Source organism: Novipirellula aureliae (genome assembly GCF_007860185.1).
GTDB lineage: Bacteria > Planctomycetota > Planctomycetia > Pirellulales > Pirellulaceae > Novipirellula_A > Novipirellula_A aureliae.
The window spans coordinates 589,885-647,555 of the sequence record NZ_SJPY01000004.1 but is presented as its reverse complement, the minus strand read 5'-3'; the positions used below and the strand labels follow the sequence as shown (position 1 = coordinate 647,555).

Here is a 57,671-nt window from a genome sequence, read left to right as displayed (position 1 = left end):
GAACTCCGCTTCGCGAGGTGCAAAACGGACCACTGTAGTTCGACCAACCCCCTCTCGTTGTGGGGGATTTTCAAGCGCCCATCACTGGTCCCTTTTCAGCGCCCCGTGACAGGAGCGTTCGACGTTCGCTGTCGCCAAGAAGAAAGACGACGCGAAGTACGTCACGCTTGATGGCTACGTTGTTTCAGACGAGATGCGAAGTCAGATAGCGAGGTCGTTGGCAGAAGACTTTGGTATCGATCTCAGCCACGATAGAGTCAAGGCTAAGCCTCAAAGTGAAACGACGATCAATCGACTAAAAATCGGAAAAAGGTTCGCGAGCAATCCCGTCCATGAGACTTTTGTCTCTCGCGAGACGCGACAGGAACCAAACGCAGTCTATCGTGAGGCAGTCGACGAGTTATTGACGATGGACTTGGATCCTGACGCGGCCGAAGCAGGCAAGCAGCAAGAGCTTTTCGCCAATCCAATCGAACGCTCGCAAAGAGTTTTCACAGCAAAGATAGATTTGCTGAAGGAAGTATGGCGAGAAGCGGCCAAGTCTGCGTCCAGTCGAAATGAGTGATCGAAATGACAGATGGCCTTTCTAACTTTGACCTCGTTGGCGACATTCACGGGCACGCGGATGCACTGAAGGAATTGCTTTCCGACATGGGATACATCCGGCATGGGCGTGGATATCGGCGTCAGAATCGGAAGGTCATTTTCGTTGGCGACTTCGTGGATCAAGGCCAGGACGCTTCGTAATCGTCACCCGGTCTTCCTTTTGCTTGCCCGCAGTGTAGGTTTCGCTGGCGTCACGGCTTCTTAGCAGACTTCCTAGCGGGCTTCTTTGCCGACTTCCTAGCCGGCTTCTTTGCTGACTTCTTTGTAACCGTCTCCACAGTTAGTTCGTGAAGTGTCCAGTACGATCCTCGCGTTCGGGAAAACTTGACATGGAGCGGACCGAAACATTGTTTGTTTAGTTTTGAAATCTGGCTCGATATTGAGGACTTTTCTGGCTCCCCAGTTCCGCCGATATGCTCCCACTTTTTCATTAGTATTTCGTTGCTTGTCGTACTGGCACCTCTCGAAATTATATAATCAACCAAGCCAATTTGGAGTTCGCCCCGTAAAGGAACAGATTCCTCGCTGTTTTCACGCCGTAACTCGTTGTCCACAACGTACAGCCCCAAGTGGCGTCTTCCTTGAGGCGCTTCGGGCGGATCAGGGTTGCAATTTATAAGCCGTTCCATTTCCTCATCGAGTAGCCCCAACGCATGACACCGCATACGTATCTCGTTACGGATTTTCTTTTCCATTTCGTCATCGAGCGAATGCAAGGGCAGGCGTGGAAGTATCCAGTCTTCCTGGGAGAAATTGTGAAGCATATCCGGCTGAAGAACAGTCGGCCCAGAATCTACATTAGGACTATCATTACCATAACTGTTAAAAGTACCAGGCTGCGACGGTATCAGATCGTGGGTTAGAATTTCGCTTGGCGGTATCGGATGTTCAAGGCGATCCAACCAAATTCCTAGCTGCAATAATTTCTTTTCTTGAGGGTTCGGCACGCGACCGAAGACCCACGACTCAAACTCGATCAGGTTTGATTTTATCCCGCTGGGAATCAATTCTTCGATCACCCAATCTAGCAAATGCTCGCGACCGTATTCCACGCCATCCACCTCTCCGCGAATGGCTTCTTGGTTTATTCTGTACCTTCGTTCGAATTGTCGTTCGGTCAGACTATCGGGACCAGCGCACCTACTCACCTTCCGAACCTCTCGATCGATCACATCCCAATCCAGTTCAGCCACGTTACGAAGATATTCTCGCAACCGCTGACAGGGGGTATCCTTAATTCTGTACTCGTCGAACTCTTGGCCGAGGATCCATAGCATCTGGATCCGATGGCAGATCTCGTTGCATAGTTTGCCACATTGAATGAGGTTTCCCACTCTCCGATCGGAGATGTCGAGTAGCGTGGGATCTGCTTTATCGATTTCCATTGTAGGCCTGCCTGCTACGTTTTGATTGGTGTTAAATCTGGGCGAGATTCCGGCAGCAACAAGAACGCCGAGGCCGACGAAGCCTCGGCTAAAACTTTTACAGCACTCTAGAGAGGGTAGAATTACCCTACCTTTCGTGCCACCTCAATTGCAAGTTTGAGATTGCGTTCGGCGTAAACTCGGGTCACATCCGCGTGACTGTGTCCAAGTGAAACCGCTGCCGCTTCAATTCCGTAGAGCTCGTTGATCTCGGTTGCTCGGGAGTGACGCAACTGCAGCGGAAACCAATTGGGCAGCAGTTCCTTTTTCTCGACCTTTCGTTGCTTGTTAACCTTCAATATTCCATACTTAATCGCACGGCGGTAACTGGCGACATCGTAATAATCCCGTTTCGCTTTCTTGGGATTTTTCTTTGGCTTCCTTTTCTGCTGCGATGGCGTCATCGGAGATTGCCGGTTCTCACGGCGTTTCCCGTTGCGGTATTCCTCAGCGTCGCGAGGTGAAAATAGAAACCCGTGTTGTCGCAAAATCAAGAAGGGCGTCAGGATTTCTTGGCACTGCGGCCCCAGTGCAATCACACGATGGTGTCCTCGCCACTGCGTCTTGTGCTCCTGCGGCTCGTAGATCCAAATGTCTTTGGACCGTTCGATATCCTGAAATTGCATCAGAACGACTTCGCACGGACGCATGCCAGTTAGACGCTGTAGCCTGATCATCGCTGCAACTTGCGATGAAACTGCTGCCAAAACCGGTTCGATATGCTCATCCTCAACTGGTTTGATTGGATCGGTCTCACGAGCGCGAGTTCGACCAAATTTCAATCCCGTCACCGTTCGAACACCCTCGTACACACTAGGAGGGACCAACTGTTCCGATGCAGCCCATTTAATAAATCGCTTAATCCGATTGGTTCTATTGTTGATGACACCGCGAGACAAGTCGGAATTGATCATCGCTTCTCGGACCGCCTTTAGGCTTAACGGGCCAAAATCTCGGGCCAAGGTGTCTCCAAACAGAACGCGGGCTGGCCGGAGAGCCAACTGCATTTCAGTTAACTCTTTTGTCGGTTTACCGTCCTTAACGTAATAGTTTTCTGCAAACGCTTTGTAGCGAAGCAGAACCTCGGCCAGCGTCAAATCGAATCTCGAATTGGCCCGGATCTCGTGTTCCAGTGATTCGCCTTCGTTTGTCGCAGCACGCCATCGCGCGATCTCTGCCTCGTAAGCCTCGTGGCTTTCGGGGGCCCCGTATGGGCCCAGATAAACATCTTTGCCGAAGATGCGGACGACAGCGCGTCCAGAAGCTTTGTGGTGGCAATAAGCGGGAACTTTCCCTAACCGTCGTGACATAGTGAGACTCCAAAACTTGATATTCCGTAAATTACGGAGAAACAAGAGTTTCAAAGCCGCACTGCTTCAAACGAAACAGGTACGCTAAACAAAGCGTCGGCAAGGACTTAGAACAAATACACCCCAGAGGATTCGAACCTCTAACCTTCGGTTCCGTAGACCGATGCTCTATCCAATTGAGCTAGGGGTGCTTGCTGGATCTGCAGGAATTTACAGGATGTGACGAATTCTGCAAACCCCATTTATTTCACTTTTTGTGCTTTCGGGTTGGTTTCATCCCTGATTGGTCTGACCGTGCCAACGTGAGGCGGTGGGGAGATGGTTTTTGCCGACGCGGCCGTCTGATTTGATCCACCCAAGTGGCCGATTGGCGTGCATGACGACACTCCAGCCTCGATCCGAGTTCGCAATCGTGGCACCTGATAAGTAGGTCTGGGCCGTTTCACTATCGACTTCGGTGTAATCGATTGCCAGGGACGGATTTGTGGAAGGCGAATCTCGGCGAAGAGCTCCCGCGTGAGCTGGCTTCCACACTTTTCCGGTTTTATAGGCAATCTCTGCTCCTGCGACTGCCACGTTTTCTACCCAGTCGGGAGCGTCGGACGGTAACGAGTACAAGTTCACACCACTGCCGAAATAGCGATCGTTGCTCAAGTCGCCGTTGTACCACTGCGATAAATCGGCCTCTGGTTTGACCGGTTGCGATTTTCGTAAACGGGGCAGCGTGGGTCCAGAGGTTTCAAGTGGTAGCGATAACGATGCCGCAAAACTGCCGGCACACGCATGACGATGTGGCCAAATTCGGTAACTGGCCGGCGTTTTCGACGCGGCGTATTGGTCAAGACGTTCAATGGGAGATGGAAGTAAGCCTAACGAGTTGATCATCCACTCGACTTGCTCTTCGTTTTCAGCGGCTGCGAAGGTGCAGGTACTGTAGATAATTCGTCCGCCTGGTTTTAGCAGCATTTTTGCAGCCGCCAATATCCGCCGCTGGCGTGACGCGCTATGCTCGATTTGCTTCTGAGAAAACGCTGCCTCGGATTGGCGGTTGCGACCAACGAGCGCTTGGCCGCTACAAGGTGCGTCGACGAGCACGATGTCAAAGACTCCAGGAATCTTCTGGGCTAGCTTTTTCGGGTCCAATGAACTGACGGCAAACCGATCCGATCCTGTCCTGGCTAGGTTGTGAAGAAGCGGAGGTGTGCGTGAGCGGATCGGTTCATTTGCCAACAAAAAGCCACCGCGATCGAGTACCTCCGCGACCGCGCTTGCCTTGCCGCCTGGGGCTGCACACAGATCGCAAACCAGCATCGAAGCGAGCGATTTGTCCGTATCAACCTGGGCAGCCGCCAACGCTAACAACGATCCGGCATCCTGCAGATAATAGTCGCCCAGCGCAAACGACAATTGCTTGGATGGCCGTTGCTCGCGGCAAACATTTCGATACCCCAATGAGTACCAATCAATCGGGTCAAGCGACATCTTGATTTCCGATGGAGGAACATTTGGACGAAGTCGCAAAACATTGTCAAAACGTCTGCCAAGTGAAGTCGCCAGTGCCCCCAATTCTTCGCGATTGATGGGCACGTCGCCCAGGATGGCTTCGATTTCAAACGGTTGGATATTGAGGCTCACGTTCCATTCACCGCTTCAACCATCGCAGCACCGTTAGCCCACTCGATAGAGCACCTGCTAATAGGAGTGGCGATGTAAACGTGAACATAATGAAGACCAAATGTGGCAGCCGCCCCGATTTACTGGCTCCAGACCCAGTGGATGTCCCCTCTACTAGCAGATTGATCTCTTCCTGAACGGCATCCACCCGTGAAGCATACAAAATACCTGCTGATATCAATGCAAAAATCAACATCAACAACATCATGAATCCGAGACTAATCTGCGGGCGCGGTCGATAAGCTGATGCATCGCGTTTGGATGAGTTGGAGGGGGTGTTGAGAGTTGAGGGCATTAAAAAAGGTTAGCCTACCTGTGAATCATTGGCTAGTGGATTAGGAAAGTTAAAAACCAGGGTTGATTGTAGTGGATTTTGTATAAGACATTCTTTCCGCACGGATCTTTAACAAGATCCACTACCCTAACACGGACTACAGCAAGTGCTCTGATGACGTGGGCTGTTGGGTACACGGTTTAACGAGTCGTTTTCACGGTGATGGTTCGCCAATCGTTTTCGGGTTCGAGTTCGATTTCAATCCAGATCGTTTGTTTCGGCATTGATCCAGATACTAAATCAGCCCATTCAACGATCGTCCAGGCGGAGTCATCATCGAAAAGTTCTTCAACGCCTAGCTCGATGAATTCGTCTTCGTCATGGATTCGGTAGGCATCGAGATGATGCAACACGATCCGCTCCGACGTATGCGTTTGCAATAGCGTAAAGGTCGGACTGGTGACTTCTGCAACATCGATACCAGCCTTTGCGGCAATCGCTTGAACCAGCCGAGTTTTTCCTGCGCCAAGCGTTCCGACAAGTCCGATCACACAGCCACTCGGCAACCGATCGAGTAGTTGTTGTGCAAATTGCTCGAGCCGTTCGATGTCAAGGTGCTCGTATTTGGTTATCAGCGGTGCGGGTGATTGTTCGTTTATGATTTGGCTCCTAGCGATACATTTCATGGCAAGCATCACAGCTTTGTGTAACGGCACCCACTTTGGGTCCGAGCTCATATTCGCCACGTTCGATGGCCACGGCGACGGCGGTTGCAGCTTTCGTCATGCTCAGGCTGAAAGCGGCGTAATCTTCGTCGTCGGCTTCATCAAGGCCTTCGCGAGTCAGCACTCGTCCGACCATCGCCAACAATTGTGCATCACGTTGAATGGCGTCCGCATTGTTCTCTGCTGACTTAGCGTCACGGCTAGCGGATTTGAGCTGCTCGCTTAGTCGTTCGGCATACTGCATTAGCGGCGTTCGGTCGACAACCATCGCCCAATCATTTTCGGCTTCTGCATCCCGATTTGACAGTCCACTACCGGAGACCAAGTCCTGCAAGTCAGCTTTTCTACGTTTTGCTTCGTTGTAGACTTGGGTGGAGCCTGCTTTGCAATTGAATGCCGTTCGCGAGATCAAATCGCGTGCCGCTGCGGCTTGATCTTTCCAGCGGACGTCGCCCGTGTATTCATTGATGACCGCAAACAAGGTTGCAAGGACGGACAATTCAAGTCGGGCATCCAAGTAGCCGCCACTATTGAAAGCTCCAGGCGTCGTGACGATTGAGTCGAAACTTAATTTGGTTGTCTTGACTGCATCTTCGAGTGCGGCGGGGGAGATTAGTTCACTCCATCCGTTGGGTCCGCCCGGTGCCATTTTTGTATTTGCAATCGCTTCCGTGTCGGCGGCGACGGTTTGATTCGACATTTGGCGTACTTTCGATAGCGATGGTTTTTCACCGCGAATCGCATCGTCAAGTGAATCGAAAAAGATACCTTGCAGATCACGACGATCGAAAGCAGGAGCCGCAGCCCGACGCTCTTGGGCTGACGCGAAAATCGACGTGGAGACGGAAAGGCAAATGGCAATAAGAAGAGGTTTCGTCATGAGCTAAACGGATTCTATTGGGTCCAGAATTCCAAAATGCGAACGTTCTCGGCCAGTTCTTGGAGAGACTTGGCGATTTCTTGTTGCACAGGATCCGCCATCGTTTTTTCTCGAGCATCGGAATCGACAAATGTAAGTATTCCGGCGTGGGTGAACCCTTTGTCGTGAGCTTCAGGACTGTTGTTGACGCCCCATTCCAAATGACGGATCGATTCAATCTTTGCAAGTTTTTCCGAGACCGTTTTCTCAAGCGATTTGATTTGCTCCGGCTCCGCGTCTGGTTTGAATTTCACAAAAACCGCCATCTTCAGTTGCTTCGAGGCTGATTTCTTCGGTTCCTGTGTTCCCCAGTAGTCGATGACGAAAACATCCTTGACGTGCGGACGCAAAACATTGCCAAAGGCCTTGTGTTCAGGATGGGGCAGGTAGGCGGAGCGGCCAGCCTCATCGGCAAACGAGAGTAAGAAGCAATGGGTCAGCCCGCCACTTCGTTCGTTCGATGCGACATTCACACCATGCTCAAAGCCAATGATCGAATCAATTCTTTCGGGTAGAGCTGCAAAGGCATCGACAATTTTCTCAATGTCTGCCTTGGACGCTTCGTCTTTGAAAGAAAAGAAAACGGCGTGACGAAGCACTTGCTTTTCCACTTTAGCTGCTTCCTCCTTGTTCGCATCCGAAGCGGTCGTCTGCAACGACGCCCAGACTGGACAAAGAATGATCGAGACGAAGCCAAGAAGTCGTAATCGAGTTCGTATCATTGGAGGTCGTCCAAAAGGGGTGGTGGTGAACGCTTGTTCCCAAGCCGAAGCCTAGTAACCCGTAGGGAATTTAGCTCAATGGTTTCATTTTCTCTTAGGTTCCACGGCGATTTCCGTACCAACGAATATGCATCCGGTCACATTCATTGAAGCCTTCGTTTCGAGTCCAATCCGAAAGCCAAATGGAAGTCGCATCGAGCTCCTCGGGTGTAATTCCTTGAGGCATAATCCAAACCTTATCGGCAGGGATATCAAGTTCAGCGGTGAGCGTCATCACTTCCGGCAGGTCCGATGGTTCGTTTACGACGTATTTTACTTGATAATCAAGACTTTGGCTAAGCAGTTTTCTCATGATTTCGATCGGCATGCGGCGTCGATGGTGTCGATCGTGCCAATCGGGGTGCCCTTTTTGATCGGGAGCACTGCTGGCGAATTTAGGGCTTAGCGATAGCAGGTCGCAACGGACATCTCGATCGATCGTCCCTGCTGTTTCAATCGTGACATGATGGCCAGCTTCTTGCAGCGATTCGACCAGCAACGTCGATTGGGGAGCAAGCAACGGTTCGCCACCGGTCAATATGACGTGCTTCAGGTCAGCTTCCTTTACCGCTCGCACCAAGCTGTCGATCGTCCTCGACTCGCCTTCAGGATTCCAGGAGGCGTACGGCGTATCGCAGAACCAACACCTCAAGTTGCATCCGCTGGTGCGGATAAAGAAACTATCCGTTCCTGTAAGGATCCCTTCCCCTTGCCGACTGACAAAGGTTTCAGCGATGCGTAGTGTTGTCCCCCTAGTCGATTTGGGCGGAGCATGTAAAAATCGTGTCTTATTCACCGGAGAAATCAAAATTGAGCGACTCAACAAATTTTGCGGACGTACTGGAAGTATTCGATAATCCAAGTCCGGAAAGAAATTTCACGATCGAACACCACTGTCCCGAGTTTACATCGGTTTGCCCAAAAACGGGACAGCCCGATTATGGGACGGTGATATTTTCGTACGTTCCCGATCAAATTTGTGTGGAACTGAAGAGTTTGAAAATGTATCTTCAGCGTTTTCGGAACGAAGGAATTTTCTACGAACAGGTTACCAATCGAATCATGGACGACTTTCTTGACAAGGTAAAGCCTCGTCAAGCAAAAATCGAGACCCGCTGGACGCCACGTGGCGGCCTAAACAGCAACATTATCGTTCAATTTCCCGATCCGGTATCCTAAATTCAATAACTTCAACGATCCGCGTGATCACCGTATTTGCAGAGTTCTTTGGTAGTGGATCTTGTTAAAGACCCCCTGTTCGAAAGGATCTTTTACAAGATCCACTACGATGGTTTCCAGCTGAATTCTGTGATGGAGCGGAGCTTTGAAAAATCTTTCCTCACACCCATTAGGATTCAGCATGCCCCCCGTATTGCTAAGTGGATTTGCCGACGAAGCCGCCAACGAGAAACAAGCCGTCCAACAGTACAGCGTTTTTGCAGCCCTCGGCTTGAAGTATTATTCGATTCGCTTCATTGACGCGGGTGAGGGAATTAAGAATGTGATGGCTCTTAGCGAGCCAGAGATTCAGCATTTGGTAAAAATGCAGGGCGACTATGGGCTCAAGGTTAGCAGTATCGGTTCTCCGATTGGCAAGGTGAAGTTGCTCGATGTCGACGACGGCACCGAAAATCGCTACGTCCCGTTCGCTGAATATCTCAAGACCGAGGTTCAAGCCGCTTGCGATCGCGCCAATGCGTTCGGATGTAAACTGATCCGCGGTTTCTCGTTCTACCATCCCAAGGGAACAAAACCCGAAGATCATGTCCAACAGGTCTCGGACCAGCTAAGCCAAATCGCGGACGTTTGCGAAGCAAATGACTTGACATTCGGCTTGGAAGTTGAAGCCAATCTAGTTGGCCAGACCGGTCACTTGCTCGCTACGATCGCAGAAAAAGTGAATCACCCAGCGATGTTGACGATTTTCGATGGTGGCAACATTGTGATGCAAGGGTTCTCGCCAGACGAGGTTTATGCTCAGTACACCGCAATGAAGCCAAGTTTGGGATGGTTACACATCAAAGACTACCACGATCCTACGACGACTTCGCGTGTGGAGCACGTTGATGAAGCGAGCGTCAGTCATTTCGTGCCGGCAGATCGAGGCGACAGCAATCACGAGGCGATCTTCCGAGATTTGAAGGGATTCTTGCCAGAGCTAAACCAACGCATGGTTTCGCGAGGCGTCGACGGTGTCTTCATGGATTTAGAGCCTCACGTGAAAGGCGGCGGCCAATTTGGTGGCGTTAGCGGACCCGATGGTTTTGGTGTGGCGCTCAGAGCACTTTGTCGAGTCCTCGATTACGCTGGCGTCAATTACGATTTGCGTCGCTTTGAAACGCTCCAAGGGTGACGGTAACATCAGCACGCCACGCACAGACGCTCTAACGATTTGGAATGCTGGTGTCGATTCGGTTCGGGGCCGTGAGTTGTTGCAAGCTCAAGTCTCGCTCGACGTTTCGGATCCAGACGGTCTGTTCATTGGCGATCATGTTGTCCACCGAGCAGATTTTGACCGGGTTCTAGTCATTGGCGCTGGCAAGGCGACCGCTGCGATGACAGCGGGATTGTGCGACAAGATCGCCGGCTGGTTGCCTATTGAGGGATGGATCAATGTGCCACCGTCGAACGCTGCAGCTTGGTCTCTGGAGCCGAGGCTTTACGAGAATGACCTCGGTTCAATCCCCCAAAGTGTACGCGTTCACGAGGCTCGCCCCGTTGGTGTCAACGAGCCTCGTCCCGAAGGCGTTTATGGAACCGAACAAATTCTTGGTCTCGTGCAAAATGCAAAGCCACGTGATCTTTGTATCGCGTTGCTGTCAGGCGGCGGCAGTGCTTTGCTAACCGCACCCTGCCGCGGTATCACGCTCGATGACAAATTAGCGGTCATCCGACGACTGAGTGAGAGCGGTGCGGGAATTGTCGAACTCAATACCGTTCGCAAACATCTCAGCCGCGTAAAGGGTGGCGGTCTCCTTCGGTATTGTCGGGCGGGTGAACTCGTGACGTTGGTCCTTTCGGATGTTCTTGGGGATCCAATTGATTTGATTGCCTCGGGGCCGACGGTCGAGGATTCATCGAGTCAAGAAGATGCGATCGAGATACTGAAGCATTTCGATCCAGGACTCGAACTTCCAGCGGCGATCTATCGAGTCCTGGGGAACAAGCCGGAAACTCCGCAGGCGATCACGACGCACGCGACGACAATCATCATCGGAAATAATGCCGTGGCTGTTGATGAGGCGGGGATCGTCGCGGAAAGCCTTGGCTACAATCACATCATGCACTCCCAAACGAAAAGTGAAGGTACGGCGGAAGACGTCGGTCGTCATCATGCAGACATGTTGGTAGGGATGCTGCATGATCGAAATACGCATCGTGCGAACTGCTTCGTTACCGGCGGCGAGCCCGTAGTGACTCTTGCTCCACCTGCCGTTCGTGGGCTCGGTGGACGCAATCAACAACTTGCGTTGGCTGCTTACAAGCGACTGATCGAGTATTCGTTATCAGAGGCCGAGTGGGAGAAAATTGTCATTCTGTCGGGTGGGACCGATGGTGAGGATGGACCGACGGATGCTGCCGGTGCGATTGTCGATTATGATGTTCATCGAATCGCGGTAGAAAAGAAATTCGATGTCGACGATTACCTGATTCGAAACGATGCATACCATTTTTTTGAGCAAACCGGTGGATTACTCAAGACGGGGGCAACAGGGACGAACGTATGCGATATTCGAGTTGGTTTGATCGATTGCAAACATCAAAGCCCTGACTGAATGACTCATTCACGACCTGCTGATTATCTTCACTGCTGGCTTGCTTGCCTCGTTCGTTTGGCGATGGCTTCGTGGGTCCGTTTGGATTGGCTATTTGGTTGTGGGGGCAATTCTAGGACAAGGGGTGTTGGGATGGGGGCTCGATCACAACCACCCATTGGCGCATTTTGCCGAAGCGGGTGTGTTTTTGCTATTGTTTTCGATTGGGCTTGGATTTTCACTTGATGATCTCAAGTGTCTCGGACGCAATTTGGTGATGGGCGGTGCCGTTCAAATGGCGTTGGTCACGGTACTCGTTGCGCTTCTCATGCATTCCTGCTGACTAATGTGGCAAGCATCCAAGTTGGTTGGTTCCGCGGTAGCGTTTAGCTCCACGGTCTTGGTTTTCAAAGCATTGTCCGAATGGGGCCACTCACAAAGATCACACGGAAGCTGATGACGTCGTCATCGACGAAACCGAAGCGACGCTAGCGTTGCTAAAGGCAGGACAGGAAATCGAGCTATCGATGGTTATGTTGGAGTGTAGCGTTCGGGTGGTCCCACGCAGCTTTCCAGTCTGTTCTGTAAAGCCTGGACACCGACCTCTTACTCGCCGATCAATCGCAGCAGGGTTTCACGGACTTGTTGAGGATTGGCATTGGGGTTTTTCTTTTTGGCTTGGCCGATCAAGGATCCGACCGCTTGAACTTTTCCACCGCGAACGTCATCGACGACATTCGGGTTGGCGTCGAGAAGTTCTTGGCACAACGTGTCGATCTCGCTGCTGTCGACCTGCTCGATACCGAGCGACTTGATCGCCTCCTCTACCGTCGATTCCTTATCCAATAGATAATTGAACACGTCTCGGGCACGGGCGTTATCAAGCTTTGCGTCGGATACCAATTTGAGTAGTTCGCCGAGTTGGACACTGGTTACCGGAAACTCGTCTATCACCATATCGCGTTCCTTCAACGTTCGCATCACGTCTTGTTGGACCCATGAACTGGATCGCTTTGCATCCCCGGAAACGTCGGCGACCCGTTCAAAGTAGGCAACCAATTGAGGGCCTTGATTGACGATCACGTTGGCATCGTATTGTTTGAGTCCATGTTGTGATTGCAACCGATCACAAGTCACATTTGGCAGTTCGCGCATCGACTTGCGAATTTCTTCAACTTGTTCACGCGGAATCCGCACGGGCAACAAATCGGGATCGGGGAAGTATCGATAGTCCGCCGACTCTTCTTTTTCACGCTGGATGAACGTTCGTTCTTTTGAATCGTCCCAGCCGCGAGTCGTTTTGGGTTTGTCATTGATGGTCAATCCGTCGGCTTGCCAATCGATCGCTTGCCGCTCGACCTCAAACTCGATCGCTCGCTCCACCGCTCGGAAGCTATTCATGTTCTTGACTTCCACGATCGGCGTGGCAACCTTCTTGCCATCGACGTTGATATGCAAGTTCACGTTCGCGTCGACGCGAAGACTGCCCTCTTGCATCTCACAATCGGATATCCCTAGATGGGTCAGGATCAGCTTTAGCTGAGTCAAATATTCTTTGACTTCGGCCGAGGACCGCAAATCAGGCTGGGAAACGATTTCGAGTAGCGGTGTTCCACAGCGGTTCAAGTCGATCCGTGTATCGCTTTTTCCTGCCACCTCGTCGTGCATGCTTTTGCCCGCATCTTCTTCTAAATGGGCACGAATGATTCCGATGTGACGCGTTGCATCGGGGTTGGCGGGATCGGTAATTTCTAAATATCCGTCGGCACAAATCGGCAAGTCGAATTGACTGATTTGATACCCTTTTGGCAGGTCGGGGTAAAAGTATTGCTTGCGGTCCCATTTCGTCAGCTCAGGAATTGAGCAATTGATGGCTAAACCAGCGCAAATGGCTAGTTCGATCGCTTGCTCGTTCATCACCGGAAGTGCACCGGGTAAGCCCAGGCAGACGGGACAAACCTGCGTGTTCGGGGAAGCACCAAATTCAGCACTGCATCCGCAAAACAACTTGGTCTTCGTTTTAAGTTGTACATGGACTTCGAGTCCAATGATGGTTGTGACGTCGTGACTCATGATGAAATTGGCATTCACTTGTGTATATGGAAAGTTATCGTTGATACGGTTCGAAAAAGAACGATCCATCATGCAATCGGGCGTGGGCGTTGCTGATGATGATGGGTCGTCGATTGGAATGCACCGGCCGCGAACAAAAGCCGCGATTCTTCGAGTGCAGGGGCTTGCAACTGAATCCCAACGGGTAAACCGTTGTCATCCAAACCGGCTGGCAACGAGATTGCCGGCAGACCAGCCAAGTTGGCTCCGACGGTAAATAGATCGCACAAATACATCTGAATGGGATCGTCGGTCTTCTCACCGATTAGAAACGCGGAGGTTGGGGTGACGGGACCGAGCATGAGATCGCACTGCGAATAGGCAGCGTCAAAGTCGTTCTTAATCAAACGGCGAACTTTGAGTGCTTGATTGTAGAACTTGTCAGCATAACCTTCGCTCAATCCGTAGGTACCAACCATAATCCGTCGTTTGACTTCGGCACCGAATCCCTCGTCACGACTGCGACAGTAGGCGGACACCAGCGGCCCATGCTCACTCGTCCGATCGATCGAATCAGTACGGTGACCGTAATGGGCTCCCTCATAGCGAGACAAATTGCTGCTCGCCTCACAAGGAGCAATCACATAATAGGTTGGCACCCAGTATTCGCTATGCGGTAAATTGATTTCGACCATCTCGGCCCCACAACTACGAAACACCTCACTTGCGTCGTCGACCGCTTTGCGAATCGCAGGATCGAGTTGGCCTGAAAGTGACGATTCACCCAGCACGCCAATCTTGATTCCCCGTAGATCGGATGTCGTCAGGATTTCGGAATAGTTGGGCACGGATTGATTCAGAGAGGTCGAGTCGCGTGGTTCAAATCCAGCGGTCGCTTGGAGCAAAAGAGCCACATCGGCAGCAGACCAAGCCATTGGTCCAACTTGATCCAAACTGCTTGCAAATGCAATCAGTCCATAACGACTGACCCGGCCATAGGTAGGCTTGAGTCCGGTAATTCCGCAAAACGCGGCAGGTTGTCGGATCGATCCACCCGTGTCACTTCCCAAACTCATCGGCACGTAGCCGGCCGCGACCGCCGCAGCCGACCCACCACTGCTGCCGCCAGGCGTCCGGGTGGTGTCCCAGGGATTTCGAGTCGTCCCAAAGTAGCTCGTTTCGGTACTCGCTCCCATCGCGAATTCATCCAAATTCGTTTTGCCGATGATGATCGCATCGGCTTCTCGCAGCTTCGTCACCACGGTCGCGTCATAGGGCGGCCGAAAATTCTCCAGCATTCGAGATGAGCAAGTCGTCGGCATGTCGGCGGAACACAGATTGTCTTTGACGGCAATCGGCACGCCAGCGAGTGGTCCAAGCGGTTGACCAGCAGCACGGCGGGTATCAATTTTTTTGGCGATATCGAGCGCTCTTTCCGCATCGACGTGGGTGAACGCATTGATCGTCTCATCAGAAGACTCGATATTCGAGATTGCCTTTTGAACGATCTGGGCGGCGGTGATGTCGCCGCTTTCCTGCAGTTTGATTAGTTCCGAGGCAGAATCCAACATGGTGGTGGCACGCTTATGAGTAATAGTGGTCGTCAAGAAACGCTAATTATTGGGGATTGTTACTTGATCGCCTACCCGGCACTTCAAAATAGCCGTTTCGCCAATAGAGGGCTGCTGATGGAGTGATAGTTGCCTTTCGCTTTCATGTCGCTGTGTCTCTCCGAGACAGGGGGATTTCGCGTCTCGGCGAGACGCGGTGGCTGTGGTTTGCGTCTTGGCGAGACGCGGTGGCTGTGTTTCGCGTCTCGGCGAGACGCGGCTACTATGGTTTGCGTCTTGGCGAGACGCGGCTACTGTGGTTTGCGTCTTGGCGAGGCGCGGTGGCTGTGGTTCGCGTCTCGGCGAGACGCGGTGGCTGTGTTTCGCGTCTCGGCGAGACGCGGCTACTGTGGTTTGCGTCTTGGCGAGGCGCGGTGGCTGTGGTTTGCGTCTTGGCGAGGCGCGGTGGCTGTGGTTTGCGTCTTGGCGAGACGCGGTGGCTGTGGTTCGCGTCTCGGCGAGACGCGGCTACTGGAACGATTCATGGGCGATCTGCGAATGATGACAAAAAAAAACCGCACGGGAGCTTGTGGGCTTCCGTGCGGTTTGCAAGTGTCTGCAGGACTTTCTTAGCGTAGCAGTTCTCGTAGACCGTAGGTGAAGAAGGTTGCGATACCGAAGTTGATCAGTTCCTCTTCACAACGGTATTGCAAGATAATTGTGTCACCTGGCGCGATTAGCGGTCGACTCTTTGGATCGTTAATCGCTTTGGTCAAATCAACCTCGATGGCGACTTGCCCGTTGCAGGGTGTTTTCCGCAAGATGTACACGATCCCTGGCGGTACCGCTGATGACCTACCTCCAATGATACTGGCTGATCCGCCGCTGACTTGCGATCCAACGCCTCGGCCTGCGATAGCCATGGCTCCAAGCACGTCGAGGTCGTAGTCACGAGGCAGGGAAAACTCGCCGCCAGGTAACAAGCCGCCTGTGTAGAAGACTTCCGTTTCACGTGATTCGATGTAAACAATGTCTCCATCTTGAAGCGTGATCTCATCCTTTGGAATATCAGGAACCACACCTGGTTTGACCCGCAAAGGAATCTTTATGATCGCTGGATCTTCTGGCAGTTCCGGCGGGCAAGCACACGGATCGAGCATCAACGCACGTTGTTGTGCGTAGAACTGCTGCATGAACTGAGAACGTTTTCGTTTATCCGCTTCACTGGCACGAAGAACTTTCACTTGGTTTTTGGCATTCAAACCTGGCAGGCCACCCGTTTCCACCAATGCATGCAGTACGTCGTTTTGATAGGCGGGTAACTGGACCATCGTGCCGCTTGCACTTCGGTCACTCGTACCACGAATATACTCCGCTGCGAGGCTTTGTGTATTCAGCCGACTTGCATCTTCGCGAATAACGACAACGTCATAAGTTCGCTCCTTGATGATTGTCACGATCGGGCGAGCTTTTTCGGGACGCAGAATCTCGTTGTCGATGTAGGCGTCACGAATCGCTTCACGAATTTGTTCGAGCGTTAAGCCTTCGACATCGAGTGGCTCGATGAGTGGCAAAGCCAACGTTCCATCATCCTGGACCGCAATCGGATAGCCGATCGACGGAGGTAGAATGCTCTGTTCGCCAGGGAAGTTAACCGGTGGCGGTTCGGGTGGTGCGTTTGGCGGGTTAAAGGGCAAGACGCCTTCAACGTAGATGCCTAAGATGTCACCGCCCGAGATTTGGTAGTCTCGTGGTGGTTCGAGCGAAAGCAACGAAATATCGATGGGCACCAAATCGTTCTTTGGTTCGACAAAGAACGTATCGGGTAGCCGATTAGCGGGCACTCCGTCGATGGGCTGCGTAATCGTGGTGCAGCCTGTTAACGAGGTGCTTAGAAGACCGGCGGCGACAACGGTCTGAATGGACCGCAGTACGTGACGCGCCCGTTTTCCGACTGGCAAAGATTTCTTGTTCATCCCTGAACTCTCTAACTAAGGTCAATGCGTATGCGTAAGTGGGGCGCTTGTTGGGCGTCGCCAAAAGACAATGAGGGTTGTCTAAACCGGTACGGTTCAGACGTTGATCAAACTTGCTTCGCTTATTGGAAGCTGAACGGCAGATCGGTCGCGGATTGCTTCGTTGCCGACTTCGCTGCTGGTGATTTTGCTGCAGCGGGTTGTTCCGTCGCTTCGGGGCCTGGCCCGAAGATACTGTCGATCACGCTATTCAGATCTGCCGTGTCCATCTCGATGGAAGACGAATCTTTCGACGCCATCTTCTGCGACCGCCGCGGCTCAAGCTCGGGGATGTCCGATGACGATGCCGAGAACGAGACGGCTCCGTCATTTTGGTTGGACATCATCGCACCTTCGTGAGGGCCAAGCTCCAACGCATCCTTCAATCCAGACCCTTGGTTTGACGATTTCGGCTGCAGTCCATTGAGCTCTGAATTGGTCGCAGGTTGCGGTAAATCATCGACAAATGGACTGGTCAAATCGGTCGGCTGGCTATATGGGTCGTTGTTGTCCAACAAAACGGGAGCTGCACCGACCGGCAGCATGGCTGGAGGCGTTTGGTTCATGTTGCTTGGCATCCGCGCGGTGCCAACATTGTTCCAATGCCCTACGCCATCTTGTTCGGCTGCCTTGACGCCCATCGGGTAACCGGCGAACCAATCGTTGACGGCTTGAGTGCCGCTGGCGGATTGATACATCCATCCCCAATATTTTGCTGGCGCCACCGCTGGGATACAACCATTACCGCCACTAGCGACTTCGGCATAGCCTGCGTAGAAACCGTCCTGAAAGGCACTCGACGGATTGCAAAAGGTATGCTTTTGGCAATGCCAAGCTTTTGCAGCCATTACACGATTGCGATGGCTGATCATAAAGTCGTTCAGCATATCCTGTTTTTGGATCGAACGGCATGCTCCGCTATAAAGCGAAGAGCATCCGCTAGAACCCAAGATCACAAGGGACAATCCGGCTAACATTGCAGCGCGTCGAATGCGAGCTTTGCAGCGAGACGGATCGGCTGGTCTACTTGAGTCACGTTGGCTCAAGTCGTTGTCTAAGTCCGCGACGCTACATTGAGCGTTGATTCGTGATTGCGGCATCAATAATGAACGAATCGCCATTTGGCCCCCCTTTGGCAGCAAAGGCATTCCGGTTCTAGTCCTACGGGTGGTGAGGGTTGTGCCGTCAAGCACTACCACTCAAGGCTATTTATCGCCCCAAACGGGCTGTCGGTTTAGCCAATTATTTGGAAAACGCCACTTATGACGCTAAGTCCGGTTGTAGCGAAAAGAGCAATTCCCATTGAAAGGAGGATTTTGCGGTGTTTTCTGGAAGGGATGACTTCATTGCTTGTCAGGATCGGTCTTTCAATTTTTCTGACTTTCGGAATAAACAGCCGTTCGTTTTGATGCACTTATTCTTATAATAAGCTGTTGACTGAGTTTGATTGGTCGCCCAAGATAACACCCGCTTCTGGCGGGCCGTTGATCTGCTTCATTGTCTTCCCTACTCGATTTACCCAGGCGCACTAGATGTATTGGTTGTTGTTCGCGACGCTATCGGTCTCGGTCGCTGCAGCGTTGGTGCTCGTTCCCTCGGTTCGCATGTTTGCCTGTCGAATCGGCATGGTGGACAAGCCGGACCTGCAGAGAAAGTTGCAAACCAAACCAATCGCCCTTGGCGGAGGCGTGGCTGTCTTCGCCTCGCTCCTGATTGCGACGTTGTTTGCTTTAGCAGTCGACCACATGTTCTTAGGTGGGACGCTTCATGGCTTTCATCGCAAGTGGGTGCTGTTATTTTTGGCTGCAGGCTCGATCTTGGCTGTCGGTTTGATCGATGATCGATTCGCGCTCCGTGGACGGCAAAAATTAGTATTGCAACTTCTGATCGTCGCGGTGGTGGCCGGTTCGGGAACGATGATCCGAGAAATCAGCTTGCTCGGCTTTGAATTGCCGCTCGGCCCGCTCGCTCTGCCAATCACACTGTTGTGGTTCCTCGTCGCCATCAATGCTTTGAATCTCATTGACGGGGCCGATGGGATGGCGACCACGGTTGGATGTATCATCTGTACGGGGTTGGGTATTTTGAGTTGCCGCAGCGGGATTTCTCTCAATGGAGTGATTTGTTTTTCATTGGCTGGTTCGCTACTCGGTTTCTTGATCTTTAACAAACCGCCTGCGAGCATCTACCTAGGGGATGCTGGTAGTATGATGATTGGCTTTTTCGTGGCCGTTTTAGCGATGTGGTCGAGCGTCAAGGAATCAACCGTTTTGGCATCGGCACCTGTAGCCATTCTAGCGATTCCATTGTTCGACTCCTCCGCTGCCATTATGCGTCGCTGGCTAACCGGGCGCAGTATCTATGCGACCGACCGCGCTCATTTACACCATTTGCTGCAAGCCAAGTTTGGGAGCCACGGCATGTTGATTGTCGTCGCGGGACTGTGCATGGTGACGACAAGTTTGGCGGTTCTCTCGACTTTCTTCGAATTGCCTTGGCTTGCCGCGATCGGCGTTTGTTTCGTTCTCGGTATGCTTGTCCTTACGCGTTCCTTCGGCTATGCCGAATTTCGGTTAGTCGCCAGTCGTTTGCTCGGTGCCTATCGATCATTTTCGACTTCGAGATTAGAGTGCGACAAGCGAAAACTTGAACGGCAACACACTCTTCAAGGTAGCGGACAATGGGAAACCGTATGGGAACCATTGGTCGAGTTTGCAAAGACCCACGATTTGGCAAGCATCAAAATTGATCTTAACATGGCATGGCTGCACGAAGCGTATCATGCATCATGGCAATCCGTTCGGTTACCTGAAAAGGTGAACCAGCTTAGTCTCACCGTTCCACTATTCACAAATCAGACGAAGGACGGCAGCGAAATGGCGATCGGGCGGTTGCAAATCATTGCTCCCGCAAACTCGCCCGACACGTATCGAGAAGTGTCGCACTTCATCGAACGACTGGAAGAACTCGGACCTCAGATCGACCATGTCATTTCGCAGATCGAAACCGGGCAACAAACTAAATGGTCGGGCTTTACTTGGTCACGACGTCATGAATCTCAACGTGTCGAAACGATTAATCATTGAGCGCCGTCTTTGGTAGTGGATCTTATTAAAGATCCTACGGCACAGGGATCTCTAACGATCTCTAACAACTCGTTTCATAGCTCCCCCCCCCTTGTAACGGGATCAATGCAGGCTCCCGCCTTGTTGTTGTTCTTCTTCTGTGTTCGTGAGGCGGGAGCCTCCCACCATCTCGCACCCAGACGGGAGCCTGGGAGCAAGGATTTACGCTCTTTACGAGCTAGCACTCCGATAGCTCAGCAACGCTTTTTTGAATACCATTCGGCTGAGCACTAAGCTTAGCACGGTCGCGATCAACGCCCATCCAACGAGCATCCATTCATAGTCGGTATGAGGATTGATCGGTTTTGCCAACAGACGTGCGGGAATGTTGACCACCAACAGAACGGGTATGACAAACGTAAAGAACCCGTAGAGCGATTGGCCCCAACCGCGATCGTAAATTTCCATTGGATAACGACTGAAGTTGGTAATGTAAAACCAAAAGTTGTAGAGTGTCTGGTTACGTCCTAACCAAATGCTGGTCGCGCTTAGCGAAATCATCAAGCTATACATAATTGCAACGCCACATAAGATAAAGAACAGATAGAGCATCACGGAGATAGCCGATGGAATCATCGGATCGACCTGCCGTGTCGCCAAGGAATAGAGCGCATACCCCAGAATCAGCAGACCGGCAACGAAATTCGACAGTGCACTCCAATCAATGCGGCGGAATGAAATCAAGAATTGGGTGTCGATCGGATTCAGTAGTGCGAAGTCCAAACCGCCAGTGCGGATCATCTCGCTAAATTCTTGAGCGTTTGGCATAAAGAAAGCTTGCACCAGAGCATTGATGAACCAAGTCGTTGCCAAGAAGATGAAAAATTTATCTTGATCCCAACCGGTGTCCTCTCCAATACTTCCCGTATACTGAAACAGGATCAAGTAAAAACCGACATTCATTGCGGTCCAACCGATACTGCTAAGGCACTGCAAGATAAAGTTCAGTCGAAACGTCATATCGCGAACCAAACTATTGCTGGCGAAAGTCAAAAAGACTTTTCCATAATTTGGGCCGACTCGCTTGATGTCTCGACGATCCATCTGACTCGCTTTCGCCTTTCGACTCATGTTGGAATTGCTCATGTTTTTAACCACCAAATCCGCTATAGCGTTTTACGCCTCGAGCATAACCGACTCGGCAAACCACGATGAAGAAAACCATCCATGCGGCTTGGATCGTCATTTCAAACGCTAACTGGTCCTCAGGGATCTTGCCCAAAAAAACGGCTGCGGGGAAATAGGCCAGATACTTAAAGGGCAATAGTTGCACAAATGTACCAAGGCTTTCGGGCAGTAGGGTTAAAGGAAACATATGACCCGATAAAAAGAACGAGAACAACATGAAAATAAACAATAGCGACGAGACTTCTAAGAACCAAAAACCGATCATCCCGATCGCTGCCTCAAAGAAAAAACCAATCAAGAAACTCATGATTAGCGATGCAATGAAAGCGACGAGCACGTGGGCGGGCGGCCAACCGCTGACAAAATAGTCGCGACACAAAAAGAAAACCAAAGCAAACGGCAAAACGGCGACTGCATAGAAGGCTAATTTGTGAGCAATGCGAGTGAGCAGCAAAAAACCAATCAGATCAATCGGCTGAATCAGATAACGTTTGATTTCGCCTTCGCGAATCTGTTGAGCGATCCCAGCCGCCAAGCCTGGCATACTCGAAAACGCTCGAGCGACCATCGTTAACAAGTAGTAGGCAACCATATCGGCGAAGCCGAAACCGCCAATCTCTGCCTTTGGGGCCAATCCGCCTGTTGAGTTTGCCGAAGCGTCAGCTGTGACAGAAGTGGCATCGATCGCATCGAATACGGCGTACCACAAGAATATCTGGGTAATAATGGGCAAAAAACGCATCAGGGTGCCGATGGCGAAATCACCTCGGTAAACCAATCGCTCTTCAAGAGCGGTTTGCAGAACGGTCCACCACGTCGATAAACGCCACATTATTCCTGTTCCATGCTTGCATGCACGTTCGTCGGATGGCCAAGTTGGAGAAGTCGTAGAGGTCACAGTAGGCTTTCGATCCTTGTCATTCGATTAAACAAATTATCATCCTAGCGTCGCATCGATACGCTACAATATGCCGACCGACAAAAATGGTCCGTACAGAGCCGTCGGAACCGAGTGCTTCCGCTAAATTTGATTTGGGGGTAGCCGATCTCGCCAGAGATACCATCGGCGCGGCGCAAGCCGTCCGAGGTTTGGCGATTTCCGCTTCCGCAAACTCCAAGCAACCCACCCACCCCATTTCCTGGCTACGAGCTCTCTTGATGATTTTGCAATTACCGATTCGTTCTCTTTCGCCATTGGTGCTGTGCCTGCTAATGACCAACCTACCCACTGATTTGGTTACCACTGCTTTTGCGGACGAACCCAATACATTGACTCAGCCGGTTTGGCCGTTGGGTGTTCCCGGAGCTCGCTTTACCCAAGAGGGTGACAACCCTCAACTGTACATCCGGCTTGCCAAATCCGATTCGCCGACTCCGATGGTCGTGGTCTTTCCGGGTGGAGGCTATTCCAGGCACGCGATGGACCACGAGGGGCACGAATTCGCGGCCTGGTTCGAATCGATGGGAATCAGTTCAGCGATCTGTACTTACCGACTGCGTGGCAATGGGAATGGGGGCGAAGGTTATGGGCATCCCGCTCCGATGCATGATGCCCAAAGAGCGATACAGACGCTACGCGCTCGTGCAAAAGAGTTTAATGTCAATCCAGAGCAAATCGGCGTGATTGGTTTTTCTGCGGGCGGACACTTGGCTGCTACCGCCTCAACCCACTTCGCACAAATCCGCGGTGATTCGGAAGACCCGATTGCGCGTGTTTCCTCTCGGCCCGACTTCAGTATTCTATGCTATGGCGTTCTATCGATGGGGACATCTTACACACATCGAGGTAGCCAAAAGAATCTGCTGGGAACCGAACCGGATCCCAGACTATTGGCGTCGCTAAACACGCCCGCTCAAGTAACTCGAGACACGCCACCCACGTTTCTGTTTCACACCGCTGCTGATAAGTCGGTCCCTGTCGAAAACAGCTTGCAGTACTACCGAGCTTGCGTGGAACATGGAGTCAGCGCCGAGATGCACTTGTTCAACGAAGGAGGCCATGGCTTGGGGATGGCGCACAGCGTCGCAGGGACTTCGCAGTGGCCCGAGCTTTGTAGAGCATGGTTAATGCGGATCACCGAGGCAAACGACTAGCGAGCAAAAGCGAAGAGTGACTCGTTTCAAATTTTTTTTCTATTGCCGCTTGACGATGCTCTAACATCCAAGCACTGAAGAGATTCGAACTGTTTGCCGGCAGCAAGTTTTCGATTCTCTCTTCCAGACAACTTCTGGATAATGTTTCTAACACACAATGCTTGTTACAAAAAGCTTGTTACAAAAAAAGAGATCCAAAGATGAAAAGTTTATTTTGTTTTTTCGCTGCAACCGCCGTTACAATCGCCGCACCTTTCGTTGTCACCGCTGGCGAGTCTTGCTCAGGTTCGACGACATGCCAAGCCTCAGCAACTTGCTCCGAAACGGCGACAGCGTCCGTAGCAACCTTGGTAGCTACCGAAGTATCGACCAAAGATCAATCGATCGTCGAAGTGGCTGCAGGCAACGAAGCTTTCAGCACATTGGTCGCCGCCGTCAAGGCAGCTGGCCTAGTTGAGACACTGAGTGGCGAAGGCCCGTTCACCGTTTTAGCTCCAACAAACGATGCCTTCGCGAAACTGCCAAAGGGCACCGTGGAAGACTTGCTCAAGCCAGAAAACAAGGACAAGTTGGTCGCAATCTTGACCTACCATGTCATCCCAGCCAAGGCGATGGCGGCTGACGTTGTTAAGCTTGATGAAGCCAAAACAGTGCAAGGTCAAATGGTCAAGATTGAAGCAGGCAGCGAAGGCGTCAAGGTCAACAACGCAAAAGTTGTCAAGACCGACATCGAATGCAAGAATGGTGTGATTCACGTGATCGACACCGTCTTGCTACCACCAACCGCAAAGTAACCTGCAAAAATATACGAGTTGGTTTCTAACAACAATCCTGATCTCACTTGTGTTGAGATCAGGATTTTTTCATGCGTGAAATGGCTAACGCCCAAATCGCTATCGATACCGCGATGTCCAGCTAGAACATCCCACCGCCTTGTAAGTGCGCGGGGGTGGCGGGTTGCGGTTGCGGGAACGATTCGGCTGCAATTCGTTCTTGCGTACGCTGGAGGTTCGCTTCGATACTGTTCCGCAACGCTTCGGTTAGTTTGAACGGATCACCGAAAGGGTCTCCGCCCATGCCTCCTCCGTCGCTCGTGACGCGGACTGCATCGATAGCAAGGTTGTTTAGGATCCAACCCCAAATATCGGGTCGAGTCGAATGTTCAGTTACGATTGGCATCGCCTCGATCCAAAAAGATTCGTTTTCAGTAAATAGACGTTTGACCTGATTTGATCCGTACATGACCGCCATACCTCCACCAGCAACAAACGGCAAATGCAAGAGCAAAGCGTCGGATGCTTCCTTCGGCTTTGCTCTCAGCACCTCAAGGTAGGTCTTGTTTCCCAGTTCTCGATAGCCCGGGTCCATCGAAGTGGCGATTGCGGCATGTAAAGTCATCGGCAGCTCGATTCCCAGTTCATTTGCAGCCATAAATTGCGGGATACTCATCGATGCGGTTGCAAATCCGCTTTTGCCAGTCGACCAACGCACTTCTAGCTGTTTACTCACGCTGACCTCGGAGCCGGCTGCTAAAATTTGCTCGATATCTTCGTGTAACCCTGGCTCTTCCTCGAGCGGTGCGTCGAGTGCTATCGCAAGTAATAGCGAAATGCCTTTTGCGTTTGACCGACCCATTTCATCCTTCAGCTTTCCACTGTGAAGCAAATCTTTAAGCTCTCGGTGAAGTTCGGTCGCTGGTCGCCGATTGTCCGGTTCGTTTGCCCACGTCGACAGCTTTGAGAAATGTGCCGATCCCCCATTGAATGAATTTAGTAAGAACAAAGACGCAGCCCAGCTATTTTCATTTCCCTCGTCGAGCTCACGCGTGATCGCTTCAATCCCGGGTTGCGGCATCAAAAACTCGACGTTCTGCTCGATCAATTGACTCATGAACCGTTCGGATGGGTTGCCTTCGCCGACAGCACGCCAGCCACCGAAACGGCGGGCGGCGATGAGGATCGATTGGGCTTCTGCTGCATCCTGAGCATCAGCCAACATGGCGATCGCCGTCATGGCATCGCCTAGCGTATCGACGTCACGTTCGACCAGCATCAAGTTGGCCCAATCTTTCAGCGGTCTGCCCTTAAACAGTTTCTCTGGCGCGGCGGGCGTGACTTCTTTGACCGATTCTGATTCCAGTGTCGGGTTTGCGTCCGCTTGCGCGTCTGGGTTCGGAACCGCTTCTTCGATCGCTACGTTGATGTTCGGATCCGTCGTTTCAATACGTACGGTGCGATCACCCATTTGAATGATGATAATGATTGCCATTAGCCCGAACAAAGCACCGGCGGCAGCGACCCATTTCCAACCACGTCGATTCGGAGGCGGCGGTAGCGATGGCTGGGCGAGCGGTTGCCATGACGGCACCGCCGAGTTCGTGTTCGTTCGCGAGACTCGCATCGCTTTGGCTACCAACGGCTTGACTTTTCCATCGGTTGCCATCGCGTCGAGTCGCTGTGCAACCTCGTCCGCATGTTGAGGGCGATCCGCCGGATCTTGGCTCAGCAGTTGGCGTACAAGATCGGCCATTTGTCGCGGAATCTCTGGTGCAATCGCGCGAATATCTACTGGCGGCTTGGACGTTTTTTCAATCACCAAGGGGCCGATGCCACGATCGGTCACGTGAGGCGTTCGCCCAGAAAGGACTTGAAACAGCGTGGCTCCAACCGAGTACACGTCGGCCCGCGCATCGATCGTCGGACCGTCCGACAGTTGTTCGGGCGCGGCAAACGCCAACGTTCCAATCACATGGCCAACGGTGGTCAAACGCAGATCGGTCATCGATTCCTGTTGATCAAATACCAAGCCCAAGTCGAGTAGCTTTACCGATCCGTCTCGTGTCAGCATGATATTGGAAGGTTTGATATCACGATGAACGAGACCCGCTTGATGGACGCACGCCAAGGCATGGCAGACATCTCGCATGATCGAGGCAGCGACTGCGGCGTCGATGATGCCGACTCGCTCGATGATCTCCGCCAAGTTGAGTCCATCGAGATACTCCATGACCAAGTAATGCCAACCATCGGCGTCGCCGGCATCGGTGGCGGTCACGATTCCCACGTGCGAAAGCCGAGCGACCGCCTGCATCTCTCGTTCGAAACGTCCCCGCCACGAAGCGTCAAAGCCATGATGGCGCGGCAGCAATTTGATCGCAACCTGCTTTTGCAGTCGATCGTGACGCGCCAAGTAGACTGCCCCCATACCACCTCGACCGAGTGGACGAATCAAACGGTACGGTCCAAGTCGTCGTCGGACAAATGGGTAGCGATCATGCTCTCAATCCTGTCTAGGTGTGGATGGATTCTATCCTCGTTCACCTAGTCCTTCGTAAGGCATTGGACACTCGTTTCAATAAAATTAGGTTTCGTCCAGCAAACCAGCCAATTCCGATCGCAAACGCTGTAGGATTCTGGCTCTTGCTTTATAGACGCTCCATCGATTCATACCCAGCGTTTCGGCCACCTCGTCCGGTTGGCGGCCTTCAACCACGGTCGCCCAGAAAGCTTGCCAAGTCTTTGAGTCAAAACGATCCCGATAGATTGCGACCGCACGGACGAGCACGGTTTGTTGGTCGGTTGCCACGTCGGTAGGCGGGGTGGCTGCAGGGACGTGGTGGATTTGCGATCCTGCGGGCCGTTCGTTTGGGCGTCGCCGTAGGGTGTCCGCGATCCGCCGCCGCGTGATCGTCCAAAGCCAACCGCGAAACTTTGAACCCTGACGAGCAGGATCGAACCCGCCCAAATCCTTCGAGACCGACATCAAGACATCTTGAGTGACATCGGCGGCGTCACTGCTTTGCATCCCCGATCGACGTACCCAGTGGTAAACAAGCGGCCCGTAGAGATGGACGAAACGGTGCCAAGCATCAGGGTCGCCGCCTCTCGCTGCAGCCAATAGCGAAGGGGACGTCGATGGTTCGACCGTACGTGGCACGACTGAGGCTCCGGAAACGTGGAAAGAAATGCAATTGTGAGCGTGATCTAACATAACACAGATATGCTCAAGAGTTGGAATCCAGGCTTTTGCCTTCGCGATCGACACCGCTTTTTGATCCTGGAAGGATCGCAAATCACTCCAACGATAGAAAATTGATGCTGATTCAATCCATCCTTTCGATTCAGCAGCAGTGGCAAGCGATTCGGTTTTGAACGCAACCAATTTGTCGTGAGGATTTTGGGGATTTCGCGTCTCGGAGAGACGCGGCTACTGGGGACTTCGCGTCTCGGGGATACGCGGGTACTGGGGATTTCGTGTCTCGGGGATACGCGGGTACTGGGGATTTCGCGTCTCGGAGAGACGCGGCTACTGTTTTGGAATCAGACCTAGTTCGACAGAATGAGTCGATGCCGTTGGTTGACTTCGGTACCGACTCCACCTCGCTCGCAAAAACTTCGTGATCGGTTGTTCGATTCGATTGGTTACGATGATCGCTACCGAGAACGAGAACGCAATCGCAATCCCCAAGGAAATATTGGGAGCGATGCCTGCTTGATTGAATCGATACATCACCACACAACCAAGATTGTTGTGACATAGATACAAGGCATACGAAATCGTGCTGATGTATAGCAGCGGCTTGAAGCGAAGTATCGGAAGCTTTCCATAAGCACAAGCGGTGACAAGTGAGATGATGAGTAGGGTCGCCAACGGGTTATGCTTGCCATGATCGATGCTGTGAAAAACAAAGGACGCGAAGGCAATCCCTAAAATGTTCTGCCATTTTTTGCCTGTCCCCGTTTTAATCATGTATAACAAAAAGCCAATCGCAAACAGCGGAACAAAATCGAGTAGGAGCAGCAATCGAAGACTGGTCGCCATTTGGAACCAAGCGGTGCTGTCATGATTTGTAGCCATCGAATCAAGTGTTGGGCAAACCAGCAAAGAAAGTATCGTCAAAATACCCCAGCCCCAAAAATATCGACGCAATGCACCGATGCGAAACAGTACGACCAACGTCACGTAAAACATCATCTCTATCTGCAATGTCCACATCACGGGATCGATACACTCGTAACCGAAAACCTTCGGCATCAACGTGAGGTTCGCCAAAAATTGCCCTGTCGACATTGGCGTGGAGGCGAGCGGTGTCTGCTGAGTGATCCATAGATTGGCTACGATGACAAGCAAGAAGACCGGAATGATGCGAATCAGCCGTGCGGCGACGAAATCGGTCGGCTTGCCGCGACGAAGCAGTGACATGCTGTTGACGAAGCCGCTGAGTATGAAAAACAACTCAACTCCATATGCCCCAAATGGCCATTCCCAACCGAGAGCGAACGAACCAGCGTTTTGGAGGGCACCGAATTTCATGTCATAGACATGGGTCAAATGGAACAAGACCAAATTGATTGCCGCGAGCGCCCGTAGCACATCGAGTTCGAGTATCCGCGAATGCGGCTTGTCGATTTGGTTCGGATCCATTGCCGGACGGTTGGGGCTTGTCATAGACGAATCGAGAGAAGGGGTGGATAAATGAGACAATCGGTGTGCACCTACCCGTATAAGAATGACTTCCGAACCGTGGAAACGCCAGAAAAACAGATTCCAACAACAACGGAAAGACCGGAATTGGAATGGTTGAAAACCGAAGAAACGGTTTATTTCGATTGTATGCGACAGATTGCCACACCGCGAAACTCGCTTTGTCCCGTAGCGAAAGTCGCCAATACTCTCGGCGAGTCGCGATGACTTCGGAACGCCTGACGAGATTCAACTACCTCAAGGACGCCAGGAATTTTGGGACTTCGACCGAAGCTTTGCCTCGAATGGATTGGTCGAACATGGGCGAGCGAGGTGTCGCATCCAGATTGATTTCGATGCGTCGGCACGATGCCTGCGTCCACTCAACGATCGCGGCGGCCGGGTAGACGACTGCGGAAGTGCCAATGGCGATAAACAGATCGGCCTCGGCAGCGGCTTCGTGAATTTCGTCGAGCCCCAACGGCATTTCGCCAAACCAAACGACATGAGGCCGAAGCCGTCCAACCGAATCTGGGTTCCCAGGATGCACCGTCGACCGATTCAGGTCATCTGTCCAATCGAATATGGCACCCGAATCGATACAGCGAGCTTTCAACAACTCGCCGTGCATCGCAACGATGCGTTGGCTGCCCGCTCGGCGGTGCAGGTTGTCAATGTTTTGGGTGACGAGCAGGAATTCGTCCTGGTGCTGATGTTCGAACTCGGCGAGAGCAAAATGGGCCGGATTCGGCTCAATCGATGGATGCTGAAGTTGTCTTCGGCGCTCGTTGTAAAAATGATGGACCAAATCTGGATCACGTTGAAAAGCCTCAGGAGTCGCAACGTCCTCAAGACGATGCCCTTCCCACAAACCGTTCGCATCACGAAAGGTCGGGATACCCGACTCGGCTGAAATTCCTGCACCAGTTAACGTGAGAATCTTCATTCGTTTCGATCCCCTAATTTGATCTCGAATACGCTTCGAACTCGCTAATCGTTTGTTCGCGGTCAAAGGCCCCTGTATAAAATACCGTCTGGCATCGGATCATGATCGAGTCGCCGGATTTGACCGTGAACCCTTCTGTCTTCTTGCCGCCGGTAAAATGATACCGACCGAATGGGTTCGCGGCAAATAATCCATAATTTCGAACATGCCAATAGCAAGGTGCTGCGAAACTCGATGGATGATAATGAATCGTAATGCCAGAGAGTTTCCCGTCGACGGGCCCGTTGTAATCTACCCAGTTCGATCGCTTACCCCATGCCTCGGCATCGTGAAGTCCCTCTGCGTTGGTGATTTTTCCTCCAAGACCAGCGTCGACTTTCATCGTTGACGGCACTCGGATTCCAAAGCTGCCTTCCTTGGTGTCGCCAAAGTGAACATCACCGTCCGTCGCCATTAATACAAGGTTGCATTCAATGATTCGTTTGCCGTTATTCGTAAAGAATCGAAATTCTCGTTCATCGCTAAGCAATCGCTTGCCACTTGGGTCGACCCAATCGTTTCCCGTTTTGATGACTGCAGTGTCCCCATCGTCTTGGATACTAGCAGTACCCGATGTTTGCACGATATGTCCACAATGGTTGTCGTCCATCCAAAAGTCGACGCCATTCACCTCACCATGCGTGAACCAAAACGACCGTTGGTGGTCGTGGTCATCCGACTCACCATCCATATCGTCTTGCATTGGAAAATGCCGAGTCATGGATTGTTCGTCAGGTCCGATTATCGGATAGATGATCGGTTTACCGCCGCTGTCGGCCAGATAAACGGCAAACAAGTCATCGTTGATGAAGACCTCCCATCGACAGGTCGCTTGTTTGGGTCCCTGCTCGGGTCCCTGTTCGTTGCTGCTCGATTCGTCCAGGCCAACTGAGCTCACGCTCATTGGCCCCGATGCAATACCAAGCTTTGGTTGTACCCCATGGACCGCCGTTGCAATCGTCAGAATTGTAAGCGAGAACCTCGACAACAAAAAAGATTTTTGGATGGTGCTCATGGTGACAATTGTTGTTGCACTGCTTTTCGAACCTACTTGCGGAAGCAAGCGATTGATCTGCAAATTAAGACTCCACCGAAAAATCCGTGGGTTGATTCATCAACCCCAAGTACCGAAGGGTTGGTTTTTCAGGCATCGCAGGCAAAAGAAATGTCTTTCGGTGCATCGCCAATCTGACGTTCAAAATTAAATCTCGGCAAAACAAGCCGTTTCACCGAGGCCAAGCGAGACATTTTTCTTGCCCTGCCATGCCTCAGAAATAACTTCCGCAACTTTTCTTTTAACCCACGAATTCTTCTGAAGAGCCCAAATTATACACGAATTGCATAACGGCTCGGAGGGGATCGAATGAATCCTTGACGAATTTGCCCGTAGCGAAAGTCGCCAAGGCTTTTGTCCCGCACCGTGTCTCTGCAGGATGCATTTTGACTCTGCGTCTCGGAGAGACGCAGCTACTATGAAATACGATTCTGCGTCTCGGAGAGACGCAGCTACTATGAAATGCGATTCTGCGTCTCGGAGAGACGCAGCTACTATGAAATGCGATTCTGCGTCTCGGAGAGACGCGGCTACTATGAAATACGATTCTGCGTCTCGGAGAGACGCAGCTACTATGAAATGCGACTCTGCGGCTTGGAGAGACGCGGCTACTATGAAATACGATTCTGCGGCTTGGAGAGACGCGGCTACTATGAAATACGATTCTGCGTCTCGGAGAGACGCAGCTACTATGAAATGCGATTCTGCGGCTTGGAGAGACGCGGCTACTATGAAATACGATTCTGCGGCTTGGAGAGACGCGGCTACTATGAAATATGATTCTGCGTCTCGGAGAGACGCAGCTACTATGGATTAAGTGAATACCAACCCGATGAGTCTCGCGTTTTGCGGCTTGTTGCCGGTCGGGTTTCGGAGTATCCCGACGTTTGTATCACCTGTTGGCGATAAGCGTTTTGTCGCGGCAGTGCGGCTTCGCGAACAGGAATGTGTGAGATCATTTGGTCGCGCGACGATGAACCGCTGGATTGGTTAGCACCGCTTGGAAGTTGTGGTGCAACAGAGTGGGTTGAAGGGGATTCTGCAAAGGGTGATGCATTGGGATTGTCGGAACTTTGATTGAAATTTAACGATTCCCGCTTGAATGGGGATTGATAGTTTGGCGGCGCCTGGATCGGACTTAGACTCGAATAATTGGAATCCGATTTCGGTTGTGGTCCATAAGCCGAAACCATGCGATCCGATCCATTCGCCGATAGTGTTGATGACGCCGAGCTTGACGAGCCAAATACGTTCGAATCCGCTGGGTTTTGCAACTGCCACGATGGTGGTGCCATCGATGGAGCCGAAATACTTGGTGGCGTCAACACTGGGCGAGCTGACTCGAGCCGCGGTTGTTCAAGCGGAGCGGAATCGTTGGGCTGAGAGTAATTTGGTTGTTGACCATACGCCGGGGACCCGGTCAAAGGAGCCGTATTGGGTGTGGCGTAATTCTGGCTCTGAAACGGATTTGAACCTGGGTACGCATTGCTCGATGGGATCGGCACAACCGAGCGATCATTTGGTCCCACCACGGCACCGACTTGGCCTACCGGACCATAGGAACCCTGCGATGGATTAGGATTTGCTTGGTAGGTTTGCGGAATGGGCGTCGTTGGTGGTGTCGCCCCCAAGCTGCTATAAGGCGTTCGCTGAATCTGGTCGACATAAGAGGAGCAAGCTTGTTGAGTCGTTACGGTCGTTCCACTAATGGGGTCGACTGTGTTCACGGGACGGTAGTAGGTAACCGGCGCTTGATAATAACTGGTTTGGTAATTGGTCCCAAACAGCGAACCGAAGAAACGGGCCAAGCCGCCAGCAGGTCTTTGAGGTGCAACTTGATACAGCGGAGCCATTGAGGTAGCGGGAACTGCCGTCATCGGCAAACCGGTGACCGACGTGTTCGTGACGGGTGCGCTAGTGACGGGTGCGCTAGTGACGGGCGTGTTCGTGACGGGCGTGTAGGCGGACGAGTACTGCGAAGCACTCGTCTGCGTTGGGTAGGAGTTACCACCGTTGTAGAACGACGTTGTCGGAGCCGTGATCGGCTGGAGTGTTTGCTGAGGAGCAACTGGCAACGTTCCACGGTAGTTTGCTTGAGACGCCACTGGCATCCCTGTATAAACCGAAGGGTTGTTCAAATAGACAGGCGGCTGAGCGGGATAATAGATACCACTGATTTGGTAACGCGACGTCACGGGTGTTGGAGCGTACCCAGCTGCATAGGGTGCGTTGACCACTGGCACGTTGGTAACGGTTACCGGAGCGTATCCAGCGGTGTAAACGGGGGTGCGTCCAAACAGCCAATCCGTTAAACAGCACGCCGATGCACTGGCCGCCGGCAAATTGGAGGCGGCGATTACGAGTGCAGCGATTAAGTGGCGGCGTGTCGACATCCATCATTCCCGTACAAAATTGAAACACGAGGCAAATGCAGACACGTTGCCTGGCAAAATCTCTCGCTATCGAAAAAAAAGTCTTCCGGTTCCATTGAACGTTTTAGAAGCCCAAAGGTCAATCTTTCTGGAGCCGACTTCCGCAAGATGTCAAGCTTTTTCACTCGGCAACTGACGAATAAACGGATTAAACAGAATTTAAGCTGAACGGGGGTGACAGTTAGTTGCATCGCGAGTTTCACGACTGAAAGCGTGCATTGATTCACACGTGCCAGCGGCGAGATTCAGAGGCTTCACGCCAAAATGCATTCAGGCTGAGGAGCAAGAAGACCAAGCATAGAAGTGCAGCGGCAGCGACGATCCGCAGCCCGATCAGATTGATAGCCATGCCGTGCAATGATCGGATTACCGTAAAGAAGGCGTTGCCGCCTCCGGCAAGCATGCCAATGGTCGAAATCAAAGCGGCAGCCTGCATCGAATGCCGCCGTCGATGAGGATTGAGCCCCACCACGCCACAAAACAAGATCGGGATACCGAGCATCATTGGAAAGAACTGCGACGGCATTTTTTGCATCGAAACGATGAGTCCCGCCAGCGTAATCGCACAAAGCAGCAAACCAAAAACGATCGCGATCCGTGACATGTGTGTTTCAATCGGCAGACAAGGGTTACCCGAACGCGTTTTCCGCGAAACGCTATATCGCGGGATTTTAGCCCGCCCACTTCCATGCGGCGAGGGGTAGGCGAGGGGTAATCGAACCATCAAAGTTCAAAAAGGGAGTGCCTCCGAATGCCGAGCCCGACTCGATTCCGCCCCACTCACCTAAGCTATTCGCTTCAAAAGAGTTAACAAAATCTTTCTGGATCGAAAGACAAAAGCCAGCATCGCCTTCAATTCGCGAGCAAAAAAGGACCAATGACAAAGGATAGCATGTCCACTTCAACACGTCCTTGCCAATTCGATCATGAATGCTTACGCTTTTCGGTTTGCGCTGGAGACTTGCTTCGGCGTGGCGGCATGTGTTGTGCCAGTTTTCAATCCCCCAAGCGATTTTGGGAGTTTCTTCGGTGTCGGGTACTTGTGTCATTGGTTTACAATGGGGTGACGAAGCGAAAGGTAAGTTGGTCGACTTACTAGCCCCTCAATTTGATTATGTCGTTCGCTACCAAGGAGGCGCCAACGCGGGCCACACCGTGGTCGCTGGCTCTGAAACCTACAAATTGCATCATATCCCCAGCGGTATTCTGCATCCTCATGTCAAAAACATGATCACTCCGGGCGTGGTTATCAATCCGACCACGCTGATTGCTGAAATTGACGGTCTGGCTCCTCGCGGCGTGAACTGTGCCGAGAACATGCTCATCAGCGAGCGTGCTCATTTGGTCATGCCTTGGCATATTGCCGAAGATCGCCAAACGAATGCAACCGAAGTGCGTGGCGAATCGATTGGAACGACCAATCGCGGGATCGGACCGTGCTACCGCGACAAGGTGGGCCGCACCCATGCGATTCGGATGACCGATTTACTGCAACCCGAGCGAGATGAACGCATCCGAACGGTCGCGGAGCAGAAAACAAAAATCTTGCGAAGTCTGGGCGTACCCGAAGAGGAGCTGCAGCAAATTGCACCGGATGTGGTTGTTCCACTGGCTGCCTCTTGGGCAAAGCGTTTGTCAGCGATGATCGGCGACACAACGGAGATCCTGCTCGATGCAGCAGAGGCGGACAAAAAGTTATTGTTCGAAGGAGCTCAAGGAGCGCTGCTCGATATCGACCATGGCACGTATCCATTTGTGACCAGCAGTAACAGCAGCGGTGTAGGGATCTGTGCCGGATCGGGGATCCCGCCAAAATGGATCGATCATGTCTTGGGGGTTTGCAAAGCCTACAGCACTCGCGTTGGTGGCGGTCCGTTTGTGACTGAATTAGAGGATGCGGTCGGCGACCAGATTCGAAAACTTGGCAACGAGTATGGTACGACGACGGGTCGTCCGCGTCGTTGTGGATGGTTTGACGCGGTTGCCGTTCGCTACACCGCACGTCTCAGTGGCGTGACTCGTTTGGCATTGATGATGATGGACGTCCTTGCTCATCTTGATGAACTAAAGGTCTGTGTCGCGTATGAATTGGATGGCCAACGCATTACACGGTTCCCTGGCCATGCCGACCAACTCCGACGATGCAAACCGATCTATGAAACGATCGAGGGTTGGAAGGAACCCGTCGATGATGTGCGAAGCGTCGATGATTTTCCTGAAGGTGCACTTGCCTATGTTCGCAGGATTGAAGAATTGGTGGGGGTCCCCGTTGGTGTATTGTCGGTTGGACCGGACCGAGCACAAACGATCTTCACAGACGCCTCCTCCGTCCTAAAACTGCAACCGGTCGCTTAGGGTATTGCAAGGTAAGTTTGTTATGGCCGATCTTCCGAAGCATATTGCGATCATCATGGATGGCAATGGTCGCTGGGCAGAAGCACAAGGATTGCCTCGAATCGAAGGCCATCGTCGGGGCGTCGACTCGGTGCGGATGGTAAGCGAAATGGCCTCAGAACTGGGCATCGAAGCGATCACGCTTTACTGCTTGTCGAGTGAAAACTGGAAACGTCCGCAGCCTGAGTTGGACTTTCTAATGCATTTACTCGAGCAGTACTTGGTTGAAGAGCGTCGTTTGATTATGGAGCAAGGCCTGCGTTTGAAGGTCATTGGGCGACGAGACCGTTTGCCCGAATCCGTCATCACAGAGATGGACAAAACGCTGCAGATGTCGGCCGAGAATCAAGGCACCGCTCTTGTGTTAGCAATCGATTATGGTGGTCGCGATGAGATCACCAAAGTCGTCCGCGAATTGGCTCGAGAAGTCGCCGACGGCAAGTTGGCTGAAGAGAAGATCGATGAAGAATTGGTCTCGAGTCGGCTCTATACAGCAGGACTTCCCGAAGTCGATTTGATGATACGCACCGGTGGCGATTTTCGTGTCAGCAACTTTCTGCTGTGGCAATTGAGCTATGCTGAACTGTGGGTGACCGAGTCATGTTGGCCAGACTTCAAACGGGAATTGTTTTTATCGGCGATAGACGACTACGCGACTCGGCAACGTCGCTTCGGCGGATTGAGCGTCAATCAATAATGCTCGGTTCCCATTGAGAATTGAACTTGGCTGAAGGGGACTCGGTAACCCGTCCACCACCTTAAGCGACAATTTACGGAGAGAACCAAGCTTTGTTAGCCGACCGTTTAAAAACATCGATTGCATTGATTGCAGTCATCTGTTTGCTGCTCTACCTCGATGTCACTCGGTCTCGAGCGGGGCTGGAGGGACTTTGGCTCGTCCCGATTCTCCTGTTCTTTGCCATCGGCACGGCTTGGGATTTAGCGGGGCTGGTCATGGCGAGCGGAAGGTACCTGTCGCGTTCGACCGTCCTAATCTCAACCACCATTGTGACGCTATCGCCAATCGTCCCGCTAATGTGGCCGCTGTTTCATTCGAGTTATCCTGCAAACGCCACGTTCGGAATGTTCGGCGCGATGGTCGTCGGAGCGGTGGTAGCCGTCATGTTAACGGTTGGGCGAGAAATGTTTCTCTATGGCAAACCTGGCACACGCTCTGAAGTCACAAGTTCCGAAGCCGCATTGAAAGCGGATGTCGGCGTCGTCACCGGACGCATGGCATCGACTGTTTTCATCGCGATTTACGTTGGTCTACCGATGGCGATGCTGTTTTCGCTTCGCAGTCTAGGCAGCGGAAACTGGGGTGTCGCAGCATTGTTAACCATGGTTTTGGTCACAAAGTCAGCCGATGCGGGTGCCTACTTTGTTGGCCGAGCGATAGGAAAGCACAAACTGATTTCTCGGCTCAGTCCGGGAAAGACCGTCGAAGGAGCGATTGGTGGTATCGTAAGTAGTACGATCGTTGCTTTCGTTTGTTTGAAATGGCTTTTTCCAATATTTTTGGGAGTTGAAATGGAGGCTGTTTCGGGTAGCAATGTGAACCTAGCCGCCGCTGGAATGCCTCCTGTCTTGGGTGCCCTGATCCTTGGCCCGATACTTGCGGTCTCCGGAATGGTAGGCGATTTGGCGGAATCATTGGTGAAACGCGATAATGCCGCCAAGGATAGCGGTAATTTGCTGCCGGGCCTTGGAGGCGTTTGGGATGTCACGGATTCTTTAATCTCTGCGATCATGCCAGCGTTTCTATGCTTTTCAGCGGGTGTTGCAGGGCCTATCGTTTAGTGTTTGCTAAATCACGCCTGTGATTAGAATTGACCGAGACTTGACAGGAAACTCTTTTCGGTAAAGCAAGCGATGGAAAGAATACAAACAAAGGTTTTTGAATGACCGAAGCGACATTGGCGATTGCTAATGCGGACGAAATCTTGGCTCTTTTTGGGCCTCGCGACCAACATTTGCGAAAGCTAAAACGGCTGTTCGATGTCAGCATCACGCAGCGTGATGGTCAAATCCGAATCGCGGGCGAAGAGGAGCGTGTTCAGAACGCAACGCGGACATTGGAGCGAATGCGGCAAATTTCTCGAAAAAAAGGCGGATTGAGCAGCGATGACGTCGATGGAGCGGCCTCCGAGCATGGCGGAGTCATCGATGGTGCGGCGCCCCGCGTCAAAGCGGAAGCGATTGATATCCAGCATGCAGGGCGACAAATCAAGCCTCGTACGCCGGGGCAGGCGGTTTACGTCGACACGATCCGGCAATACGACTTGACCTTCGCTGCGGGCCCAGCCGGTTGTGGAAAAACCTACTTGGCGGTCGCGATGGCAGTCGAAGCGTTGCGGGCTGGTTTGGTTCGCAAAATCGTGCTCGTGCGGCCTGCCGTGGAAGCGGGCGAAAGCCTGGGCTTCCTCCCTGGGGATCTACGTGCAAAACTAAACCCTTATCTGCGTCCCTTGATGGATGCACTCGGCGAGATGATTGACTATGATCAATCGCGTGCCTTGATGGAACAGGACGTCATTGAAGTCATCCCACTTGCCTACATGCGTGGTAGGACGCTTAACGATGCGTTCATTATTTTAGACGAAGCTCAAAACACGACCGTTGCACAAATGAAAATGTTTTTAACCCGAATGGGCGAGCAGAGTAAAATGGTCGTTAGCGGCGACACCTCACAGCAAGATTTGCCCAAAGGCATTACCAGCGGTCTAAGCGATGCGATGCGTCGGCTAGGCAAAATAGAAGGGATCGGGTCGGTGCGGCTGCGCGAGACCGATATCGTTCGTCACAAATTAGTCCAAAGGATCGTCAATGCGTATGATACTCATCCACATGAGTAGCATATCAAAGCGATGAGCACGTCAACGAAAAAACGAACCCGCCAAGAACGCATCGAATCGCTTGGAATCCCCAAACCGCGATTCGTCCAGTGGTGGCAGCGGAGTGACAAGTCCGATTTCTTGCTGCGAATCGCGATGGCGGTGGCGGCTGCCGTTTTGATGTTGGTGCTTTGCCAAGCTTGGCAGTTGCCATTTGCCTATCGCAAGGGGAGCATTTTGAAACGCGACTTGATCACACGAGTCACGTTTCAGGTTCCCGATGAATTTGAGACCGACGCACTGCGCCGCCAAAAGCGGCGTGAAGAACCGGTGTTGTATCGCAATCGCACCAAACCGCTCGACCAATTGAGAGCGATTCTAAAAGACCAGCTCTTCTTGACTCTCGGTGCTCAATCCTACGAACAGATGAACGACGATGAACGCAAAGCGTTCGAGGAGTTTCTCCGCAGCAAAGAGCAAGCCGTCGCGGACGATGAGATGGAGGAAACCGATAGCGTCAAGGTCGCTCCAGAGCAACAGTTTGCAATTCTAAAATCGGTCTTGGCCACCGATCCTGAGCTGATCAAGGTCGACGAAGCGGTCGCGATGGCGATGAAGCCGATCTATGACCATGGCCTGCTGCGGTCGATGCAGCATAAACCGGATCAGGGGAACCAGCGGATTATCATGGTCTACCCGGCGGGATTGCCGGACGAAGCCGTGCCAGTCGAAGCAAGCAAGGTGCGGATTGCCCAAGCGAGCAGTGAATTTCAAAGTCTTTTGCAAGAGTACTTTCGGTCTCGCTTTGATTTGGACCAGGATCAAGTGGCCGCGCGGATGATCGGCCAATGGTTTGTCAACCGATTGCCCGAATACGAAACGCTTCAATACGACGACGAATTGAGTGAGCAAGCACGCTTGGCCGCCGCTGCACGAGTCGAACCGGTGATGACAACCTATTATGCTGGCGATTCGAAACTGGCCACCGCTGGCGAGCCGCTGACGGGCAAAGAGATTGCTTTGCTGAGAATGGAAGAGCGAGAATTTGCCAGCCGGATGGGATGGCGAGACAAGTTGGCTCGCTTTACCGCCTATGGAGGAATGATGTGCGCCCTCTATCTTCTTTGTGGTTCGTACATCTTCTTTGTTGAAGATCGATCGCTGCTACTCGATCGTGCAAAGTTTGCCAAGATGTTGGTTTTGATCGTGGCCACGGTCGTCCTTTGCTACTACGCCGCTCGCGATGAGTGGCGTAGCGAGCTGATCCCGTTGGTATTGGCGTCGACGGTTGCTGCAGTCGTTTACGGGCGAGAGTTGGCGTTATTGTTGATGGCAGCGGTTTGTTTGAGTGTCACCTTGTTTTTAGGCGCGTCGATATCGGAATTGGTGATGTTGTTGGCCGCCAGTACCAGCTGTATGTTGTTGTTGGGACGCATTCGCACTCGCACTCATTTGCTATATGTCGGAGCCATCTCAGCCGCGATCACGGCGATTACCGTTGTCGGTGTCGGCGTCGTCACCGCGGAAACGTTATCGAACGTCGACGAGGCAGCGGAATCGACACCATTTTACAATGGGCCCTATTTTGGATCGGTGGTCGGAGGGCTATGCCGCGAAGCGCTTTGGGCAGGGTTCTGTATCCTGGTGTCGGCTGCGTCGATGACCGGATTGCTGCCACTCGTGGAGAAAGCTTTCGGCGTGCAAACCGATTTAAGTCTATTGGAACTTGGCGATGCAAGCCATCCGCTACTAAGGCGTCTGGCTCAACGTGCACCGGGGACCTACAACCACTCGATCAACGTCGCGTCGATTGCGGAGGCAGCAGCCGATGCGATTGGTGCCAACGGCCTGCTCGTTCGGGTGGGCGCGTATTTCCATGACATTGGAAAAATGTTCAAACCGGACTATTTCATCGAGAACCAAAGCTCCGGAATCAATCAACACGATTCGCTTCAGCCTGCAATGAGCACGCTCGTGATTATCGCTCATGTCAAGGATGGTGCCGACCTTGCTAGAAGTCATCATTTGCCGCAGTCGATCATTGACTTCATCATGCAGCATCATGGAACGACATTGGTCGAGTACTTTTACCGTGAAGCGGCTCGGCGTAGTGAAGAAGATCCCAATGGCGATACCGTTAGCGACAAAGACTTTCGATACCCTGGACCAAAACCGCAAACGCTCGAAGCGGCGGTCATGATGTTGGCCGATACGGTCGAGAGTGCCTCGCGTACGTTGGTCGACCCAACGCCTTCACGGATTCAAGGTTTGGTTGACGCGATTGCTCAAAAGAAGATGGCCGATGGCCAATTCGATGAATGTGGACTAACGTTTCGCCAACTCGACCGTATCCGAGCGAGTCTAGTCAAATCCCTTACCGCGATCTATCACGCACGTGTCAAATATCCTGGACAACAATCCGCATAGAAACGATCGATTGTCGATCGAGATCATTGCCGACGCCCCCTTACCCGAGTTACATTGGTACGATTCCATTCAACGTGCTGCCGCTGCGGCACTCGATTATCGTGGCTTCGCATTCGGTGAAGTGGGAATCCGCATCACCAATGACAACGAGATACGTTTGATCAATCGAGTACACCTTGGACACGACTATGAAACCGACGTGATTAGTTTTGGCTACTTTGCGGATGCACCAAGAATCGAAGGTGAATTGGCCGTTAGCTTGGAGACGGCACAACGAGCTGCCGAGGAATTGGCGTGGCCAGCCGAGCATGAGCTGCTTCTTTATGTCGTCCATGGAACCTTGCATTTGACAGGAATGGATGACCAAGCTCCGCAAGGTCGCCGTTCGATGCGAGCTGCCGAAATCGGTGTCATGCGAAAGCTGGGCATCGAAATGACGGACGCGGTTGGTCCCGACGCTGTCGACGCCCACGCAGGTGAATCGAATTCACATGAGCCGGACTCGGGGCAAGCGACGACGGATCGGTCTGAGGTGAAAAAGTGACCGACTGGGTTTTTTGGTGGATTTTGTCAGCAACCGGTTTTGCCATCAGCAGTATAGGTGGCCTTGGTGGCGAATTGCTCGATCGGTTTGCAGGCCGATCACTCGAAGCTTATTGCCGGCTCAACAAGAATCGCGATCGATTCGGTGCGGTCATCGATCATCAAGATGCTGCGATCCGCGGTAGCGAGTATTTGCGGATGATTGGCACAACGCTATTTCTAATCGCCGGCACGGCTGGCCTGTTTGCAAACGACGGCGACCCGAATGCCAGTCAACTTGCCACTTGGGCATTTGGCGCAGGCATTTCGATGATGCTGATTCATGTCTGGTTTCCTGCCGCAGTCACCCGCTTCGCATCGACGCAGGTGCTTTACCACACCTGGCCATTTTGGCACGGACTGTCGGTGCTGATGCACCCGTTGTCGGCACCCGGTGAGCTTGTTGAGATCATTACGCGTCGATTGGCTGGGAAGCAAGAGCATGAAGACGAAGATCAAGAGCAACTCGAGGATGAAATTCGCACGATCGTTACGGCGGGCGAACGTGAAGGATATTTCGGTCCGGGGGTTCGTGAAATGATCCAAGGAGTGATGACCCTTCATGAAGATACAGTCGGCCACATCATGACGCCTCGCGGTGACGTCGACGCGTTGGATGTGTCCTGGAGCTGGGAACAGATCCTCGAAACGATTGTCGAGGCAGGCCGAACTCGGTTGCCCGTCTACGAGGGAACGCTCGACAACGTGGTCGGCATTTTGTACGTAAAGGATCTACTTCCGTATCTGCAGAAGGATGGCGAACCGGATAAACCCATTTCAAAAATCATGCGTCGCAGTTGGATCGTTCCGGTTGATCGGTCGGTCGAAATCTTGCTTCGCGAATTTCTTCATAGCCGCAGTCACATGGCGATTGTCCTCGATGAGTTTCAACAAACCACGGGCGTCGTTACCATCGAAGATGCACTCGAGGAAATTGTCGGCGAGATCGTCGACGAATCGGATGAGGACGAAGAGATCGGTCTGCAAGTAATTGATGACGATACGGTCGAAGTCGATGGTCGATTGATGATTGACGACTTGAACGATCTGGTCGGTTGGGATTTGCCAGAGAGCGACGATTACGAAACGATTGCGGGTTATGTATTGTTTCACACAGGCGCGATTCCCGAGGCGGGACATCGTTTGACACTTGGTGAATCCGAAATTGAAATTTTGAAAGCCAGTAATCGAAAAATCGATTCGATGCGTATTCGCCGACAAAAAAACAAGGACCAAAGAGTCGGTTGATCGAGTTCTAGGTTTTGGCTTTTGTGGGTGGCGTCATGACTTTCATCCGGCATCCTTTTCGCGTACACAAGGTTGAGCCTTTTCGGGTACCCTCAATTTTGGACTGGCAAAGCGAGTGGTGTGATTGTCGGTTTGTGGACACAACACTACACTAGGTGGCCTAGCCAGTAGGCTCCGTCTGAAAACCCTTGTACACCTTGTACAGCGGTACTACCGTCGCAAAAGTCATGGAGACTTTCTGTTTTTCCGGCAAGGCTCCCGGCGGCCGAAAGTCTCGACGACTTCCGCTACCTTTCAGACAGTGCCACGCGAGCAACCGTGCCACGCAAGTTACCGTGCCACGCAAGTTACCGTGCCGCGGAGCAACAAGTTACCGTGCCACACGCGAGTTACCGTGCCACACGCGAGTAACCGTGCCACGCGAGTAAGTAACAGAGTCTGATTATCCATTAACCGATCGAACCGGAATCATCATGAAAAACGCCTTGTCTATTGCCGCCAAATTAGAGGTTGAATCCAAGGGTAACGCGAAACTCGTCTTCGAAGACCAAGAATTGGCGATGCCGGTTGTTGAAGGGAGCGAGGGCGAACGCGGGATCGATATCAGTCAACTAAGAGCAAAAACCAAACTGATTACGCTCGATGAAGGATTTGTAAATACGGGAAGCACCCGCAGTGCGATCACTTTTTTAGATGGTGAAAAAGGAATTCTGCGATATCGCGGTTATCCGATCGAGCAATTGGCAGCCAACTGTGATTTTATTGAAACCGCTTTTCTATTGATCTACGGCGAATTGCCGACACGGCACGAAGCAGCATCGTTTCGCGCCGGGATACGCGATCATACGATGATCCATGAGGACATGAAGAGCTTTTACAATGGGTTTCCACATCACGCCCACCCGATGTCGATCCTCAGTAGCGTCGTCGGTGCGCTGGCGATGTTTTACCAAGATTCGCTCGATCCAAACGATCCGAAGCAAGTTGAAATTTCTCTCTATCGACTCCTGGCGAAACTGCCAACGATTGCAGCCTACAGTTACAAAAAATCGGTGGGGCAACCGTTCATGTATCCAGACAATAATTTGACCTATTGTGAGAACTTTTTGCACATGATGTTCGCAACGCCTACCTGCGAATACGAAGTCGATCCTGATTTTGCCGAGGCGTTGAGGTTGCTGTTGATCGTTCACGCCGATCACGAGCAAAATTGCAGCACCTCGACCGTCCGCATGGTCGGCAGTAGTAACACCAACCTATTCGCTGCAATTTCCGCTGGCATTAGCGCGCTTTGGGGACCACTTCATGGCGGAGCGAATGAAGCTTGCGTCAACATGCTCGATCAAATTGTCCAAGATGGTGGAAATGTCAAAAAGTATATTGAACGAGCGAAAGACAAAGATGACGACTACCGATTGATGGGGTTCGGGCACCGCGTGTACAAGAACTTTGATCCAAGGGCAACAATCATCAAAGCAAGTTGCGATAAGTTGCTCGAAAAATTAAACCTTGATGATCCCTTGTTCGAAGTCGCCCAAGAGCTAGCCGATGTGGCACTCCGCGACGACTACTTTATCGAAAAGAAGTTATACCCGAACGTCGATTTCTATTCAGGCGTTATTTACCGAGCACTGGGGATTCCCGTCCAGATGTTTACGGTCTTGTTCGCGATTGGACGATTGCCCGGTTGGATCTCGCATTGGATCGAGATGCACAACAATGAGGCGACGCGAATCAATCGTCCTCGCCAAATCTATACGGGTTCTACCGAGCGGCAATTCGTTCCGATCGAAAAACGGGGCTAGAGTTAAAACGAGGCATCGACCACCTCGCGACCGGCCCGGGACCCGATCGCTTGACGAATTGGCTCATCGAGACTCTCGCTTAGAAAGCGAACCGAACCATCGCAAAACGCGGTGTGGACTCCGCCGGCATGATAGCTGCCCGCAGAAATCTCCAATTGTTCGTTGTTTGCCTGCTGCAGATTGATCCCCCAATGAAGCGATAGCAGGGCCTCGGAAAAATCGTCTCCTTTGCCTTTGCCTTTACCAAAATTGGGATGATAGAGTGCAAAGTGGCTGCAAGTGTTACAGCGAACGTCATCAATAAAACGTGTTTCCGCCACCATTACCGTTTGGCTCAGCCCATCCAAAATCCCAGAAAACGGTATCGCTCGAGGCCAAGGCAATGCGGGCGGCGCATCGGGCGGGTCGGTGGGATGACGCTCAAATTGACCGACACGTAAAACGCCATTGCCTGCTTCCATTCCGATTGCCAGCGGCGGAGACGCCGGTACCAGTGGCGAATACTTGTCTCGCGTGACGTCGCTTCCCGAGTTTCCCAAATAGCTGTTCATCGCCCGTGCGACCGCGCCGCCGCCGATCGCTAAGTTATTGTCGTCACTCAGGTACATCGGCCCTGGCTCGGTCGGGCATCGATACATCGGAATCAGCGTCGTCGCCAACTCGACCAAACGTTCGCGATCCTCTAAAGTCAACTTCGCGTTGGTCGCAGGCGGCACCATTTCCCAGGCAGCGGTTTGTTCGGCGAAAGGCAAAATGTCGGTCGTCCAACTATATCCATGCCCACCTTTTGCACCCCAGGGCAGCGTTCGGTATGCCGATTCGTAGTTGTGCATCGCCAGTGCGATCTGCTTCAAATTGTTTTGGCACTGGACTCGCCGCGCCGCCTCGCGAGCAGCCTGAACCGCAGGGAGTAACAGTGCTACCAAGATACCGATAATCGCAATAACGACCAACAACTCGACCAAGGTAAAGGCGAGCCGACATGGGCGCAGCGGCAAGCGGTTCACTTGAGATTGTTTCTTGTGTTGGCTGGTTCGATTCTGTGCGTGATGCATGGCGTTCCTGTCTAGCTATTTATAACCTAGAACGCGAAAAAATCAGCCAAGAACGCTCTCAATCAGAGAAAAAAATGGCATGTCTTGGTAAATGTTGGCAGGAAAGTCCGCTCCCACGATCCCGCCTGCCTCGCTACACAAACGGGATTATTTTTCATTTTTTTTGTACGGGTTTGGACGCGGTGTGTCACCAATAGGGTGTAAACCGAAACAAGTCCTACTTTTGAAATCAGAAAAATCTCGATCATGCGACTAACCCTACGAACGTTGCTAGCCTATTTAGACAACACACTCGACCCGGCGGATGCCGAGTCGCTGCGGAACAAAGTTGCCGAGAGCAGTTTCGCGGCCCAATTGGTGAATCGAATCCGGCACAATTTGGGGAGCAGTGATTTAGCCGCTCCGTCACCCGATGCGGTCAGTCCGCTCGAAGAGGCGAACGTGATCAGCGAGTTTCTCGACAGCACTTTGCCTGCCGAGCAGGTTTCGGAGATCGAAAGAGCGTGTTTGGAATCGGATATGCAGCTGGCCGAAGCCGCAGCATGTCATCAAATATTGACGATGGTGCTAGGGAAATCGGCAGCGGTAAGTCCTGAACTGCGTAAGCGAATCTACGAACTGCCCGATCGAGATATCGCTGATGTTGCGACGGCTGGCAGTTTTGCATCGATTTCAGTGCCCGCAACGGAGCTGGGTGATACCAACCTGAACGATGTTTCAGGTGTGGATGATCTTGGCATCGGTTCGCAACCAACATCGGCGGCCGAACCGATCGATCCCGTTGGGCCTGACGATTCAGGCGTTTCAGATGCTCCGACACGCATTCGCCAATTGGATGAGGCCGCTGAAGCACGCGTCCGCTTGGCTCGCGGGGCACGTCCGCAGTCGGCGATCGAGGCTGCTCAACTTTACGGTGGTTCCATCCGAACGAGTCGCATTGCACCGTGGTTGGTGGGTTTGGCGTTGGCTGCCGCACTTTTGTTCGCCCTGGTGCAAGTGTTTGGTACTTTTCTCGATCGAGACAAGATTGCTGCGACCGATACGGCAGGTGAAAACACCGAGATTGCTAGCCAGCCGATCAAGCCGGCTCCAACCTCTCCTTCGGTGCAAGAACGAACGGTTGGGGAGCCCAACTCGCAAACGTCGCCCGAGAAATCGGAGAGCAACACGGTTTCACCTCAAATTCTGGATGGCACGAAACCCGATCCAGCAACGCAACCAGAACCCGTGTTGGGCGATCCGAATCAATCTCCATCAATGGAAGTCACGACCGAGACAGCTGTGGATAGTCAAGGCATGTCCGAGCGCGATCTGAAACCCATCGAACAGGATCCGATTGTTGTTGAAAATGGAAGACCATCGGATTCAGGAGTGGAGGAGGAGGCGACTGGCAGCGATACTCAGCCGATGACAGAATCGCCAGCCGAATCAGCCGAATCAGCCGAATCAGGCGAAAGCGAAAGCGAAGGCGAAGGCGAAGGCGAAAGCGAAGGCGAAAGCGATGGAATCTCGCCGGAGGTGGATATCACCGAGCCGGTCGAGACGGAATCAACGGATCGTGAAGCAGGGATTTCCGATGCGGACGCGGTCGCCAAAATCACGGGTGATCCAGGGCTCTTGTTTTTAATCGATGAGGACGGAACGGCGGTGCGAGTCGACCGCGACACCTCGATACTCATCAATCAAACGGTTGTTTGCGCACCGACTTTTCGAGTTCGACTTGATACGATTGATAACATTGCCGTGACACTCATCGGGCCAGCCCGTGTACGCTGGGAAGCGGTCGCAGGCGGCGATCCAGTTATTCATGTCGAGCAAGGTCGAATGTTGTTGGAAGCGACGAAGAAAGGAGCCGACGCGGAGCTCGTCCTTCCTGACTCAAAGTTGAAGCTGGATTTTCCGACGATTGAAACGCTGGCTGCTTTCAGCGTTACTCATTTCCGGCAACCGGGTTTTGATCCGCAGAACACAGACAACCATATTTTTTCAATTGGAGTCTTGGTGCCTCACGGGACGTTGACGCTAACGGCAGATGATTTGACATCAACAAGCCAGCCATCAAGCGACATCTTAACGGTGGATGGCAATCTCGCCAAGCCTGAGGCCGTAACCTTGAAGGTGGGCGAGCGATGGATCAAGCGTGGCGACAGTGAGGGCGAGTTGTCGCAGGTCGATTCGGCTCCTGATTGGACTCAACCCGTCTCGGCGAACGATCATTCCCTGGAAGCGTCGGCGCGAGAAGCGTTGGTCAGTTTAATGATCGAAGACCAAGCGGTCGACTTGTCGCTGCGTGAAGCGACGATGTTTCGTCGCGCCGAGGTCGGTGCCCTGGCAGCTCGTACGTTGCTTTCGATCCGAAAACCTGATGTCTATTTCGGCAGTGATGGAATCCTCAACAATGCCGAACAACGCCAATACTGGATCGATCATTACACCGCCTTGGTGGGTGCGATCGATCGTGATGTCGAGACAGCGAAAGTAGTGAATGACTCGATGCAGCGTATGGATTCCGCAAATGCACCGGTCCTCTTCAAATTACTCGTTGGCTATTCTCAGAAACAGTTAGCCGAGGGGGGGGATGTGGAGCTAATTGGTTATCTCGATTCACCATCAATGGCTGTCCGAGCGTTAGCACTCGAAAATTTGAAACGGATCAGTAGTGGAGCAACGTTGGGGTATCGTCCCGAGCAGGACAGCGCCCTGAGAAGATCGCAGGCGATCAAAAAATGGGAAGCTCGCCAACGAAAAGGTGACATCCGATGGCAGACTCCTTAAGCCGGCAGACACCTGCGAACTGATTTCTCATCACAGACGTATAGGCTCTAATACTGTGAATCCTTTCGACAAAGAATTAGAAAGACTGCGAATGGCGGCCAACCCTCGAATCTCTCATCCGATCAATCGACGAGATCTTCTTTCCTACGCGTGTATCGGTGCTGCAACGACGATCGTTGGATGTAAAGATCAACCCGATCCAATCGACGAGGTTAGCGAGTCTCGGAGCGACGTTCCAATTCAGTTGGTACTTGTCGGTTCCGACGACGATGCGGAGACGATTCGCCGTGCATGGATGTCTATCGATGAGCAGCCACTGGAAATCAAGACCATTTCGGCGGACCGTGTCGATGACCGACCGTGGATCGTCACGCTGCGGGAGGCCGCGTTGTCATGCGACCTCATCATTTATCCGATGATGGCGGTTGCTGAGTTGATCGAAACCGAAGCGATCGTTCCAATCGACGATCGTACATTTGAGCAGATGCAAGAAGAATACGGTTCGTTTTTTTCGGCACCTCGAAATGGAGCGGCGCGTTTTGGAGGCGCCTACGTTGCTCTACCGCTCGGTGCCTCGTTGCCAGCCCTGTTAAGTTCGCGTTCGATTCCGACACTTGGATCCTGGGGGGATTACGACGACTGGGTCGCGAAAGAATTGGCGGGAAAGGCTGCAGAACCTCTTGCGGTTGGTTGGGCAGGTGCGATGTTTTTGTGGCGTGCCATCGCCTCGATCGATCAGGGCTGGTTGTTCACAAGAGATGACTTTACGCCGCTGGTGGATTCCGAACCCTATGTGGATGTGTTGAGGCAAATGCAGCAAACGGCTAGCCGCTACAACTCTATCAGCATGTCCCCAGTCGAAGTCTGGAACGCTTTACAGAGTGGCGAAATCTTAGCCGGAATTGGATTTCCAGGTGGCGTGGGGGGGGCTTGGAATGAAGAGCCTCAAGCAACACGAGAGGTCGCCTTTGGCGATTTGCCATGCGACCCCAAACGGAAGCAGATGCTGCTCGATCCCTTTTCGCCAATCGCATCGATATCGAGCCATTGTCGGCAAACCAGTGCTTCCAAACGGTTGATGAATTGGATGTCGGGTGGCGAAGGGAGCCAATTGATCCGTCGCGAAATCGACCGTTTCACCCCGGTCCGTTCGGAGAACGCTTCCCTGCTGGTTGTCGAAACACAGACCGGAACGCCCTACGAACAATGGTTGGAGACACAGCTTCGCACGCCGGTCACGGCGGCATCGTTACAGTTATTTGCAGCGGATGAGTACTATTCGGTACTTGATCAGCAGGTTGTGGCCTGTATCGCCGGCGATGCATCGCCGGAACAAGCTCTAACCGTCGTGGCTGAAAGATGGCAAGCGATCACGGACCGAATCGGCAAGGAGAAACAGAAAACCGCTTGGCGAAGGAGTCAGGGACTACGGGCTTAGTGTTCTTTTTGCTAAGATGTCGTGGTATTCCGCCGCAGCCCAATTTTCATGGGGGCGGTAGTGGATCTTGTTAAAGATCCCCGTCGCTCAGGATCTTTGACAAGATCCACTACATTGAAGCGGCATTGACCGCGAGACTCGTCTACGACGCCAACAGGAATCTCGATTTGAACGACGATCAAAGAAAACATGGGCCTTTTTTTTATTGGGCTCAACTCGTTCGCTTGCCTAATGTTTTCACTGTCGTCGCGGATGTCAGTGCCGGCTTTTTGCTGGTCTCGCAAGGTCCTGAGCCATTGCTGGCGTGGCTATTGGTCGTGCTCGCGGGTGTGGCATTCTATTGGGCGGGAATGATTCTCAATGATGTTTTCGATTTGGAAATCGATCGAGTCGAACGTCCGAATCGTCCTTTACCAGCAGGCAATATCTGCTCTATCCGAGCTCGATGGATCGGTTGGGCGCTCCTGGCGATCGGTATCCTGCTGGGGACACTCAGCGGGATGTTGCCGAATCAAACGCATCCAACGACTTGGCTGCCTGCGATTTTGAGTGTTGTATTGGCCGCAGCGGTCTATGCATACAACGGGCCGCTAAAGAATACACCGCTGGCACCGTCGACAATGGGTTTTTGCCGGATGCTAAGTTTTCTACTAGGTACTGCGCCCGTATTGATCTTACCGCACATGTCGGGCGAACCATTTCGTGATCAGTATATCATTGCGATTGCGTTAGGTTTAGGACTCTACATCATGGGAATCACCTTGATGGCTCGTGACGAAGCGACTAGCCCGAATATCGCAGCGGAGCAATCGCCGAATTTGAAAGTGGGATTGGTGGTGATGGTGATTGGCGCAGGCGTGTTAGCGTTTGCTCCGAGAACCGCTCTGCCCGACATTCAAAAGACTTGGTATCTATCAGCATCTCGGCATTTCCCATTCTTAATTGGAATGATTGTCTATCCGATCGTTTTACGTGCTTATCGCTGTCTTCGCAGACCAACGCCTGAGAGAATCCAGATGATGATTCGCAGCGGCATTCTGACCATCATCCCATTTTCAGCAGCCATTGCCATGCTAGCTGCAGGCCCGATTTGGGGACTTGCAATCTTTACATTGATTGTCCCCGCCTTCCTTCTTAGCGCAAAACTCCGCATGACATGATATGACATGATATGACATGACTAGTGACAAACCACCAATGACTCTTCGGGTTGGTTAAGTCGAACAAAGGCTTCACGTGCATCACAGTAGTCGAGCGCAACGACGCGTGTTTGAACAGGAAGTTCGAGAAGTTGTTTGTCAACGTGCGGACTCGCTCCTTCAACGAGCAACTGTTCGAGTATCTGCTGCGAATCAATCGGACGTTTCGACTCAAACAATTCAGTCACGTTTCGGACTAATCCGGTGATAGGGTTTTGGCTGTGTCGATGGGCCGCGACGGTTCGGCGAAGAGTGTCTTCAGCGTCTGCCAAGTTTTTAGCAGCGGCCATCGCTTCGGAATCACCGGCGCGGTAGACGGCAACAACAAAATTGGCTCGTCCGAGTGTCACGACGTCGCGATCCCAACCGCCGAACGATTTTTTTTCGCTTTGGGCAATCACCGAAACGTCGACCAGTCCGCTACGCCAAGTGGCGGGGACGTTCAAGGTCAAGTGGAACACTTTTTCGCCTTCCAAAACTTGTTGTTCCGTCCACTTCAATTTGAAATAGACCCCGCGTCCTCGATTGATCGTGCCCGAAGCGGTGACGGCGTGAACCGGGGCTATCCGATCGTACTGGAGACATTCGGCTTGCTTGCTACCGCGATCGGTTCCGGCATTGCCTTTAGCCAGATCGCCATAGGTCCCGTTGATCGAGAGTCCAAACGATTCCGTTTTCTCATCGGTCGTTTTCACTTGTATCGGACCTTGAATACGGCTGGCTACTTCCGTACGAGGTGAATAGTCCGCGATTTGAATTCCATCTTGCCGAGGTTGGCAACGAACAATCCACTGGTCAATCCGCTGAGGTTTCGGCGCGACGATCATTGACGACAGGCGAAGTTCAACATCGATCAATTGATCGCACGTGCTTGTGTCCAACGCTGAACCGGCGGTTACGAGTGGTAGGTCAAAAAAGATCTCAGGTGCATTGTCTTGGTTTGCCGCACGGGCTGACATGGAAAAAGGAGCCGAGCAAGCAAGCGTCAAGACCGTAAACAGAATGGGGGATCGCATGGGACTTCTATCCTTATCCTAAACCTATTTGGAAACTCCGTCGTAATCGTCGCCTAAGTCCTTTGGCGATAACGCTTCTTCCATCTTGGAAAAGGATCACGCGGAACAGCAAGTTCTGCGTGACACAAAGAAATCTAGCCTTGAGAGTCCCAAGGGCAAGGAGAGCGATTGGGATTTGGTGGGATGGTGGAGTCGTGAAACACGCTTTTTGCCGGAGCTAGATCGCTTGCAGGTTGAGTCGGCCAACGAGAGACCCGGCATCCTTTATCGCTGCGACCTGTGTTCTTTCGCGGCGATTGACGCTCTGCTTTGCTCTGCTCTCCGAGCGGAAAACATCGGCCGCCTGGGATTGACAGTGGGTCTGAGCCAATCGATGGACGCAATCAGCTCGTGGAGCTGAGCGACATTGCGGCACCGTTGCCGCAATGCGAATGTGAAACACCGGGATGACTGCTGCAAGCGTTTTTTGTTTTTCAATCGGACAGTTGGTCAAGCGGTATCCGAGAGTCGTTCACTCGGCGAAAAGGGCAGAGGCGAAGGAGTCGGCGTCAAAGGAGGCGATGTCCTCGACTCTTTCACCAAGCCCCACAAATTTCACTGGCAAATCGAACTGCTCACGGATTGGCAAGATCACGCCTCCCTTAGCGGACCCATCGAGTTTGGCCAAAATGATTCCGGTGCAACCAGCGGCTTCGCTAAACCCTTTCGCTTGGCTGATCGCGTTTTGGCCCGAGGTTGCATCGAGTACGAGCAAGACTTCGTGCGGTGCTCCTTCGATCTTTTTGTCGACGACGCGGCGAATTTTGTCGAGTTGTTGCATCAAGTTGGTTTGTGTTTGCAAACGCCCAGCGGTATCGATGATGACCACATCGGCACCCGTTTGTACGCCCCGTTCAACCGTTTGATAGGCTACCGATGCGGGATCAGCTCCCTCATTTCCTTTCACGATGTCGCAGCCGATCCGGCCGGCCCAAATGGTGAGTTGTTCTACCGCTGCGGCTCGGAACGTATCGCCAGCCCCCAAGACCACTTTCTTGCCGGTTGAATGAAGATGGTAGGCCAGTTTTCCGATCGAGGTCGTTTTGCCACTACCATTGACTCCGACAACAAGAATGACCGTTGGCGGCGAATCGGCGAACCGCAAACCCGTCGACTCTTGCGCTAGCATGGATCGCGTTTGCTCGGTGATCGTTTCGAGCACCTCTTCCAATTGCACGACTCGGCCGCGCAATCGGCGGGCAACGTCGTCGCGAATGATCTCGGCGGGGCCCGTGCCCATATCCGTTCGAATCAACTTAGAAAACAACTCGTCAAGAAGCTCATCATCGACGAGCCGACCTTGACTTTTGAACAAATCACGGATGTCGGTATTGAGCGTACGACGTGTTTTTTGAAGTCCTGAGACCATTTTGGCAATGACGCCGGCCGGCTCGGTGGATTCTGTTTTCTTGGATCGCCAAAAAGCCATCGCGGGTTCACTTATCGGATCGAGAGGTAGACAAATAATGAGAGAGCCAATGTTATAGCGATTCATTCCTTCGAAATGAACTCCATGAACGATCGATAGGCGAGACTCGCCACATTTTTTCTAATCGTCATTCTTTGCCTAGGGTGTACATTTTTGCCAGTAAGCGTTTGTTTCACCCCTCGATTGGCTTAGTGCGAATTTTCGGAATTAAATGGCAATAACAACCAAATAACAATCCGATATCAAATTACGAAGACTTAGCGTGGTGCTGGGAAGTCGATTGTCAACTTGACGTGAACCTCGATCAAAAGAGGTAGTCAGGCGGAAGTTCGGCCTCGAGCGACCTAGAGCGGGAGATGGTTATCTCGCGAGTCCTAATAGCGAGCCATCGTTGTGGGAGATCACGCGGCAATTGCCAAAAAAAAAGAAATTTCACCCGTTACGGATTTTGGGGAGTAGAACACAAGATGAAAATTAGCAAACTTGCTCTGGTTGCGATGTTGGCCTGCGGCGTGAATGCCGGGGTCGCTTCAGCAGACCAAGCATACGGCATTTCACAAGTAGGATGTTTCGAACAATCGAACTGCGATTGTGGCGAACCTGTCTGTGGATGCGAAATGGTCGAGCCATCATGCGATTTTGGCTGCGACAGCGGTTGTGATAGTGGCTGCGGTCCCGCAGGCTGTCTCGGCGGTGGATCGCTAGGCGATCCTTTAGAATTGTTCGGATCGACCGACAATGGTTGGAGTGCTGGTGGTTGGGCTTCGATTGGCTATCACAATGAGGCTTTGCCGTTGTTCAATAGCCGGCCTGACGAGGTGCAACTGCAACAAGCTTGGTTGTACGCGGAAAAAGCAATCGATACGTCACATGGTTTCGATATCGGGGGACGCATCGATTACATCTATGGTACCGACGCCCAAGATACGCAGTCCTTTGGTATCGACAATGACCACTGGGACAACGGATGGGACAACGGATCCGATTACGGAAGCGCGATTCCTCAGTTGTACGCGGAAGTCGGTTACGGCGATTGGTCGGTTAAGGCAGGTCACTTCTATACGATCATCGGGTGGGAAGTTGTCCAAGCGACCGGTAACTTCTTCTACAGCCATGCTTACACGATGTACAACAGCGAGCCGTTTACGCACACAGGTGCTTTGGCTACGTACAACGTGAACGACAACGTCACCGCTTATGGTGGCTACGTTCTTGGCTGGGATAGCGGATTCGAAGACAACGGCGATGCGTTCCTCGGTGGATTGTCCGTCGCACTCTCGGACGATTTGACTGTAACTTATGCAACCGTCGGAGGCGTTTTCGCCAACAATCAAGATGCTTACGAGAAGGGCTACATGCAGTCCATCGTTGCCGATTTGGCCCTTACGGAAAACTTGCAATACATCTTCCAAAGCGACTATCTCGACTCCGATGATCGCACGGGTGCAACCTCTCGGAAAACATTTGGTATCAACCAATACTTGATCTATACGCTTAGCGATCGCTTGGCAGTTGGCGGACGTTTCGAATGGTACGATCAAGAAGGTGTTTTCAACAATGACAATGGAACCCCAGATGACGACACGGATGACACGCTGCAACAAAGCGACGTCTACGAGTTGACCTTGGGATTGAACTATCGTCCGATCGCAAACGTTGTCGTTCGTCCCGAAATCCGCTGGGATTGGGATGACGACCAGTTGATTGGTCTCGACGATGGAGATCATCAAACCACGTTCGGAATCGATTCGGTTATCACTTTCTAGGCAAAAGCTTAAAGAAAGAACTGAAACAAAATGAGCCCCGGCTATCTCCATTTGGATAGCCGGGGCTTTTTCTTCGCCTAACCGGCACATCTTACCATACGGGAACAATCGTCCCCAAAGAACCCCTCACTTGCACCGCTTCCGACTCAATTCTCTGAATGAATCGTGCCGATAGTTCGGTTTAGGCGATTAGTTCTCGCTGGACCGCTCATGGGTAGCGGTTCGGATGAAAGCGAGATGATTGGTAAGCAGAAAAGCGGTAAGGACGGGGGAGTCCACGAAAATGAAACGAAAATATTTGGCACTGGCTGCTATGCTCTGTTGTGGTACCGGCTTTGCCGCCGATGGAAATCGGGAGTATTACCAAACAGACGCTGAGCAGCATGCTGGCATCGCCCAGGTCTCTTGCCAGCAATGTGGCGAGACCTCCTATGGTGATATTTCCTGCGGTTGTGAAGTCGCCGAGCCAAGTTGTGGATTCGAGCCAACATGCAGCGCGGAGCCGAGTTGTGGATTCGATTCATGCGACAATTTCTGTGACGAAACCGGCTACAGCATTTTTGATCGTGGCTGCGAATGCGACCTCGGTGATCCACTTGTGCTGTTTGGCGAATGTGGAAACTTTTCGATGGGCGGATGGGCCAGCGTGGGATACCACAGCGAAGGGTTAAACGGAACGTTCAACACACGGCCCGACAATGTGCAACTACAACAAGGATGGTTGTACGCGGAAAAGGCAATCGATACGTCAAACGGATTCGACATCGGTGGACGAATGGATTACATCTACGGTACGGACGGTCAAGATACCCAAGCCTTTGGAATCGACAACGACAGCTGGGACAACGACTGGAATAACGGCCCCGATTACGGGCACGCGATTCCTCAGTTGTACGCGGAAGTCGGTTACGGTGATTGGTCGGTCAAGGCAGGTCATTTCTACACAATCATCGGCTGGGAAGTGGTCCAAGCGACCGGCAATTTCTTCTATAGTCATGCCTACACGATGTACAACAGCGAACCGTTTACGCACACCGGAGCCTTGGCGACCTATTCGGGGCTGGAGAAAGTCGACCTTTATGGTGGCTACGTCATGGGCTGGGATAGCGGTTTCGACGACAACGGCGACTCGTTCCTCGGCGGTGCGTCTTTGGCCATTTCCGACGATGTGGCTTTGACATATGCCGTCGTCGGCGGCGTTTTTGCGAACAACCAAGACGCATTCGAGAAAGGCTACATGCACTCGCTCGTTGCTGACGTCTCGTTGACCGACGATTTGCAGTACGTTTTCCAAAGCGACCTCTTGTCGAGTGAAGACCGCGTTGGCGGCACGGTTCGTGAAACGTTTGGAATCAACCAATACCTGATTCGCAGCATCAATGATTGCTTCGCTGTCGGTGCCCGATTCGAATGGTATCAGACCGAAGGCACGCTGGGGGTCCCGGTGGGTGATAATACAGACATCTACGCGCTCACGCTCGGCGTAAATTATCGGCCTCATGCCAATGTAACGATCCGACCCGAAATGCGTTGGGACTGGGATGAGCAAGAAAACATCGGTTTGAAGGATGGCGATAGCCAAAGCACGTTCGGAATCGACTCGGTCTTTACGTTCTAGGCAACTGGCAAACGTAAAATACCATCCTGAGAAGGCGGGTTTCTGCGAAAGTAGAGGCTCGTCTTTTTTTCGTAGGCAGCGAACGCCGCCGATGTCGCTCCGCGTTCCAAGTTGGACGGCGTCCATGCGGGAAAGCTCTCGATGCCAGGTCTGCGTCTTCTTGCAATCAACAATCGGGTGCACGAGAAACCGGAGCTACGGCTCACAACGCCCTGCCTGCCCAGATTCTATGCAGACCACTGGCTGCGTGCTTAATCGCTTGGCTTGCCGGGGGGCTGGCACCTCAGGAACCGCAGCTTCACAAAACATTCTTGTTTTTTTAACTCATTTGTCGGAAAGCACTTGCGATGTCATTGTTGTATGGATCATTCGTTTTGGTCCGCCCCGTGCTAACGAATGGGTTTCGTTGAAGCGGTACCTGTTTCTTCAGCGATTAGCTCGCGAGCGATTGATTGATGGCCCGGGCAGGAGTTGATGGTGAGAAACCTTGAAGGTACCGCAGTTCATGACCGTTGGCGGATTGCTACAGGAGTATCGTAGCGCGCCGGCGTTTACGGTTTCACCTCCTAGAAGCAAGAAAGTAGGCGTTTGAATGTTCCACAGTTTTAGAGTACCACTGCACATTGTGATGTGCACAGCCGTTTTGATGTGTTTAGGGATGATGGGAGTCGGTCTGCCGCTCGCGTCGGTTGCATCGGCT

Annotated in this window: 52 protein-coding genes and 1 tRNA gene (1 of these 53 running past the window's edge); 26 read left to right on the top strand and 27 right to left on the bottom strand. The window is 52.3% G+C overall.

From position 1 onward, the window contains the following. Nucleotides 1-193 precede the first annotated feature (193 nt). Together Q31b_RS14900 and Q31b_RS14895 are read left to right on the top strand one after the other, a co-directional pair. Nucleotides 194-565: a hypothetical protein gene (locus Q31b_RS14900; RefSeq protein WP_146600445.1), complete on the top strand. Its 372-nt coding sequence runs from the start codon at nt 194-196 to the stop codon at nt 563-565. Nucleotides 566-570: 5 nt separating this feature from the next. Continuing rightward, on the top strand, nt 571-747 hold the full coding sequence (locus Q31b_RS14895) for a metallophosphoesterase (RefSeq protein WP_146600444.1): 177 nt from the start codon (nt 571-573) through the stop codon (nt 745-747). Nucleotides 748-797: 50 nt separating this feature from the next. On the opposite strand, the gene Q31b_RS14890 is transcribed toward Q31b_RS14895, so the two are convergent. The 9 genes from Q31b_RS14890 to Q31b_RS14850 all read right to left on the bottom strand — a co-directional run bounded on the left by Q31b_RS14890 (nt 798) and on the right by Q31b_RS14850 (nt 8,489). Then, nucleotides 798-1,991, bottom strand: a complete 1,194-nt coding sequence (locus tag Q31b_RS14890; protein WP_146600443.1) for a hypothetical protein — start codon at nt 1,989-1,991, stop codon at nt 798-800. Between the two features lie 122 nt (nt 1,992-2,113). After that, nucleotides 2,114-3,340: a tyrosine-type recombinase/integrase gene (locus Q31b_RS14885; RefSeq protein ID WP_146600442.1), complete on the bottom strand. Its 1,227-nt coding sequence runs from the start codon at nt 3,338-3,340 to the stop codon at nt 2,114-2,116. A gap of 117 nt (nt 3,341-3,457) precedes the next feature. After that, nucleotides 3,458-3,531, bottom strand: a tRNA-Arg gene (locus tag Q31b_RS14880). An 82-nt stretch (nt 3,532-3,613) separates the two neighbouring features. Beyond that, nucleotides 3,614-4,975, bottom strand: a complete 1,362-nt coding sequence (locus Q31b_RS14875; protein WP_146600441.1) for a methyltransferase RsmF C-terminal domain-like protein — start codon at nt 4,973-4,975, stop codon at nt 3,614-3,616. Between the two features lie 7 nt (nt 4,976-4,982). Continuing rightward, nucleotides 4,983-5,309, bottom strand: coding sequence for a hypothetical protein (locus Q31b_RS14870; protein WP_146600440.1), 327 nt, complete (start codon nt 5,307-5,309; stop codon nt 4,983-4,985). Nucleotides 5,310-5,488: 179 nt separating this feature from the next. Further along, nucleotides 5,489-5,983, bottom strand: coding sequence for a tRNA (adenosine(37)-N6)-threonylcarbamoyltransferase complex ATPase subunit type 1 TsaE (gene tsaE, locus Q31b_RS14865; protein WP_197171559.1), 495 nt, complete (start codon nt 5,981-5,983; stop codon nt 5,489-5,491). After that, nucleotides 5,958-6,893, bottom strand: a complete 936-nt coding sequence (locus tag Q31b_RS14860) for a hypothetical protein (RefSeq protein WP_146600438.1) — start codon at nt 6,891-6,893, stop codon at nt 5,958-5,960. Before Q31b_RS14860 ends, tsaE begins: the two co-directional genes overlap by 26 nt. Before the next feature lie 14 nt (nt 6,894-6,907). Continuing rightward, nucleotides 6,908-7,654: a Dabb family protein gene (locus Q31b_RS14855; RefSeq protein ID WP_146600437.1), complete on the bottom strand. Its 747-nt coding sequence runs from the start codon at nt 7,652-7,654 to the stop codon at nt 6,908-6,910. 94 nt (nt 7,655-7,748) lie between these two features. Next, the gene (locus tag Q31b_RS14850) at nt 7,749-8,489 is read right to left on the bottom strand and encodes a 7-carboxy-7-deazaguanine synthase QueE (RefSeq protein WP_146600436.1); all 741 of its coding nucleotides are present in this window, start codon (nt 8,487-8,489) and stop codon (nt 7,749-7,751) included. 14 nt (nt 8,490-8,503) lie between these two features. On the opposite strand from Q31b_RS14850, the gene queF reads away from it, so the two are divergent. The 4 genes from queF to Q31b_RS29025 all read left to right on the top strand — a co-directional run bounded on the left by queF (nt 8,504) and on the right by Q31b_RS29025 (nt 11,791). After that, on the top strand, nt 8,504-8,872 hold the full coding sequence (gene queF / locus Q31b_RS14845) for a preQ(1) synthase (RefSeq protein WP_146600435.1): 369 nt from the start codon (nt 8,504-8,506) through the stop codon (nt 8,870-8,872). A 181-nt stretch (nt 8,873-9,053) separates the two neighbouring features. Continuing rightward, the gene (locus tag Q31b_RS14840; protein WP_146600434.1) at nt 9,054-10,046 is read left to right on the top strand and encodes a sugar phosphate isomerase/epimerase family protein; all 993 of its coding nucleotides are present in this window, start codon (nt 9,054-9,056) and stop codon (nt 10,044-10,046) included. Beyond that, on the top strand, nt 10,027-11,469 hold the full coding sequence (locus Q31b_RS14835) for a glycerate kinase type-2 family protein (protein ID WP_231617586.1): 1,443 nt from the start codon (nt 10,027-10,029) through the stop codon (nt 11,467-11,469). Before Q31b_RS14840 ends, Q31b_RS14835 begins: the two co-directional genes overlap by 20 nt. Before the next feature lie 7 nt (nt 11,470-11,476). Further along, nucleotides 11,477-11,791, top strand: a complete 315-nt coding sequence (locus tag Q31b_RS29025) for a cation:proton antiporter domain-containing protein (protein WP_315860394.1) — start codon at nt 11,477-11,479, stop codon at nt 11,789-11,791. Between the two features lie 263 nt (nt 11,792-12,054). Here Q31b_RS29025 and gatB read toward each other — a convergent pair whose 3' ends face one another. Together gatB and gatA are read right to left on the bottom strand one after the other, a co-directional pair. Continuing rightward, on the bottom strand, nt 12,055-13,539 hold the full coding sequence (gene gatB / locus Q31b_RS14825; protein ID WP_146600432.1) for an Asp-tRNA(Asn)/Glu-tRNA(Gln) amidotransferase subunit GatB: 1,485 nt from the start codon (nt 13,537-13,539) through the stop codon (nt 12,055-12,057). Between the two features lie 50 nt (nt 13,540-13,589). Continuing rightward, nucleotides 13,590-15,071 carry an Asp-tRNA(Asn)/Glu-tRNA(Gln) amidotransferase subunit GatA gene (gene gatA, locus Q31b_RS14820; protein WP_146600431.1) on the bottom strand — a complete coding sequence of 494 codons (1,482 nt, stop codon included), beginning with the start codon at nt 15,069-15,071 and terminating at the stop codon, nt 13,590-13,592. A gap of 129 nt (nt 15,072-15,200) precedes the next feature. On the opposite strand from gatA, the gene Q31b_RS14815 reads away from it, so the two are divergent. Next, nucleotides 15,201-15,683: a hypothetical protein gene (locus tag Q31b_RS14815; protein ID WP_146600430.1), complete on the top strand. Its 483-nt coding sequence runs from the start codon at nt 15,201-15,203 to the stop codon at nt 15,681-15,683. On the opposite strand, the gene Q31b_RS14810 is transcribed toward Q31b_RS14815, so the two are convergent. Together Q31b_RS14810 and Q31b_RS14805 are read right to left on the bottom strand one after the other, a co-directional pair. Further along, nucleotides 15,680-17,026, bottom strand: a complete 1,347-nt coding sequence (locus Q31b_RS14810; RefSeq protein ID WP_146600429.1) for a polysaccharide biosynthesis/export family protein — start codon at nt 17,024-17,026, stop codon at nt 15,680-15,682. The two genes, Q31b_RS14815 and Q31b_RS14810, sit on opposite strands and share 4 nt — an antisense overlap. Before the next feature lie 122 nt (nt 17,027-17,148). Next, nucleotides 17,149-18,213 (bottom strand): hypothetical protein, encoded by a 1,065-nt coding sequence (locus tag Q31b_RS14805; protein ID WP_231617584.1) that lies wholly within the window; start codon nt 18,211-18,213, stop codon nt 17,149-17,151. Between the two features lie 384 nt (nt 18,214-18,597). Here Q31b_RS14805 and Q31b_RS14800 point away from each other — a divergent pair, with 384 nt between their 5' ends. Continuing rightward, entirely contained in the window at nt 18,598-20,151 is a 1,554-nt protein-coding gene (locus Q31b_RS14800) for a glycosyltransferase family 4 protein (RefSeq protein ID WP_146600427.1), read from the top strand. A gap of 210 nt (nt 20,152-20,361) precedes the next feature. Here Q31b_RS14800 and Q31b_RS14795 read toward each other — a convergent pair whose 3' ends face one another. Together Q31b_RS14795 and Q31b_RS14790 are read right to left on the bottom strand one after the other, a co-directional pair. Further along, a complete protein-coding gene (locus Q31b_RS14795) occupies nt 20,362-21,234 on the bottom strand; it encodes an ABC transporter permease (protein WP_146600498.1) in 873 nt (290 codons plus the stop codon). A 46-nt stretch (nt 21,235-21,280) separates the two neighbouring features. Beyond that, on the bottom strand, nt 21,281-22,150 hold the full coding sequence (locus Q31b_RS14790) for an ABC transporter permease (RefSeq protein WP_146600426.1): 870 nt from the start codon (nt 22,148-22,150) through the stop codon (nt 21,281-21,283). A 152-nt stretch (nt 22,151-22,302) separates the two neighbouring features. Here Q31b_RS14790 and Q31b_RS14785 point away from each other — a divergent pair, with 152 nt between their 5' ends. Both Q31b_RS14785 and Q31b_RS14780 read left to right on the top strand, forming a co-directional pair. After that, entirely contained in the window at nt 22,303-23,412 is a 1,110-nt protein-coding gene (locus Q31b_RS14785; protein ID WP_231617583.1) for an alpha/beta hydrolase, read from the top strand. A 200-nt stretch (nt 23,413-23,612) separates the two neighbouring features. Next, nucleotides 23,613-24,206 (top strand): fasciclin domain-containing protein, encoded by a 594-nt coding sequence (locus Q31b_RS14780; RefSeq protein ID WP_146600425.1) that lies wholly within the window; start codon nt 23,613-23,615, stop codon nt 24,204-24,206. A 121-nt stretch (nt 24,207-24,327) separates the two neighbouring features. On the opposite strand, the gene Q31b_RS14775 is transcribed toward Q31b_RS14780, so the two are convergent. The 3 genes from Q31b_RS14775 to Q31b_RS14765 form a co-directional block, all read right to left on the bottom strand. Further along, nucleotides 24,328-26,643 (bottom strand): serine/threonine protein kinase, encoded by a 2,316-nt coding sequence (locus tag Q31b_RS14775; RefSeq protein ID WP_146600424.1) that lies wholly within the window; start codon nt 26,641-26,643, stop codon nt 24,328-24,330. A gap of 129 nt (nt 26,644-26,772) precedes the next feature. Continuing rightward, entirely contained in the window at nt 26,773-27,348 is a 576-nt protein-coding gene (locus Q31b_RS14770; protein WP_197171555.1) for an RNA polymerase sigma factor, read from the bottom strand. Between the two features lie 369 nt (nt 27,349-27,717). Next, on the bottom strand, nt 27,718-28,860 hold the full coding sequence (locus tag Q31b_RS14765) for an acyltransferase family protein (RefSeq protein ID WP_146600422.1): 1,143 nt from the start codon (nt 28,858-28,860) through the stop codon (nt 27,718-27,720). 27 nt (nt 28,861-28,887) lie between these two features. Here Q31b_RS14765 and Q31b_RS14760 point away from each other — a divergent pair, with 27 nt between their 5' ends. Further along, nucleotides 28,888-29,103, top strand: a complete 216-nt coding sequence (locus Q31b_RS14760; RefSeq protein ID WP_146600421.1) for a hypothetical protein — start codon at nt 28,888-28,890, stop codon at nt 29,101-29,103. 25 nt (nt 29,104-29,128) lie between these two features. On the opposite strand, the gene Q31b_RS14755 is transcribed toward Q31b_RS14760, so the two are convergent. Together Q31b_RS14755 and Q31b_RS14750 are read right to left on the bottom strand one after the other, a co-directional pair. After that, nucleotides 29,129-29,821 carry an NAD-dependent deacylase gene (locus Q31b_RS14755; RefSeq protein ID WP_146600420.1) on the bottom strand — a complete coding sequence of 231 codons (693 nt, stop codon included), beginning with the start codon at nt 29,819-29,821 and terminating at the stop codon, nt 29,129-29,131. 13 nt (nt 29,822-29,834) lie between these two features. After that, nucleotides 29,835-30,875: a DUF6807 domain-containing protein gene (locus Q31b_RS14750; protein ID WP_146600419.1), complete on the bottom strand. Its 1,041-nt coding sequence runs from the start codon at nt 30,873-30,875 to the stop codon at nt 29,835-29,837. Between the two features lie 501 nt (nt 30,876-31,376). On the opposite strand from Q31b_RS14750, the gene Q31b_RS14745 reads away from it, so the two are divergent. Further along, a complete protein-coding gene (locus tag Q31b_RS14745; RefSeq protein ID WP_146600418.1) occupies nt 31,377-31,694 on the top strand; it encodes a hypothetical protein in 318 nt (105 codons plus the stop codon). Between the two features lie 26 nt (nt 31,695-31,720). Here Q31b_RS14745 and Q31b_RS14740 read toward each other — a convergent pair whose 3' ends face one another. The 3 genes from Q31b_RS14740 to Q31b_RS28255 all read right to left on the bottom strand — a co-directional run bounded on the left by Q31b_RS14740 (nt 31,721) and on the right by Q31b_RS28255 (nt 34,395). Beyond that, complete coding sequence (locus Q31b_RS14740) at nt 31,721-33,307, bottom strand: hypothetical protein (protein ID WP_146600417.1); 1,587 nt, start codon at nt 33,305-33,307, stop codon at nt 31,721-31,723. Nucleotides 33,308-33,569: 262 nt separating this feature from the next. Next, a complete protein-coding gene (locus Q31b_RS14735; RefSeq protein WP_197171553.1) occupies nt 33,570-33,950 on the bottom strand; it encodes a hypothetical protein in 381 nt (126 codons plus the stop codon). 67 nt (nt 33,951-34,017) lie between these two features. Continuing rightward, complete coding sequence (locus Q31b_RS28255) at nt 34,018-34,395, bottom strand: hypothetical protein (RefSeq protein ID WP_197171551.1); 378 nt, start codon at nt 34,393-34,395, stop codon at nt 34,018-34,020. Here Q31b_RS28255 and Q31b_RS14730 point away from each other — a divergent pair. The 8 genes from Q31b_RS14730 to Q31b_RS14695 all read left to right on the top strand — a co-directional run bounded on the left by Q31b_RS14730 (nt 34,376) and on the right by Q31b_RS14695 (nt 44,636). Continuing rightward, a complete protein-coding gene (locus tag Q31b_RS14730; RefSeq protein WP_197171549.1) occupies nt 34,376-35,701 on the top strand; it encodes an adenylosuccinate synthase in 1,326 nt (441 codons plus the stop codon). The genes Q31b_RS28255 and Q31b_RS14730 overlap by 20 nt on opposite strands. A gap of 22 nt (nt 35,702-35,723) precedes the next feature. Then, nucleotides 35,724-36,437 (top strand): polyprenyl diphosphate synthase, encoded by a 714-nt coding sequence (gene uppS / locus Q31b_RS14725; protein WP_146600414.1) that lies wholly within the window; start codon nt 35,724-35,726, stop codon nt 36,435-36,437. A gap of 92 nt (nt 36,438-36,529) precedes the next feature. Beyond that, nucleotides 36,530-37,540 carry a phosphatidate cytidylyltransferase gene (locus Q31b_RS14720; protein ID WP_146600413.1) on the top strand — a complete coding sequence of 337 codons (1,011 nt, stop codon included), beginning with the start codon at nt 36,530-36,532 and terminating at the stop codon, nt 37,538-37,540. 101 nt (nt 37,541-37,641) lie between these two features. Next, nucleotides 37,642-38,595 carry a PhoH family protein gene (locus Q31b_RS14715; protein ID WP_146600412.1) on the top strand — a complete coding sequence of 318 codons (954 nt, stop codon included), beginning with the start codon at nt 37,642-37,644 and terminating at the stop codon, nt 38,593-38,595. Between the two features lie 12 nt (nt 38,596-38,607). Beyond that, a complete protein-coding gene (locus Q31b_RS14710) occupies nt 38,608-41,001 on the top strand; it encodes an HD family phosphohydrolase (RefSeq protein ID WP_146600411.1) in 2,394 nt (797 codons plus the stop codon). Further along, nucleotides 40,970-41,545, top strand: coding sequence for an rRNA maturation RNase YbeY (gene ybeY, locus Q31b_RS14705; RefSeq protein WP_197171546.1), 576 nt, complete (start codon nt 40,970-40,972; stop codon nt 41,543-41,545). Before Q31b_RS14710 ends, ybeY begins: the two co-directional genes overlap by 32 nt. Beyond that, nucleotides 41,542-42,831, top strand: a complete 1,290-nt coding sequence (locus Q31b_RS14700; protein WP_146600409.1) for a hemolysin family protein — start codon at nt 41,542-41,544, stop codon at nt 42,829-42,831. Before ybeY ends, Q31b_RS14700 begins: the two co-directional genes overlap by 4 nt. A 473-nt stretch (nt 42,832-43,304) precedes the next feature. Beyond that, a complete protein-coding gene (locus Q31b_RS14695) occupies nt 43,305-44,636 on the top strand; it encodes a citrate synthase (RefSeq protein ID WP_146600408.1) in 1,332 nt (443 codons plus the stop codon). Between the two features lie 2 nt (nt 44,637-44,638). On the opposite strand, the gene Q31b_RS14690 is transcribed toward Q31b_RS14695, so the two are convergent. Further along, nucleotides 44,639-45,691: a DUF1559 domain-containing protein gene (locus Q31b_RS14690; protein ID WP_146600407.1), complete on the bottom strand. Its 1,053-nt coding sequence runs from the start codon at nt 45,689-45,691 to the stop codon at nt 44,639-44,641. A gap of 246 nt (nt 45,692-45,937) precedes the next feature. Here Q31b_RS14690 and Q31b_RS14685 point away from each other — a divergent pair, with 246 nt between their 5' ends. From Q31b_RS14685 to Q31b_RS14675, 3 genes are all read left to right on the top strand, one after another. Beyond that, nucleotides 45,938-48,466 carry a hypothetical protein gene (locus Q31b_RS14685; RefSeq protein WP_146600406.1) on the top strand — a complete coding sequence of 843 codons (2,529 nt, stop codon included), beginning with the start codon at nt 45,938-45,940 and terminating at the stop codon, nt 48,464-48,466. 91 nt (nt 48,467-48,557) lie between these two features. Then, nucleotides 48,558-49,904: a hypothetical protein gene (locus tag Q31b_RS14680; RefSeq protein WP_231617582.1), complete on the top strand. Its 1,347-nt coding sequence runs from the start codon at nt 48,558-48,560 to the stop codon at nt 49,902-49,904. Between the two features lie 125 nt (nt 49,905-50,029). Continuing rightward, the gene (locus Q31b_RS14675) at nt 50,030-51,064 is read left to right on the top strand and encodes a UbiA family prenyltransferase (protein ID WP_197171544.1); all 1,035 of its coding nucleotides are present in this window, start codon (nt 50,030-50,032) and stop codon (nt 51,062-51,064) included. A gap of 20 nt (nt 51,065-51,084) precedes the next feature. Here the strand turns inward: Q31b_RS14675 and Q31b_RS14670 are convergent, their stop codons facing one another. The 3 genes from Q31b_RS14670 to ftsY form a co-directional block, all read right to left on the bottom strand. After that, complete coding sequence (locus Q31b_RS14670) at nt 51,085-52,119, bottom strand: hypothetical protein (protein ID WP_146600403.1); 1,035 nt, start codon at nt 52,117-52,119, stop codon at nt 51,085-51,087. Nucleotides 52,120-52,336: 217 nt separating this feature from the next. Then, the gene (locus Q31b_RS14665) at nt 52,337-52,612 is read right to left on the bottom strand and encodes a hypothetical protein (RefSeq protein ID WP_146600402.1); all 276 of its coding nucleotides are present in this window, start codon (nt 52,610-52,612) and stop codon (nt 52,337-52,339) included. A gap of 18 nt (nt 52,613-52,630) precedes the next feature. Then, nucleotides 52,631-53,587: a signal recognition particle-docking protein FtsY gene (ftsY, locus tag Q31b_RS14660; protein ID WP_146600496.1), complete on the bottom strand. Its 957-nt coding sequence runs from the start codon at nt 53,585-53,587 to the stop codon at nt 52,631-52,633. Nucleotides 53,588-54,054: 467 nt separating this feature from the next. Between ftsY and Q31b_RS14655 the strand changes: the two genes are divergently transcribed. The 3 genes from Q31b_RS14655 to Q31b_RS14645 form a co-directional block, all read left to right on the top strand. Continuing rightward, entirely contained in the window at nt 54,055-55,353 is a 1,299-nt protein-coding gene (locus Q31b_RS14655; protein ID WP_146600401.1) for a porin, read from the top strand. Nucleotides 55,354-55,636: 283 nt separating this feature from the next. After that, on the top strand, nt 55,637-56,971 hold the full coding sequence (locus Q31b_RS14650) for a porin (protein WP_146600400.1): 1,335 nt from the start codon (nt 55,637-55,639) through the stop codon (nt 56,969-56,971). A 658-nt stretch (nt 56,972-57,629) separates the two neighbouring features. Then, nucleotides 57,630-57,671, top strand: partial view of an ammonium transporter gene (locus Q31b_RS14645; protein WP_146600495.1) — the 5' end (the start) only. Its footprint extends 1,371 nt past the window's final position; the window shows 42 of its 1,413 coding nt (coding positions 1-42); its start codon is at nt 57,630-57,632; its stop codon lies off the right edge, out of view.

Bases quoted from the DNA above. Each gene is read 5' to 3' on its own strand.
- Q31b_RS14890 (WP_146600443.1), bottom strand. From the start codon at position 1,991: ATGGAAATCGATAAAGCAGATCCCACGCTACTCGACATCTCCGATCGG.
- Q31b_RS14790 (WP_146600426.1), bottom strand. From the start codon at position 22,150: ATGTGGCGTTTATCGACGTGGTGGACCGTTCTGCAAACCGCTCTTGAA.
- Q31b_RS14710 (WP_146600411.1), top strand. From the start codon at position 38,608: ATGAGCACGTCAACGAAAAAACGAACCCGCCAAGAACGCATCGAATCG.
- Q31b_RS14810 (WP_146600429.1), bottom strand. From the start codon at position 17,026: ATGAACAAGAAATCTTTGCCAGTCGGAAAACGGGCGCGTCACGTACTG.
- Q31b_RS14760 (WP_146600421.1), top strand. From the start codon at position 28,888: ATGAGACAATCGGTGTGCACCTACCCGTATAAGAATGACTTCCGAACC.
- Q31b_RS14800 (WP_146600427.1), top strand. From the start codon at position 18,598: ATGTATTGGTTGTTGTTCGCGACGCTATCGGTCTCGGTCGCTGCAGCG.
- Q31b_RS14785 (WP_231617583.1), top strand. From the start codon at position 22,303: ATGGTCCGTACAGAGCCGTCGGAACCGAGTGCTTCCGCTAAATTTGAT.
- Q31b_RS14750 (WP_146600419.1), bottom strand. From the start codon at position 30,875: ATGAGCACCATCCAAAAATCTTTTTTGTTGTCGAGGTTCTCGCTTACA.
- Q31b_RS14685 (WP_146600406.1), top strand. From the start codon at position 45,938: ATGCGACTAACCCTACGAACGTTGCTAGCCTATTTAGACAACACACTC.
- gatA (WP_146600431.1), bottom strand. From the start codon at position 15,071: ATGTTGGATTCTGCCTCGGAACTAATCAAACTGCAGGAAAGCGGCGAC.
- ftsY (WP_146600496.1), bottom strand. From the start codon at position 53,587: ATGGCTTTTTGGCGATCCAAGAAAACAGAATCCACCGAGCCGGCCGGC.
- Q31b_RS14755 (WP_146600420.1), bottom strand. From the start codon at position 29,821: ATGAAGATTCTCACGTTAACTGGTGCAGGAATTTCAGCCGAGTCGGGT.
- Q31b_RS14695 (WP_146600408.1), top strand. From the start codon at position 43,305: ATGAAAAACGCCTTGTCTATTGCCGCCAAATTAGAGGTTGAATCCAAG.
- Q31b_RS14715 (WP_146600412.1), top strand. From the start codon at position 37,642: ATGACCGAAGCGACATTGGCGATTGCTAATGCGGACGAAATCTTGGCT.
- Q31b_RS14780 (WP_146600425.1), top strand. From the start codon at position 23,613: ATGAAAAGTTTATTTTGTTTTTTCGCTGCAACCGCCGTTACAATCGCC.
- tsaE (WP_197171559.1), bottom strand. From the start codon at position 5,983: ATGCTTGCCATGAAATGTATCGCTAGGAGCCAAATCATAAACGAACAA.
- Q31b_RS14885 (WP_146600442.1), bottom strand. From the start codon at position 3,340: ATGTCACGACGGTTAGGGAAAGTTCCCGCTTATTGCCACCACAAAGCT.
- Q31b_RS14855 (WP_146600437.1), bottom strand. From the start codon at position 7,654: ATGATACGAACTCGATTACGACTTCTTGGCTTCGTCTCGATCATTCTT.
- Q31b_RS14805 (WP_231617584.1), bottom strand. From the start codon at position 18,213: ATGCCTTTGCTGCCAAAGGGGGGCCAAATGGCGATTCGTTCATTATTG.
- Q31b_RS14735 (WP_197171553.1), bottom strand. From the start codon at position 33,950: ATGTCACGGATCGCGATCGTTTTTGGTTTGCTGCTTTGTGCGATTACG.
- Q31b_RS14680 (WP_231617582.1), top strand. From the start codon at position 48,558: ATGGCGGCCAACCCTCGAATCTCTCATCCGATCAATCGACGAGATCTT.
- uppS (WP_146600414.1), top strand. From the start codon at position 35,724: ATGGCCGATCTTCCGAAGCATATTGCGATCATCATGGATGGCAATGGT.
- Q31b_RS14895 (WP_146600444.1), top strand. From the start codon at position 571: ATGACAGATGGCCTTTCTAACTTTGACCTCGTTGGCGACATTCACGGG.
- Q31b_RS28255 (WP_197171551.1), bottom strand. From the start codon at position 34,395: ATGACACAAGTACCCGACACCGAAGAAACTCCCAAAATCGCTTGGGGG.
- Q31b_RS14870 (WP_146600440.1), bottom strand. From the start codon at position 5,309: ATGCCCTCAACTCTCAACACCCCCTCCAACTCATCCAAACGCGATGCA.
- Q31b_RS14690 (WP_146600407.1), bottom strand. From the start codon at position 45,691: ATGCATCACGCACAGAATCGAACCAGCCAACACAAGAAACAATCTCAA.
- Q31b_RS14795 (WP_146600498.1), bottom strand. From the start codon at position 21,234: ATGGATCGTCGAGACATCAAGCGAGTCGGCCCAAATTATGGAAAAGTC.
- Q31b_RS14740 (WP_146600417.1), bottom strand. From the start codon at position 33,307: ATGTCGACACGCCGCCACTTAATCGCTGCACTCGTAATCGCCGCCTCC.
- Q31b_RS14900 (WP_146600445.1), top strand. From the start codon at position 194: ATGCGAAGTCAGATAGCGAGGTCGTTGGCAGAAGACTTTGGTATCGAT.
- Q31b_RS14765 (WP_146600422.1), bottom strand. From the start codon at position 28,860: ATGACAAGCCCCAACCGTCCGGCAATGGATCCGAACCAAATCGACAAG.
- Q31b_RS14655 (WP_146600401.1), top strand. From the start codon at position 54,055: ATGAAAATTAGCAAACTTGCTCTGGTTGCGATGTTGGCCTGCGGCGTG.
- Q31b_RS14860 (WP_146600438.1), bottom strand. From the start codon at position 6,893: ATGACGAAACCTCTTCTTATTGCCATTTGCCTTTCCGTCTCCACGTCG.
- Q31b_RS14745 (WP_146600418.1), top strand. From the start codon at position 31,377: ATGCGATTCTGCGTCTCGGAGAGACGCAGCTACTATGAAATGCGATTC.
- Q31b_RS14670 (WP_146600403.1), bottom strand. From the start codon at position 52,119: ATGCGATCCCCCATTCTGTTTACGGTCTTGACGCTTGCTTGCTCGGCT.
- Q31b_RS14840 (WP_146600434.1), top strand. From the start codon at position 9,054: ATGCCCCCCGTATTGCTAAGTGGATTTGCCGACGAAGCCGCCAACGAG.
- Q31b_RS14650 (WP_146600400.1), top strand. From the start codon at position 55,637: ATGAAACGAAAATATTTGGCACTGGCTGCTATGCTCTGTTGTGGTACC.